The following is a 55,215-nucleotide window of genomic DNA, read 5'->3' on the forward strand; positions in this document are numbered from 1 at the left end:
CAACGAGATCGGCCACGTGATCGTCGAGACGCAGCAGGCGCTGCCGGTCGAGGCCTACGCGTCGAACCGCGTCGGCGGCGCGCTGATCATCGTCGACCCGGCCAGCAACCGCACCAGCGGGGCACTGCTGGTCCACGAATGTTCGCCTTCCTGAGAGGCTTGCCCGCGCCATGACTCCTTCCACGCATTCCCTGGTCCGGCCACGTCCCGGCCATGTCGACACCAACGCCACGCCCGTGGCACGCGGCGCGACGTGTCTCAACGTGGTGAAGCACCCCAGCCTGGTCTCGGCCGCCGAGCGGCACGCCCTGCTCCACCAGCAACCGGTCACGGTCTGGTTGACCGGCCTCAGCGGCGCAGGCAAATCCACCTTGGCCTATGCGGCGGAGCGCCGGCTGCATGCCCAGGGGCGGCTGGGATTCGTGCTGGATGGCGACAACATCCGCCACCATCTCAGCAGCGATCTGGGCTTCTCGCCTTCAGACCGGCGCGAGAACATCCGGCGTGTCGCGGAAGTGGCCGCCTTGATGAACGACGCGGGGCTGATCGTGTTCACGGCGCTCATCTCGCCACGGCAGGAGGACAGGGACCAAGCGCGATCCATCATCGGCGAAGCGAGGTTCATTGAAGTCCATGTCAGCACGGCACTGGCCGTCTGCGAGGCGCGGGACCCGAAGGGCCTCTACGAAAAGGCTCGAACGGGAGCCATCCCTCATTTCACCGGCGTGTCGGCACCGTACGAGACCCCACAGTCTCCCGCGCTGCGCATCGACACGGACCTGTGCAGCCTCGACCAGTCAGCGCAGAAGCTGATGGACTTTCTCGTCAGCCGCTCCCTCGTGTCATGACATCGATCCGGCCATTCGCGTTGACGGACCGCACGGGCGCCCTGCCGGCGGTGGACCTGTTCAATGGCGACGCCGACGGCATCTGCAGCCTGCACCAATTGCGCATGGCCGAGCCGCGCGCCGGGCGCCTCGTCAGCGGCGTCAAGCGCGATATCGACTTGTTCGGGCAGCTGGACGACACGGACCTGCCCAGCGACATCACCGTGCTGGACGTCTCGTTCGACAGGAACGAAGCCGGCGTGCGTCGCGCACTGCAGGCCGGTGGGCGCGTGCGCTACTTCGACCACCATTCGGCACGCAGCCTGTTCCACCACCCGCGGCTGGAAAGCCACATCGACCCCTCCGCCGCGGTCTGCACCTCCTTGCTGGTGGATCGCCACCTGGGCGGCCGCTTCCACGAGTGGGCCATCGTGGGCGCCTTCGGCGACAACCTGCTCGAGGTCGCGCGCAGTCTTTGCGCGCAGCGCGGGCTCACGATGAACCAGACGGCGAGCCTGGAGCAGCTGGGGCAGCTGCTCAACTACAACGCCTACGGCGAGGCCGTGGAAGACCTGCACTTCTCGCCGATCGACCTCTATCGGGTGGTGCACCACTTCGAGAGTCCGTTCGGCTTCATCGCCGACGCCGACGAATACCGCCGCCTGGCCGCCGGCCGCGCCGATGACCAGCATCACCTCGAGACGCTCGCGCCCCATTGGCAAAGCATCGAGGGCGACGTCTATCTGCTGCCGGGCACGGCATGGGCCCGGCGGCTTTCCGGAACGCTGGCGAACCGCCTCTCCCACGAAGAGCCACACAGATCATTCGCGGTACTCACGCGCYGTTCGGACGGTCACTTCCTGGTCAGCGTCCGCTGTCCTGCGCAGCGCCAGTCGGCGCAAGCGTTGTGCCGTCGCTATCCAGGCGGTGGTGGGCGGCATGCAGCCGCCGGCATCGACCGCCTGCCGGTGATCGAACTGGAGCAGTTCATCGCCGACTTTTCAAACCACATCACAGGGAAATCATCATGACCCATCAGCCCTCCATCGCCACGTCCAAGCCGGGTCGCCCTCGCCCGCTCCTGATGGTGCCGTTGCGTCGATGCGGAAGCCACGCGCTGAGGCTCAGGCTGAATTTCAGTGAAGGCTTCTACTCGCCCTACCCGCTGCACATCGTCGACTTCATGCCGATGGTTCCCCTCTACGGCGACCTGGCCGAGGACCGCAACTACTTCCAGCTCGTCGTGGACGTCGTCGGCCTGCAGGCCGCCAGCATGGTGAAGTGGCCCGACGTGGCGTTCGATCCGGGTGAGATCTTCGACGCCATCAAGGACGAGAAGCGCAGCGTGCATCGCGTGGTGTGGGAGCTGCTCCTGCGCAGCGGCGAACGGCAGCATGCCCGCGTCGTGATGGACAAGTCCCTCGACAGCATCCACTACGCCGCCGAGATGATGGAGCTGTTTCCGGACATGCTGTTCCTGAACGTGGTGAGGGACCCGCGCGCCCAGGTCGCTTCGATGAATCGCGCGATCATCCATGACTTCGACAGCACGCTCAATGCGATGACGTGGGTCGCCGCGCACGATGCTGCCCAGCGGCTCGTCCGTGCGCATCCGGCCCGCGTGCTCACGATCCGATACGAGGATTTCCTCGCCGACCAGGAGCTTGTCCTGCGCGGCATCTGCGACTTCATCGGCCTGGACTTCCTTCCGCAAATGCTCGACGTGGCGGCTTCCACCGAAGCACGGCAGATGTCGAAGCTGTCGGACCTGTGGTCATCCAACTGCTTCGGTCCCATCCCGGCCAACCGGGACAAGTTCAAGAGCCAGCTGAGCGTCGACGAAATCGAGGTCATCGAGACGGTGGCGAGAGAGCACATGCGCTCCTACGGCTATGAATTCATGACCGATGCGAACGCTCCGATTCCAGACGACGCGGTTCTCGCCTCTCGCGCGCAGCGATCCGCCCTGGGTCGAGCGCACGCATGGAGCCAACTCAGCAGCACCAACTACCGCGACTTCGTCCTGCGGCGGGTCAGGGCGGACCACCTCGCCGCCGTGCGCGAACGCCTGGCCCACGCAGTCCACGCCTGAATTGCGCCCCTGCACGGGCCCACTTCCGGCCTTCAACGCGCCTGCCGAGGCGTACCCTGCGGTGTAGCGCTTGCTCCGGTGTCGCTTGCCCGTCGAGAGGTTGTACGCCGCAATCGTCAGGCGACAGACACCGGATCGGATAGACCCCATGCAGAAATCGGCCCTTTCAACCGCGCGAGTGGCAGGACTCGTCGCAGGCCTGCTCGGCGCGACCATGGCCGTGCGCTGGGTGTTTCAGGTGGACGCCGTCGCGCACCTCATCCCCGGCTCCGAGCACGCAGGCATCGCCAGCCCGCTGCTCTTCATCGCGGCGAGCATCTGCCTGATCAACGCCTCGCGCCCATCGAACCCGGCCGCCTGGCTCACCCGGCTCTCTGCCATCTGCATCGCCGCGCTGATCGCGCTGCCCCTGGCCTACCTGTTCGAAGGGGTGACAGGCATCGGCCTGGGCGTCGACATCGTCCGCGCCGGCACCGTCTCCACAGCGGCCCAACCCCATCCCGGCCGGCTGTCCGCGAACGCGAGCCTGGGATTCCTGCTCGCCGGGATCGGCTTCTGGCTGAACAGGCAACGCTCCACCCGGCCTCGCCAGCTCATCTTCCTGGGGTTGTCCCTGGCCGTTTCCCTCATCGGCCTGGCCGGACTCGTCGGTCACTTCGTGGGCCTGGAAACGCTGTACCGGGTGGCGAGCTTCAACCGGATGCAGCCGGTCACCGCGTTCGGACTCTCGGTCGTCGGCGCCGGCCTGTGGATGCTCCACGAGGCATCCCAGGCGCTTGAACCCAAGGTGCTGCAAAAGACCGAGCAGCGCATCAAGCGGCGCTCGATCGCGGTCATCACGCTGGTCGCCCTGGCAGGTGGCGTTGCGGGTTTCGGGGTGATGCGCGATACCTTCGAGCGCTCGGTCGCGAAGGACATGCTGCTCATCGCCAGGACGAACGCGACGTCGCTGGCCCACACCATCGAGGTGAGCCTGTGGTTCCCGAGAACCGTTGCCACGCGGCCGGCCGCACGCCAGGCCCTGGACAGGCTGAGCACGGCGCCCGGCGACGCGGTGGCCAAGGAGTTCCTGCAGCGGGTTGCCGACAGCATCCTGACCACCGACCTGACGGGCGTGGAGTTCTACACCGCAGATGCCACGCGCGTGGCGCAGGCGGGCACCATGACATCCGCGAAGATGCAAGTCATCCAGCGCCTGTCGAACACCGGGTCGACGACCATCCTGGCCTGGAAGGACGGCTACCTGCTCCTCACGGAAACCGATGTTCGCATCGGGGAGCGCACCGTCGGACGGGTGCACACCGAGCAGCGCATGCCGCTGTTCGATCGCCTGCTGGAGGACATCCGGGCATCCCGCGACACCTCCGACGTGGCGATCTGCGGCCGCGACAAGGACAAGCTGGTCTGCGCGCCGAACCGGTTCAGGCCGTCCGGATTCGAGCTGCCGATGTTCGACGCGGCGGGCAGCCCCGCCCTTCCGGTGGCGAGGGCCGTGCTTGGCGAACAGGGCGTGGAGTTCCTCGATGACCGGCGCGGCAGCCCTGTCCTCTCGGCCTTCGCGCCGATCAAGGATTTCGGGCTCGGGTTCGCGGTGCGCACCGATGTCGAGACGCTCTATGCGCCGATGCGGTCGCGCCTGAACCTTCTGGCGCTGGCGCTGGTCGGCATCCTCGCGCTGGCCATCTATGTCCAGCACAGCGAGGTGAGGCCGGTGATCAGGCAATTGGTCGCGAGCCAGCAGATGGTGAAATCCATCCTCGATGACCAGTCCGAACTCGTGTCGCTCGTCAAGCCCGACGGCGAACTGAGCTACGTCAACCCGGCGTATGCGCGGCAGTTCGGCCTGACGCCCGCACAGATGGTGGGCAGGAATCTGTTCGACTACGTCGAGCCGGCGGAACACGAGATCGTTCGGCACGTCATCTCGAAGGTCCTGTCGACGGGCAAGACGTCGACCGGCGAGAACCGCATCATGACTGCCAGCGGAGCCAAACGCTGGATTTCGTGGACCGACAGCCTTCAGCTCGACCCGTCGGGCCGGCCGATGCTTCATTCGGTCGGTCGCGACGTGACCGAGCGCATGCGGGCCGAGGGAGCGCTTCGCATGCTGGGCGCAGTCTTCGACGCAACCACCGACTACGTCGTGCAGATCGACCCGATGGGCCGGCTCACCTACATGAACCCGGCCGCACGCGGGCGCACCGGGGTGGCGCTCGACGCGTCGATCGAGCACCTGACGCTGGCCGACTTCAACCCGCCGCAAACCCTCGAGCGGTTCATGTCGGAGGTCTGGCCTGCGGCGGAGGCCGCCGGCGTCTGGGTGGGCGAATCGCTGGTCTGGGATGCGCAGCGGCGCGAGTTCCCGGTCAGCCACATCGTCATCTGCCACCGCGACAAACAGGGCAAGGTCGAGTACTTCTCGGCACTCATGCGCGACATCTCGGCCGCCAAGGCCGCAGAACAGGCGGTCCGCGAGAGCGAGCATCGGCTGCGCATGGTGACCGACCACCTGCCGGCACTGATTTCCTACCTCGACAGCGACCTGCGCTTTCGCTTCGTCAACCGGACGTACCAGCAATGGTTCGGCGATGACGCGGCGCCGCAGATCGGGACGAGCGTGCGGGAGTTCTACGGCGAGCAGGCCTGGCTGGACATCGAACCCCGGCTGCGGGCCGCCCTGGCGGGCCAGGAGGTGGCGTACGACCGGGAAATGGTGCGCCCCGAGGGCCGACGCCATGTGCAGGTCACGGCCGTTCCCGATCGCGACGAGCGGGGCGTGGTCGTGGGCCTGTACACCCTCGTCGCCGACATCACCTCGTACCGCGAAGCGCAACGAGCGCTCCAGGAGAGCGAGGCCCGCCTGCGCACGGTGGCCGATGCGCTGCCGATGCGCGTGGCCTACATCGACGCCGACGAGCGCTACCGATTCAACAACCTGGCCTACGAGCGAGGCTTCGGCCGGCCGCGCGACGAACTCCACGGGCAGACCGTGCGCGCGCTGCTGGGCGATGCGGCGTACAGCAAGGTCGAACCGCACATTCGCGCCGCGTTGCGGGGAGAGGCCGTCACGTTCCAGAGCGAGATGACCAACGGCAGCCATGTCTGCTACGAGGCCCAGTACATCCCGCAGCTGGCCGCCGACGGCCGCACGGTGCTCGGCTTCCACGCCGTGGTCAGCGACATCACCCGCCAGAAGCTCGAAGAGAAGCGGCTGATCGAGCTGGCTCGCCTGGACCCGCTCACGGGCCTTGTCAATCGCGCCGGTTTCGAGTTGCGCGTCGCCGAGGCGATGGAGCGCTGCCGCGCCACGGGTGCACTGATGGCGCTCATGTACCTCGACATCGACCGGTTCAAGCAGATCAACGACCGGTACGGACACAGCGCGGGAGACGCACTGCTGCGGGAATTCGCGGACCGGCTGTCCCGGACCCTGCGTTCCAGCGACGCCGTCGCCCGCCTGGGCGGCGACGAGTTCACGGTGATCATGGAAGGCCTGCCGGCGCCCGATGTGGCCGCCACCGTCGCCGCCAAGATCGTCCAGGCCATGAGGACGCCGTTCGTGGTCGACCAGCAGACGATCGATGTCACGACCAGCATCGGCCTGGCGTTCTACCAGGGTGACGCCATGACCGTCGAGGCGCTCGTCAGGCAGGCGGATGTGATGCTCTACCAGGCCAAGGGCGCGGGCCGCAACAACGTCCAAGTGGCGCTTCGCCTGGTCGAAGGGGGGCGGGCCTGAAACGCTCGTCCAGGCACGTCACGAGACTGACGGCAAGGGCCCGGACATGACGCCCTGGAATACTTCGTCGAGGTACGCGACGAACGCCTTGAGGTTCGGGTTGCCGCGCCGGCTCTCGGGCCAGACGGCGGTGATCGCCGATCGGTCGATCGAGAACTCGGCGAGCACGGGCAGCAGCAGTCCGCGTTCCACGTACGGGGCTGCGATCCACGACGCCGTCATGCCGATGCCGCCACCGGCGGCCAGCACCTCGACGACCGCGTCGCTCACGTCCACCACGATGGCGGCGTCGGGCGTGAACTCGATGGTGCGGCTGCCGACCTTGAACAACCAGCGCAGCGGCTGCCCCGAGGTCTGGTAGCGGAAATTAACGCAGTCGTGATCCCGGAGGTCTTCCGGCTTGCGTGGCGTTCCGCGCGCCGCCAGGTAGGCCGGCGACGCGTAGGCGCCGAGGTGGTTCGTCGCGAGGCCGCGCGAGATCAGCGCGGAGTCGGCGAGCTGGCCGACGCGGATCGCCACGTCGATGCCTTCCTCGACCAGGTTGACGAAGCGGTCGTTCAGCCGCAGGTCGATGTGCAGCTTCGGGTAGCGGCGCCGGAACTCCGGCAGCGCCGGCGCGAGCAGGCGCGTGCCGATGGGCAGCGGCGCGGCGATCTTCAGCATGCCGGAGGGCTCGGCCCGCACCGCGGCCGCGGACTGGACCACCTCTTCGGCGGCGCGCAGCAGGACCCGGGCGCGCTCGTGCAGCTCACGCCCCTCCGGTGTCAGCACCAGCGAGCGGGTCGTCCGCGTGAACAGGCGCAGCCCCAGCTGCTGCTCCAGGCGCTGGATCGTCTTGCTGACGGCCGACGGTGACACCGACAGCGAGCGTGCCGCCGCCGTGAAGCTGCCGTACGACGCCGCGCGCGCGAACGCGACGATGCCCGTGAGACGCTCCAGGCTGATTTGTTCCGTCATGGCACTTGTCAAGTGAGTTGCGCCAGGATTATCAAACGGGTGGCGAATATCCACACTCCTTGTCAACGCAATTCGCGGTGAAGGAGATGGTGATGACGACGAAGACGATGAAGGCGATCCGGCTGCACGAGTTCGGTGGTCCGCAGGTGCTGCGCTACGAGGACGCCCCGGTGCCCGAATTGCAACCGGGCGAGGTGCTCGTCCGCGTTCACGCGGTAGGCATCAACCCGCCCGACTGGTACCTGCGCGAGGGCTACAGGAACCTGCCTCCCGAGTGGCGGCCGCTGGTGCCCTTCCCTGTGATTCCCGGGACGGACGTGTCGGGTGTCATCGCGGCCGTCGCGGGCGATGTTGATCGCTTCGCCGTGGGCGACGACGTGTTCGGCATGGTTCGATTCCCTGGCCTCAAGGGCGAAGGGGCCGCGTATGCCGAGTACGTCGCCGTGCCGGTGGCCGACCTGGCGCGCAAGCCTGCCGGCCTCGATCACGTGCACGCTGCCGCGGCACCGATGGCCGGGCTCACCGCCTGGCAGTACTTGATCGAGCTGGGGCACGACCACGCCAACCCGCTGCAAGCGCAGCGCCATCATCCGGTGCCGCTCGACGGCAGGAAAGTGCTCGTCAATGGCGCCGCGGGCGGCGTGGGGCACCTGGCATTGCAAGTGGCGAAGTCGCAAGGCGCGCACGTCATCGCGGTGGCATCGGGCGCGCACGAGTCGTTCCTGCGCGGGCTCGGGGCGGACGAGTTCATCGACTACACCCGCAGCGCGCCCGAGGACGTGGTGAGCGACCTCGATCTCGTCGTCGATACCCTCGGCGGCCCCACCACCGGCCGCTTCCTGCGCACGCTCAAGCGCGGCGGCGCGTTGTTCCCGGTGTTCATCGGCTTCGCCGAGGCACAAGAGGCCGCGCAGCGCGGCATCACCGTCTCGATGACGCAGGTGCGCTCGAACGGCTCGCAACTCGCAGCGTTCGGGCAGCTGCTCGATGCAGGGACGGTTCGCGTCGCCATCGACAGCAGGTTCGCGCTGGCGGATGCGCGGCAGGCCCACGAGCGGGCCGCGCGCGGGCACCTCCAGGGGAAGATCGTGCTGACGGTGGCGTGAGGGGATGCCTCAGCCGCACTTATGCTTGGCGGCATGCGACACATCCCGACGTCCACCGAGAAGGTGGAGCACTTGAAGAAGCAGGCCAGGCGCCTGCAGCGCAACGGTGGCGGCAAGTTGGCCGACCTGCTCGACCGCGTCGCCCGGGGCGCGGGGTATGACCATTGGCGCCACGTCACGGCCTGCCTCGAGGGCGCGCAGGCCGAGGGCGGCGTGGCCTTGCTGCGCAGCAGGATCGCCGCGTTCCAGGCGGTGGCTGTCGAGGGGGGCCGGCGCATCGAAGTGACCGGTCCGGAGATGCTCGCCGTGCCGATGGTGATGTTTGCGGCGGCGGGAGATGCCTGGCTGCTGGAGCCGCACACGCAGGAATGCATGTGCCTCGCCTTCCACGGCGAGCGCGTCGAGTCGGGGCTGGCGGAACACGGCGAGCAGGTCACGATGCGGTTTCATGGCACGTATCGCCTGGACGGCGATGCGATGCACTTCCAGACGGACCTGCCGCTGGTGGGGAACCGGACGGTGCAGGGGCTGCCCGTTGCCGAACTGCGTGAAGCGTGCCGGCTGGCGACGGAGTCGTTCCAGGCCCGGTTCACGTCGGCCGCGTCGCGCGAGGCCCTGGAGCCGTTGACGGCGGGCCTGATCGACCTGCTCATCGACCGCGGCTTCGGCAACGTCGATCGCGCCGAGTTGCAGCGTGCAGCGAAGCACGGTGCACGCTACTCACCGGCGCGTGACGCACTGGTGTGGCCGGGTTCACACGATCTCCCTGAGCCTGCCCTGCCCCACGCTGCGCAGCGTGCGAAGCAGCAGCACCCCGATGACGAGGGACGCGAAGGCTAGCAACAGCACGGCCATGCCATCGGCGAGAGGCGACTCGGCGGCCGCAGCGACCTGCAGCGACGCGATCGCGCACGCCGCCAGCGGAAAACTCGCCGCCCACCAGCTCAGCTTGAACGGCGCACGCAACGCGCTGCGGAGCCGGCCGACCAGCACGGCGAGCATGAAGAGCCCGATGCCGAACAGGCCTTGCGCGAACAGGTCGAGGCGGCCGCCCGAGATCGCGACGTAGCTCGACATGCCGACGACGGCCGACGCGAGCAGGATCAGCAGCGTGGGCTTCATCGTCGGCGGCATCGGCGCCTCGAACATCAGCCGCGAGACGACGATGGCGATGAGCAGCACCGACAGGAACAGCCCGGCCGCCCAGCAGAGCGCCAGCACGCCATGCCATTGCGCAGGCGGGTGCAGCGACGGCGCCGCGAGCGGCACGTCCAGCAGCCCGACGGCGGGAACGATCCCGTGCAGCAACAGCAGCACCGGCGCGTCCTTCGGGCCCGCCTCGCGGTAGAAGACGTTGACGCCATCGACCGCGATGGTGCGGTATTGGACGGCGCCGGTTGATGCTGCGTTGGTGGCAGCAACCCTGGCGGCCGCAGGCGCCGCGCTTGCAGCATGCGAGGCAAGAGAGAGGGTGATCGCCGCGGCCATCAGCCTGGCAGCATGGAAGGTCTTCATCGTGTGGATCTCCTGTCGAGATCGGGTGTTCTCGGGTGGGACTCATTGTGTAGACGCACCCCTCACGCACCAATCCACCGCGGTGGAAGGGACTGTTTCACGGCGCGGTGTGGTAGATGGCCAAGGGTCTCCCCGCCCCTCCGATCGAGGGGTGCTGCGATCGGCATCGTCGCGCTACCCTGCTGCGTACATCGCTGCGTCAGCGAGGGAGGAGCAATGATGCTTCGCTGTCCACGGGTCTTCACCTGCCTCATGGTCGTGGCCGTCTTGAGCGCGTGCGGTGGCGGCTCGGAAGACACGCCACCACCGGTGCCCCAGCACCCCGCGACCCAGGGCACGCTGAAGGCCGACGTGACGGTCGTGAACTCATCCCGCGATGCATGGGTCGCCTCGGCCACCGACGCGAGCTGGACGCTACACAGTGTCCGCAACGACATCGCCGTCGGCGCCGTGCTGCTGCTGGACGATGATGCCGTACGGGTAACGGGGGTGACTCAGGTGGACGGAACCACCATCCTCGGCGTCGTCCCGGCCGAGATCGAAGAGGTCTTCGCCAAGCTCAGGCTGTCTCACGTCATCGACATGAGCGATGCAACCTTCGAGGCCACCGACGGATCGGCCACGCTGGTATCTCGAAACGCACTCGTGCAGGATCGCGCGCAAGCCGCGGCCGGCCTGCAGCAGGCGATCCATGTCGCCATCGACAGGCATCCGTTCACGGGCAGCGTCGACTTCGTGCTGGGCGGGCGGCTGGACCTCAGCTACGACGAAGACGGCAGCACCGGCGCACAGGGCCATCTGGACGTCACGGGCGCCATCGACGGTGCGGTGCGTTCATCGTTCGTCGGCTCCTTTCCGCTGTCGCCGAGGATCCCCGCCAGCTTGGCGGCGTACCAACTGGGGACCGTGCGCATCCCGATACCTGTGACGATCGTCGACAAGGCGTCGCGCGTTCTGGGCGTGCGGGTGGCTTCGATCGTGGTGCCGGTGTGGCTCGGCGCCGATGGGACGGGCGGGTATTCCCTCGCGCTGCGCGTGAACGGAGACGCTCGCACCAACCTCGTCGTCGATTACTCCGGTTCCGGTGGCCTAGTTGCCCACGGCCCCATGGCCTCCGCCGGCTTCGGCGTGACGGGCGAGTTGGCCGATGCAGGCCCTGACGCTGCGGCCCAGGTCGGGGCCGACCTCGGTGCCTACGTGCGGGCACTCCCGCAACTGCTGATCCTGAACAAGGTGCCCTCGATGGGCGCGGACCTCAAGGTCGGCATGTACGCGGACGGGCAACTGTCGGCTTTTCCTGGAGCGCCGTACTACTGTCTGCGGATGCAGCCCTCGTTGAAGAGCGAAGTGTCCGGTTTCTTCCGGGCGGCGGGCATCGACCGGCAATCGTCGTCGTTGACCAGCGGCAGCCTCAATGTGGGAGCGCCCTACTCCACTGGGGAATGCCGTGAAGGCAACAGCGTGGCCATCCATGCGCCGCAAGCAGGTGCCGAGGTGGCGTACCTCGGTGAAAACATGGAGGTGTCGTTCTCCGTCGGGCCTGCAGATCCGTCTCGCGCTGCTCCCACCGGATCGGTGGAAGTGACGCTGCAGGGCGCCAGCTGCGTCGCCCAACTGATCGACGGTGCAGGGCGTTGCAGCGTTCTCGTCACCAGTGCGGCGTGGTCGCAGATCGTCACGGTGAAGTATCTCGGCGACACGGTCTACCGCGATTCTCAGTCCACGGTTCTGGTCCATGCCGGCGGCCTCTCCTGGAACAATGCCATCAAGCTGACCAGCGGCTCATGCACGCTCAGCTCCCCCGACAGTTCCGAACAGCTTGTCGAGCTTCACGGAACCGCATCGGGCGAGGTGGGTGCAAGGGTCGTCGCGCGGTTGGAATCAGACATTGCAGGTTCGGCCGGCTCCAGTAGCTACGCGTCATGCCCGGGGTGGACGGGCTTCGGCATCATCGATGGCCTTTGGCAAGGCTGCATACGCAGGCCCGATGAATCACCGATCACTACCTGGTCAGCGAAGATAACCCGCAACGGGCATACCGGCGTCCGGGCAGAACTGCTGGAGTGGCACCCGATGCCTTCGCACTTCCCGCAGCCGCTGGCCCTCGTCCGGCAGGCTGCCGTACCCTGCCCCGGCTCCATCACCTACCCGTAGCGGCTCGATGCACTTCGACATTCTCGTTCCCGAGGCCTCGAGGAACATCGCCCAGGTGCTCGGCTTCGGCCGCACCTACCTGGCCGCCAAGGGGGTTCCAGCGGACACCCTCCGCGCGGCTGCACCCGCATCGCGTACCGCGACGCCGGCGTCGATCCGCTCGACGATCCGGCGCTGGCCGATGAGTTCGATCTCGTCGTCGTGCTTGGCGGCCCGATCGGCGACGAAGACGGCGCGGTCTATCCCTTCCTGGCCGACGAGCTGCGCCTGATCGAACGACACCTCGCCCAGCATCGGCCACTGCTGGGCGTCTGCCTGGGGGCGCAGTTGATGGCCAAGGCGTTGGGCGCCCGGGTGAAGCCGATGGCGCATGGCCGCAAGGAGATCGGCTTCGGCCCGATCGAGCTGACCGATGCCGGCCGCGCCTCGCCGCTGGCCGCCTTGCCGCCGGGCCCGCCGGTGCTGCATTGGCACGGCGACCAGTTCGAGCTGCCGCCAGGCCTGCCGAGCCTGGCCGCCACGGCGCTGTGCCCGCACCAAGCCTTCATGCCCCTGGCCGGCCGCCCTCGCCTTGCAGTTCCACCTGGAGGCCGATCCGCGCCGCATCGAGCAATGGCTGATCGGGCATGCGGGCGAGCTCAGCCAGGCCGGGGTCGACATCGCGGCATTGCGCCGCGAGGCCGTGCAGCATGGCGGCGCGCTGGCCGCGGGCCTGGTGGATGCCTGGCTGGGGGGCTTTCAGGCCACGACGTAGCGCCCCGGCGTGGTCCCCATCGCCTTGCGGAACATCGTGATGAAGCTGCCCGAGCTCTCGTAGCCCAGCCGGTCCGCGACCTGCTGGACCGACGAGCCGATGCCCAGCCATTTCACCGCCAGCATCAGGTGGAGCTGCTGGCGCCAGCGGCCGAAGCTCATGCCGGTTTCCCTGGCGAGCAGGCGCGCCATCGTCCGCTCGCTCAGGCCGGCGCGCTGCGCCCAGGTCTGCGTCGTTCCGCGGTCGGCCGGGTCATCGATGATCATCTCGACGATCTTGCGCAGGCGCGCATCCACCGGCATCGGCAGGTGCAGGTGGCCGGTGGGCGCCGCACCGATCTCGTCGACCAGCAGCGTGGTCAGGCGCGCGTCCATGCCCTGCTCCTCATAGAGCGTCGGCAGCGTCGAGGAGCGGATCACCAGCTCGCGCAGCAGCGGCGTCGTCGACAGTGCACAGCAGGCCGACGGGAGATTCGATGCGGCTGCCGGGTCGATGAAGACGACGTAGCCCTCCATCTCGCCGGCACCGGTCACCTTGTGCGACACGCCACCGGGTATCCAGATCGCCCCTTGCGGCGGCACGAGCCAGAAGCCGCCCTCCACCTCGCAGGTCAGCACCCCGCGCATCAGCAACAGCAGCTCGCCCTTGCGGTGGTTGTGGAAATCCATCTCGTGCCGCTGGCCGGGGCTCTCGATCACGGCACCGATGCTCAGCACCGGGCGCGGCACGAGATCCGGATCCGCCCAGTCGGCGGCAAGCTCACTCAGAAGGGGCATGGGGGAACGATGACGATTGGCAGGATCTCCGAAGATTCTGGCATTGCCGCGCAATGCGCTCGCAAGAGCCCCTCCGTACGATGTGCCGTCACCCTTTGGAGCACACGAGACCATGGATTCATTGAGCACGGGCCGCGGCGCCCGGACGCTGCAGCACCTCTTCACCGAAGCGGAGCAGGCCGACCGGCCCTTGATGGCGCAGTTCGTCGATGCGCCGCATCCCGAGCAGCTGATCGCGGACACCATCGCCCACCACTTCGCCGAAGAGCGCCGCGACCTGCGCGGCTTCTACCGCGGCTACGCCGACAACTTCCTGAACGTGGCGCCGGAATATGGCCGCTTTCTCTACCAATGCGCCCGGGCCCGCAAGGCGACGCGGATCGTCGAGTTCGGCACGTCGATGGGCGTCTCGACGATCCACCTGGCCGCTGCCCTGCGCGACATGGGGGGCGGCCGCCTGATCGGCACCGAGCTGGAGCCCGGCAAGGCTGCGCGCGCACGGGCCAACCTCGAGGCGGCGGGGCTCGCCGACCTGGTCGAGATCCGCGTGGGCGATGCGCGCGAGACGCTCGCCGATGTCGGTGGCGAGATCGACCTGGTGCTGCTCGACGGGGCATTCAGCCTGTACCTGCCGGTGCTGAAGCTGCTGGAACCGCACCTGAAGACCGGCACGCCCATCCTCGCGGAGAACGCCTTCGATCACGGCAACGAGTACTTGGCCTACGTGCGCGATCCGGCGAACGGCTACCTCTCGCAGCCGATCCCGATCAGCGAGGGCCGGGGCAACGAGTTCAGCGTGTTCACGCGATGAGTTGGGGCCGTTCGCTGATGCGCATGCTGATGAAGCAGGCGCGGGTCGTGGCGGTCGAGCCCGTTTCCGAAAGCTTCCGGCTGATCACGCTGGAGAGTCCGGAGTTCAAGGGCATCCAATGGGTTCCGGGGCAGAAGGTGCAGATCGCGATGGGATCGGCGTTCGTCGCACGGACCTTCACGCCGATCGAGTGGGACGCGGCCGCGGGGCGGACGCGGATCCTGGGCTATGCGCATGGCCATGGGCCCGGAAGCGCTTGGGTCCGTGAGGTCAGTCCCGGCGATGCGTGCGATGTCTTCGGGCCGCGGGCATCGCTCGATGTCGGCAATGCACGCATGCCTGCCGTGATCGGCGACGAGACCTCGATCGGCCTGGCCTGCGCGCTCGGTGGCCAACGCCGCCCCGCGACCCTGCCCTGCCTGTTCGAAGTGAAAGCCGCTGCCCCTGTCCGCGAGGTGATCGCGCGGCTGCATCTGGACGCGGCGGAGTTGTTCGAGTGCAAGGAAAACGACGCGCACCTGGAAGACATCCAGCAGCGTCTGGCAGCCCTCGCGGCCACCGGCTCGGCCTTCGTGTTGACAGGCAAGGCCTCGACCATCCAGCACCTGCGCCGAGCGCTGAAGGACTCGGGCGTCGCTTCGTCTCGCGTCTTGACCAAGGCGTACTGGGCACCGGGAAAGACTGGCCTGGATTGAACTCTCGTGTTCGGTGCCGGAAAGTCAGCCCTGGGTGCGCCCACGCCCCAGCGCACTGAGCACCACCAGCTTGACCGCCAGCTTCGCGGCCGCCACCGTCGGCCGGTAGCGCCACGATTCGCGCAGCCGCTCGCGTGCCGCCGGCAACTGGCGAGCCCACATCAGGTCGCGCGCGTAGCCCAGCGTGGTGGCCACGCGGGCATCGCGAAACTCCTTCGCGAAATGGCGGGCCTCCTCCGGATGCTCCTGCTCGAACTTGGCATACACCTTCAGCCTGTTGCCGGTGTCGATGTTCCGGCTGAGCGAGCCCGGCGTGGCGGTCACGTTCACCAGCGGCTGCGCCACCTCGACGATCGTGGTGGACACCGCCACGCGCAACGCGAAGTCGATGTCCTCGCCGGTCTTGAGCGTGGTGTCGAAGTCTCCGGCCGCCGTGCGCGCCTCGGTGCGCAGCACCACGTTGGAGCCCATCATGCCGCCCATCAGCAGGTCGGGCAGCCGCAGCATGCCGTTCACCACCCCGGGCTTGGGCGGTGCGATGCCGATCTCCGAGCCGTCGGGGCGCACGCCGCGCGCGCGGGTGCAGCACGCGGCACCCGCACCGGGCACCGCCTCGATGGTGTTCACCGCCGTCTCCAGCCAGCGCGGATCCCAGTGATCGTCTGAATCGAGCAGCGCCACGTAGTCGCCGGTCACCTGCGGGAACGCCGTGTTGCGTGCGCTGGACACACCGCCGTTGGTCTTCGGGATGTACTGCACCGGCGCCGGCAACTCGCGCACCAGCTCGGCGGTGTTGTCGGTGGAACCGTCGTCGACCACGATGACCTGGTGCGGCGGCAGCGTCTGCGCCAGCGCGGATCGTGCCGCGCGCACCACGTCCAGCGCACGGTTGTAGGTCGGGATCACGACCGAGACCCTGGCTCCCCGGCCGCTGCGCTCCCGAGCGAACCCGGCCAGGTCATCGACCCGGCGATCAGCCGTCTTGCTGCTCATGGCATCCCTCCCCAGGGCTGACACCTGGTCGTGTCGACTCAGGTTGAGCAGTAGATTAATTGTCGATGTGGCCGAATTCAATCGGCCGGGAACGATTATCGATAATTGTCAGGAATCGAGGTTGAAGGCCGCAATTTCCGCTCAGCCCCGCGCGAAGAACGCCTCCACCAGGCGAACCCAGTACGTCCCGCCCACCGGCAGCAATGCATCGTTGAAGTCGTAATTCGGGTTGTGCAATTCGCACGGCCCCATGCCGTGGTATGTGGCCTCGCGGTGCCCGCCGCCGCCGTTGCCGACGAACAGGTACGTGCCCGGCACCTTCTGCAGGTAGAACGAGAAGTCCTCGGCGCCGCCGTGCTGCGGCGTGTTGCCGTCGACCTTGTCGGCACCGAAGGTGTCTTGCGCCACCTTCATCGCGAAATCGGTCTGCGCGTCCCAGTTCACCAGCGGCGGGTAGGCACGGTGGAACTTCAGTTCGCCGGTGCCGCCGTGCACCTGCGGCAGCACCTCGGCGATGCGCCGCATGTTGGCCTCGATCTCGTCCAGCACCTCGGTGCTGAAGGTGCGTACCGTGCCGCGGATCACCGCCTCGCCCGGCAGCACGTTGTACGCATCGCCCGCATGGATCTGCGTGACGCTCACCACCGCCACGTCGATCGGATTCTTGTGGCGCGAGATCAGCGTCTGCAGCGCTCCCACCATCTCGGCCGCGATGACGATCGTGTCGACCGCCTTGTGCGGCTGCGCCGCATGCCCGCCGGTGCCGCGCACGATGATGTCGAAGCGGTTGCTCGACGCCATCGTCGGCCCCTTGCGGAACGCGAAATGCCCCGCCTCGAAGCCCGGCATGTTGTGGATGCCGTAGATCTCCTCGCACGGGAAGCGGTCGAACAGGCCGTCGTCCATCATCGCCTTGGCGCCAGCGTTGCCGCCCTCCTCCGCCGGCTGGAAGATGAAGTTCACAGTGCCTTCGAAATCGCGGTGCGTGGCCAGGTAGTGCGCCGCGCCCAGCAGCATCGCGGTGTGCCCGTCATGCCCACAGCCGTGCATGCGCCCCGGTTCCTTCGAGGCATGCAGGAAGCGGTTGTGCTCCGGCATCGGCAGCGCGTCCATGTCGGCGCGCAGGCCGATCGCGCGCTCGCCGGGGCCGCGCGTGCCGTGCAGCACGCCCACCACGCCGGTCTGGCCGAGCCCGCGGTGCACCTCGATGCCCCACGCCGCCAGGCGCTCGGCCACCAGGTCGGAGGTGCGCGTCTCCTTGAAGGCCAGTTCGGGGTGCGCGTGGATGTCGCGGCGCAGCGCGGTGAACTCGGCGTGCTTGTCTTCGATCTCGGCGATGAGCGTCATGTGACCTGGTCCTTCACGTAGTCGGCAATCTCACGGGAGACGGCGCTGAGCGCAGCCTGCAAGGCGGTGAAGCCGGCACTGCGCTCGCGCGTCGTCTCGTTCATGTAGAGCCCGCGGTGGATCTCCACCTGCAGGCTGTGGCGGCGCTCGGCCGGCCGGCCGAGCCGGGCGATCAGCGCCACGCCCTTGAACGGGTCGTTCAGCGCCACGCTGAAGCCGCGCCGGCGCAGCGCCTCGGCCACCAGCGCGGTGAACTCGGGCGCCGCGGTGCTGCCGTCGCGATCGCCCAGCACGAAATCGGCCAGCGGATGGTCGCTCTGGATCTGCAGGCCTTCATACGAATCGGCGGGCATCGAGTGCAGGTTCAGGTGCCACACCGCGCCGAAGCGCGCATGCGCCGCCTCGATCTGCTCGCGCATCGCGGCATGGTACGGCGCGTGGTACGCATCGATGCGCCGCTGCACCTCGGCCACCGGCAGCTTGCGGGCGTAGATCGGCCACTTGCCGCTCTTGCCCGCATCGCGCCAGATCAGGCCGATGCCCAGGCGCGTCTTCTCGCTCGGGCGCAGCGGCGTCGGCCACGGCTCGGCCAGCATCCCGGGGTCGATGTCGTCGATGTCGCGGTTCGGGTCGATGTAGGCGCGCGGGAAATTCGCCGCGAGCAGCGTGGCACCGACCGACGGCAGCGCCTGCCACAGCACGTGCACGTCGGTGTCCTCGGCGCCGCGCAGCTGCTCGAAGGGCACGACGTGGCCGAAGTCGTCGGGGTACTGCACGCCGCTGTGCGGCGAATCGCAGATGAGCGGCACCGCGTCACCTTCGGGCAGGCGCAGCGTGAAGGGCGGGATGGATTCAGTCATGGCGCGGGATCGTTGAGGTGGCATGCGCTGGTGTGGCCAGGCTGCAGTGGGCGCAGCACCGGTGCCTCGACCTGGCAGCGCGGCATCGCATGCGGGCAGCGCGGATGGAAGGCGCAACCCGGGGGAGGCGCCAGCGGCGATGGCAATTCCCCCTGGATGGGCAGGTACGCGCGGCGGGTGGTGTCCAGCCTCGGCAGCTCGGCCAGCAGCGCCTGCGTGTAGGGGTGGTTCGGCGCGCTGAAGATCGTCTCGGTCGTCGCCACCTCGACGATGCGGCCCAGGTACATGATCACGACGCGGTCCGACACGTGCCCCACCACGCCCAGGTTGTGGCTGATGAAGAGGTAGGTCAGCTCGAACTCGCGGCGCAGCGCGAGGAACAGGTTCAGCACCTGCGCCTGGATCGACACGTCGAGCGCCGCCACCGCCTCGTCGCAGACGATCAGCCGCGGCTTCAGCGCGAGCGCACGCGCGATGCCGATGCGCTGGCGCTGCCCGCCCGAGAACTGGTGCGGATAGCGCTGCGCGTAGCCGGGGTCGAGCCCCACCTGGCGCATCAAGCCCTCGACGTACTCGGCCTTCTGCGATGCCTTCACGAGCCCGTGCACCACCGGCGCCTCGCCGACGATGTCCATCACCCGCATGCGCGGGTTCAGCGAGGCCATCGGGTTCTGGAAGATCATCTGCACGCCCAGCCCCCAGGCGCGGCGCTCGGCGGCGTCCATCGCGGCCACCGGCTTGCCGAGGAAGCTGACGCTGCCCTCGGTCGGCGGCGTGATGCCGGCGATCACGCGGCCCAGCGTCGACTTGCCGCAGCCGGATTCGCCGACCACGCCGATCACCTCGCCAGGCCGGATCTCGAGGTCGACGCCGGCCACCGCCTGCACCACCGACGCGCGGTGGCCGGCCCCCAGCAGGTTGGCGATGCGTCCGGCCAGGTCGATGTCCTGCACGAAGCGCTTGGAGACGCCGCGCAGCTGCAGCAGCGGCGCGGTCGTGCTCACGGAGGCGGGTTCGAGAACGGTGGTGTCCATGCGGTGTTCAGGCCGGCTCGGGCGTCAGCATGTTCCAGCAGCGCACCGTCTTGCCTGCGGGGCCGGGCGCGGCCTGCGGCACCGCGAGGCAGGCGTCGCTCGCGTGGCCGCAGCGCGGCCTGAAGGCGCAGCCCTGCGGCAGGTTCAGCAGCGAGGGCGTCATGCCGGGGATCTGCCGCAGCAGCGTGCCGTGCGTGGCGCGCGTCGGGATCGAATCGATCAGGCCGCGCGTGTACGGGTGCGACGGATTGCCGATCACGTCGGCCGTCGCGCCGCTCTCGACGATGCGCCCGGCATACATCACCGCGATGCGGTCGGCCAGGCCGGACACCACCGCCAGGTCGTGCGTGATCCACATCATCGCAGTACCGGTCTCGCGGCACAGCTTCTGCACCTCGTACAGGATCTGCGCCTGGATCGTCACGTCGAGCGCGGTCGTCGGCTCGTCGGCGATCAGCAGTTTCGGGCGGTTCAGCAGCGCGATCGCAATCGCCACGCGCTGGCGCATGCCGCCCGAGAGCTGGTGCGGATAGGCCTTCAGGCGCTCGCCGGGCGACGGGATGCCGACCATCGCGAGCGCGTCGCGGGCCCGGGCGAGCGCGGCCTGCGCACTCACCTTCTCGTGCGCATGGATCGCCTCGACCATCTGCGTGTCGACGCGCAGCACCGGGTTCAGCGTCATCATCGGATCCTGGAAGATCATCGCGATCTCCTTGCCGCGCAGCGCCTGCAGCCGGCGCTCCGGCGCGCCCACCAACTCCTCATCGAGGTAGCGGATGTGGCCGCCGACGATGCGCCCGGGCGGATCGATCAGCCCGAGGATCGAGAAGCCGGTGATGCTCTTGCCCGAGCCCGATTCGCCGACCAGGCCGAGCACCTCGCCGGCCTCGATGCGCAGGTCGACGCCGTCGACCGCCTTCACCACGCCGCCGTGCGTGAAGAAGTGGGTCTGCAGGCCCTGGACGTCGAGGACGGTCATGGTGGAGGGAATCGTCAATGTGCGTTGCGCGGGTTCAGGATGTCGCGCAGGTGGTCGCCCACCAGGTTGATGCCGACGATCGCCAGCGCCAGCGCGATGCCGGGGAAGAACGAGATCCAGTAGTTGCCCGACAGCAGGAACTCGTAGCCGTTGGCGATCAGCATGCCGAGCGAGGGTTCGGTCACCGGCACGCCGACGCCGAGGAAGGACAGCGTCGACTCCAGCGCGATGGCATGCGCCAGGTCGATGGTGGCGATCACGATCAGCGGCGGCAGGCAGTTGGGCAGCATATGGCGCAGCAGCACGCGCGGCCAGCCGAGCGACATGCATTGCGCCGCCTCGATGTATTCCTTTGCGCGCTCCACCAGCGCGGCACCGCGCGCGGCCCGCGCGAAATAGGCCCATTGCACGATGACGAGCGCGAGGATCACCTTGTCGACGCCCTTGCCGAGGATGGCCAGCAGGATCAGCGCGACCAGGATCGCCGGGAACGACAGCTGGATGTCGACGATGCGCATCAGCAGCGCATCGATCCACCCGCCGAAGTAGGCCGCCGCCAGCCCGACCGCGCTGCCGATGGCCAGCGCCGCCGCGACCGAGACGCCGCCCACCAGCAGGCTGGTGCGCAGCCCGTAGAGGATGGCCGACAGCAGGTCGCGGGCCTGGCCGTCGGTGCCCAGCCAGTAGGTCATCGTGCCGGCGGCGTCGCGGCTGCCGGGCGGCAGCTTCGAGTCGAAGATGTCGAGCTTGCCGATGTCGTACGGGTTCTGCGGCGCGATCCACGGCGCGAACACGGCGGCGAACAGCGCCAGCGCCAGCAAGGCCAGGCCGAACAGCGCCAGGCGGTCGGCCATGAACTCGCGGCGCAGGCGCTGCCATGGCGTTTCGGGCGGTGGCAGGAGAGCCGATGGCAAGGTGTCGGCCGTCATGCCTTGGCTCCCTGCAACCGCACGCGCGGGTCGAGCACCGAGTAGAGAACGTCCACCAGCAGGTTCAGCATCACGAGGAAGAACACGATCAGGATCAGGTAGGCGACGACCACCGGCCGGTCGAGCGTGATGATCGAGTCGAGCAGCAGCTTGCCCATGCCGGGCCACGCGAAGATGGTCTCGGTGACCACCGCGAACGCGACCACCTGGCCGAACTCCAGCCCGCCCACCGTGACGATCGGCACCATGATGTTCTTCAGCAGGTGCACCCGCAGGATGCGGCTCCAGCCGACGCCCTTGGCGCGCGCGAACTTGATGTAGTCCATCGGCAGCGCCTCGCGCGTGGCGGCGCGCGTCACGCGGATGATCAGCGCGCTCTTCGCGAGCGCGATCGTCACGGCCGGCAGCAGCAGGCGCGACCAGCCGTCGAGCGTCAGCACGCTGAGATCGAGCGGCCCGAGGTGCACCGTGGCGCCGCGCCCGCTCGCCGGCAGCCAGCCGAGCTGCACCGCGAACACCATAATCAGCATCAGCCCGACCCAGAAATTGGGCAGCGAGAAGCCGAGCACCGAGCCGGCCATGATGCCGCGCGCACTCAGCGCCTGCGGCCGCAGGCCTGCCCAGATGCCGAGCGGAATGCCCACCAGCACCGACAGGCCCATCGACACCAGCGCGAGCTCCAGCGTGGCCGGCATGCGCTCCAGGATCAGGCCCATCGCCGACTGCCCGGTCAGGAAGCTCTTGCCGAAATCGAGCCGCAGCGCATGCGACATGAAGATGCCGTACTGCTGCCACAGCGGCTTGTCGAGGCCGAAGCTGGCGCGGATCTCGGCGCGGTCCTGCTCGGTGGCCTCGGCGCTGGCCATCATCGAGACCGGGTCGCCGACCACGTAGAGGCCGACGAAGACCAGGCCCGACATCACGGCCATGACGAGCACCGCCTGCAGCAGGCGGCGGATGATGAAAGCCGACATCAGCGTGGTTCGACTACTTGGCCGRCACCGCGTACTGGACCATCGTCTGCTGGTCGGCGCGGCCCTTGAAGCTGACGTTCTTCTTCATCGCCCACACCGAGTGCTCGAAGTGGATCGGCAGCATCGCGAAATCGGCCATCGCGAGTTCGCTGGCCTTCGCGAGCGTCGCGGCGCGTGCGGCGTCGTCCATCTGGGCGGACGCCTCGGCGACCAGCTTGTCCATCGCCGGGTTCGAGTAGCGGGCGCGGTTGGTGGTGCCCAGGCCCTTGTCCTTGTCGGGCGTGACCAGCAGCGCGATCAGCGTGTTCGACATCTCCCCGGTCGCGGTGCCCCAGCCTGCGAGGTAGGCGCTGTAGGTGTAGGTGTCGCGGTTCTTGAAGAACACGGCCGGCGCGTTGGCATCGATCGAGGTCTTCACGCCGATGCGCGTCCACATGGCGGCCAGCGTCTGCGCCACCTTGCTGTCGTTGATGTAGCGCCCGTTCGGCGTGCCCAGCACCAGCGTGAAGCCGTCGGGGTAGCCGGCCTCCTTCAGCAGCGCCTTGGCCTTCTCGGGATCGGGCTTGGCGGCGGTGACGAGGTTCTTGCTGGCGCCGAACATCGGGTACGGCAGCAGCTGCGCGGCCGGCGTGGCCACGCCGCCCATCGTGCGCGAGACCAGCGCCGTGCGGTCGACGGCGAGCGAGAGCGCTTCGCGCACGCGCTTGTCGAGCAGCGGGTTCTTGCCAATGGGCCCGCCCGCCGCGGCGGTGATGCCCGGCGTGCTGTCGCCGTTCTGGTCGAGCGCCACGTAGATGATGCGGTTCGACGCCTTGGTCTCCACCGTGAGCTTGGGCTCCTTGCGCAGGCGCTCCAGGTCATCGGTCGGCGGATCCTCGGCGAGGTCGACATCGCCGGCGAGCAGCGCGGCGACACGTGCGGCCGGGTTGCTGATCGGGCGGTAGATGACCTTGTCCCACGCCGGTGCCTTGCCCCAGTAGTGCGGGTTGCGCTCGAAGATGATCTCCGAGCCGCGCTTCCACGAGACGAACTTGTACGGGCCGGTGCCCACCAGGCCGGTGCCGGCGTTCAACTCGGTGGTGGTCTTGCCTTCGGGGGCCGAGCCTGCCGCGGCCTTGGCCGACATGATGGGCAGGCCGACCATGTTGATCGCGAGCAGCGGGTACGGCTCGGTGGTGGTGATGCGCACCGTCAGCGGATCGGGGGCCTCGATCTTCTCGACCTTCTGCAGGTAGACCTTGAACGACGACGGGCTGTTGGGCACCTTCGGCACGCGGTCCATCGTGAACAGCACGTCGGCCGCGGTCATCGGCGAGCCGTCGGAGAACTTGACGTTGGGCCGCAGCTTGAAGGTCCAGACCTTGCCGTCGGCCTTCCAGGATTCGGCGAGGCAGGGCTCGGGCTTGAGGTCGGCATCGACGCAGACCAGCGGTTCGAACAGCGTCTGCGAGAGCTGGATGTTCGGCGTCAGCGCGTGGTACTGCGGGTCCATCGAGGTGGGCTCGGTCTTCAGCGCCACCACGAGGTCGCGGGCCGAGGCGCCGCTGGAGAAGGAGGCACCGGCGACGAGCGCGGCGGCGGTCAGCAGGGAGCGGCTGACTTGCCCGAGGGAAATACTTCCTGGCATGTGGGTGCTCTGCAGTACGTGACGATGAAGCTGGGGACGCTAGCAAGAAGCGATCCAAGGGGCAACTCGTCCCTTCCCTACCTTTGTGCCTTGCGCGACTGGCGCGTCACGTACTCGCGCAGCACCCCATCCATGCGTGACTGCCAGCCATCGCCGGTGGCCCGGAAAAACGCCAGCACCTCCTGGCTGTAGCGAACGGACACCAGTTGCTTCGGGTTCTCCACCTTCGGCCGACCGCGCAGGGTTCGCAACGGAACCATGGCCTTCAATTGCTTGGCCGTCAGGGGCTGCGCATCCGGGTCGGCCTTGGCCGCCGCGGTGATGGCTCTGTCTTCTGCTGCAGTCGGAACTGCAATCACGGGTCGCTTAACTGCTTTCGACATAGTGGTTGACCTCCTGGCGATTGGCCCTGCGCAAGCTGATGATGCGCCGCACGTCCCCACGATCGACAAAGGCAACGTAGTAGAGCGTGTTGGTCTCGGGGGCCAGCGCAATCATGCGCAGTTCGAGGTACTCGAAGCGATCGTCGACCCAGACCAGTGCGGCGTCCCAGTCAAGTTCAGCCGCCAAGGCCAGCGAGACACCGTGCTTGGCGTTGTTCTCGCGGTCCTTGGACGGATCGAACTCGATTCGCATCATTTACTGTAGCTACAGTAAATATGAATGTCAAACGGATTTCTCATCGGATGACCGAGCATTCGGGCCGCTCGCCGACCCGCCATCGGCGACCTGCTCGCGCAGGGCATCACCGACGCGTCGGTTTTCTACAAGATCGCCCGGCAGCGTTGCGAGACAGTGAAGGCCTCCCCACTGACCACCACCAGGAGCCACGATGAACACCACGAACACCACGATCCGCCCGTTCCGCATCGAGATCGCGCAAGCGCAGATCCTCGACCTGCAGCGCCGCCTCGCGGCCACGCGCTGGCCGCAACCGGTGGACCCGGGCTTCGGCCATGGCCAGTCGCTGGCGCTGGTGCGCGAGCTGGCCGCGTACTGGGCCGACGGATTCGACTGGCGCGCACAAGAGGCGCGCTTGAACCGCCATCCGCAGTTCATCACCGAGATCGACGGCCAGACCGTCCACTTCATCCACGTGAAGTCGAAGGAGCCCAACGCCTTCCCGTTGATCCTGACGCATGGCTGGCCCAGCTCGCCGGCAGAGTACCTGGACCTGATCGGCCCGCTCACCGACCCGCGCGGCCACGGCCTCGATGCGTCGATCGCGTTCGACCTGGTGATCCCGTCGGTGCCGGGCATGGGGCTGTCGTCGCCGCTCGCCGCCACCGGCTGGGACGCGGCCCGCACCGCGGCGGCCTGGGACACGCTGATGAAGCGCCTGGGCTACACCCGCTATGGCGCGCAAGGCGGCGACGTGGGCGCGCTGATCGCGCGCGAGCTGGGCATCCTCGCGCCCGCGGGCCTGGCCGGCGTCCACCTGCAGCAGGTGTTCGCCTTCCCCAACGGCAGCCCCGGCGAGATGGACGGGCTGTCCGCGTTCGAGATGGAAGGCTTCAAGACCCTGGAGTACTTCCGCAAGTACGCCGGCTACGTCGACATCCAGTCCAAGCGCCCCGGCACGCTGGCCTACGGGCTGGTCGATTCGCCGGTCGCCCTGCTGTCATGGAATGCCGAGCTGTTCTTCGGCTTCGAAGGGGAACGCGTCGCCGAGGTCGACCGCGATCGCTTCCTGACGCACGTGTCGCTCTACTGGTTCACCGGCACCGGCGGGCAGGCCGCGGAGTTCTATCGGGCCAACGCCGCCAGCGGTGCCGGCTACCGCGAGCTGCCCAACCCCACGCCGACCGCCGTGGCCGTGTTCCCGAATGACTTCCGCTCGGTCCGCAACTTCGTGGCCCGCTCCCACACCCGGGTGCTACAGTGGTCCGAGATGCCGCGCGGCGGCCATTTCGCCAACGAGACCGACCCCGACCTCGTCGCCGATGACCTGCGCCGCTTCTTCGTCGGACTGCAGGCGCAAGATGCCCCTCACGGAAGCAACGATCACTGAGGAAGAGCGCACGGCGGACTCGCCCCTGGTGGCGAAGGTCCGCAGTGCCCGCTACAGCGGCGACACGCGCGAAGTGGCCCTGCCCGACGGCTCCTGGGACCTGCTGTTCGTGCGCCGCGGCGGCGGCCCGCTGATGGTCATCCAGACCGGGCAGATCGCGGCGCCGCTGCCCGTGGACAGCCGGGCCGGCGACGAGATGCTGACGATCGCCTTCAAGCCCGAGGTCTACATGCCCCGCCTGCCGGGGCGATTGACGTTCAACCAGGGCGTGCCGTGCCCGGTCGAGGCGGATCGCAGTTTCTGGATCGGCCCCGAACGTTTCGAGGTGCCCCGCTTCGACAACGTCGAAGCGTTCGTGTCCGCGCTGGCGCGCAAGGGCCTGCTGGAGCGTGACCCGGTGGTCTCGCGGGCGCTGCAGGGCGCGCGCCAGCGGCTCGACGAGCGCAGCATCCAGCGCCACTTCGCAGAAGTGACCGGCCTCGGCCTGAAGGCCTTCCGGCAGATCGCCCGGGCCCACGAGGCCGCGCGGCTGCTGCGCCTGGGACAGGCGCCGTCGCAGGTCGCCGCCGAACTCGAATTCACCGACCAGGCCCACCTGACACATTCGCTGAAGCGATTCCTCGGGCAGACCCCGCGGCAGATCGCCAGGCCATGAGGAGATGACCATGCGCATCGCATTCCGCCTGCTGGCCCGCCCGCTGTTCTGCATGTTGTTCGCGGCGCACCTGGGCGCCTCGGCGGTGGAGATCGTGCGCATTCCGAAACCCGAGTTCGAGGGGGACCGCCGCTACGACTACCCGCTGCAACTGCTGCAGCTCGCGCTGTCGAAGAGCGGCACCGAGTACCGGATCCAGACGGCCGAGATCGCGATGAACCAGGAGCGGCAGGTGCTGGAAATCGAGGCCGGCCGGACGATCGACGTCGGCCCGATCCCCAGTTCCGCCGAACGCGAGGCGCGCCTGCTGCCGATCTACATCCCGATCAACAAGGGCCTGCTCGGCTGGCGCCTGGGCCTGATCCGCAAGGGCGAGCAGGGCCTGGTGGCCGGCGTCAACACGCTGGACGACCTGAAGCGGCTGCGGCTCGCGCAGGGACAGGAGTGGCCGGACACGCAGATCCTGCGCGCCAACGGCATCGACGTGATCACGGCGCCGAAGTACGAAGGCCTGTTCAAGATGCTCACCGGCAAGCGCTTCGACTACTTCCCGCGCAGCATGATGGAGATCTGGGACGAGCAGGCCCTCAATGCCGAGACGCTGGAAGTGGAGCCGCACCTCGCCCTGCACTACTTCTACGACTCCTACTTCATGGTGAACCGACAGAACACCAGGCTCGCGAAAGACATCCGCGACGGGCTGGAGAAAGCCATCGCCGACGGCTCGTTCGACAAGGTCTTCCAGGACTACTTCGGCGAGCGGCTGCGCAAGGCACGGCTGGACAAGCGCACGGTGATCGAGCTGCGCAACCCGCTGCTGACGCCGGGAACGCCGTCGAACCGGCCGGAGCTGTGGTACGACGCCAAGCGCGGCCGCTGAAGCTCGCACCGAGGCCGGCGTTCAGCCCAGCGCCACCAGCTCGGCCATGACCGGGCGAAGCAGCCGGTCGACGTTGCGCAGCAGCGGCTCGAGGCCGGCGTCGTCGAGCTCGTCCAGGCAGGCGCGCTCCAGTTCCGTCGCCGCCTGGTGGACGCCCCGCACGGCCAGCGTGCCGGCGACGTTCTTCAGGTCGTGCGCCATGCGCATCGCGGTCGCCGTGTCGCCGCTCGCGCGGGCGGCCCGGAAGCGTTGCGCGAAGTCCGTCTCCCGGTCGCGGAACATGCGCATCAGGCGCAGGTACAGGTCTTCGTCGCCCATCGTGGCGGCGATGCCGGCCGGGCGGTCGATCGACGGGGGGTCGTCGGGCGCCGCGGCCGGGTGGATCCAGCGCGCGAGGGTGGCGAAGAGTTCGTTCACGTTGATCGGCTTGGCGACGTGGTCGTTCATGCCGGCGGCCAGCACCTTGTCGCGGTCGCCGACCAGCGCGTTGGCGGTCATCGCGATCACCGGCAGATCGCGCCACTGCGGCTGCTGGCGCAGCGCGCGCGTGGCGGCGTAGCCGTCCATCACCGGCATCTGGCAGTCCATCAGCACGCCGTCGAAACGCTGGCGCGCCAGCATCGCCAGCGCCTCGCGGCCGTCGCAGGCCACGCTGACCGTGATGTCGGCATCGCCCAGCACGCTCAAGGCGATCTCGCGGTTGATCGCGTTGTCCTCCACCAGCAGGATGTGCGCGCCGCGCAGGTGCGCCTGGTGCCCGAGCAAGGCCTCCTGGCGCTGCATCGCGCGCGGTGCGCGCGCCCGTGCCAGCCCCAGCGCCTCGCCGCAGGCGTCGAACAGCGACGAGGGCGTGACCGGCTTCGTCAGCAGCGCGCCGACGCTGACCTGCTGCTGCACCAGCTGCCGCTGCGCATCATCGCGGCTGAAAGCCGTCACCATCAGCACGGTGGGCGCCGCATGGCGCCGGCCTTCCTCCTGGCCCAGCAGGCGCGCGCATTCGACGCCGTCGAGCCCGGGCATCTTCCAGTCGAGCAGCACCAGCCCGTAGGGCCGGTCGTCGGCGTCCGCCCGCTGCGCCATCTGCAAGGCGGCACGGCCATCGGCGGCGGTGTCGACGTCGAGGCCGAGCGATGTGCACATGCCGGCCAGCAGCTCGCGCGCGCTGGCGTTGTCGTCGACCACCAGCGCGCGGCGGCCGGGCAGGCTGCCTTCGCGCGACGGTGCCTCGGCCGGCTCGGGCTGCAGGCCGAAGCGCAGCGTGAAGTGGAAGCTGCTGCCGCGGCCCGGCGCGCTGTCGACGCTGATCTCGCCGCCCATCAGCTGCACCAGGTGGCGGCTGATCGACAACCCGAGGCCGGTGCCGCCATAGCGCCGGCTGGTCGACGAGTCGGCCTGCGTGAAGGGCTGGAACAGGCGCTGCCGCTCGTCGGGCGTCATGCCGATGCCGGTGTCGCGCACCTCGAAGCGCAGGTCGATGCAGTGCGCCTCGCGCCCGGCGACCGCGATCGCGACGATCACCTCGCCGCACTCGGTGAACTTGACGGCGTTGTTGCACAGGTTGAGCAACACCTGGCGCAGCCTCGACGGGTCGCCCACCAGGGCGTGCGGCAGCTGCGGCGGCAGCGCGAACAGCAGCTCCAGGCCCTTCTGCTCGGCGTTCATGCCGACCAGGTGGCCCAGCCCCTCCATCACGTCGCCGAGGTTGAACGCGATGGCCTCGATGTCGAGCTTGCCGGCCTCGATCTTCGAGAAGTCGAGGATGTCGTTGATGATGCCGAGCAGCGATTCGGCCGCGCCGTGGATCTTCTGCACGTAGTTCAGCTGCTGCGGGTTGAGACCGCTCTGCAGCGCCAGGTACGACATGCCGAGGATGGCGTTCATCGGCGTGCGGATCTCGTGGCTCATGTTGGCCAGGAAGTCGCTCTTGGCCTGGTTGGCCGCTTCGGCCACCTGGCGTGCCACCCGGTCGGCCTCGGCCTGCTGGCGCTGCGTGATGTCGCGGGCGATGCCGACCGTGCCGGTGACGCGGCCGTCGCGGTCGCGCAGCGCGGTCTTGATGGTCTCCACCAGGGTGATGCCGCCGTCGAGGCGCACGTGCCGTTCCTCGATGCGCTTGCTGGCGTTCGACGCCATCACCTCGGCGTCGTCGAGCCGGTAGCCGCGGCTGAGCTCCGGTGGATGGACGTCGAAGTCGGTCTTGCCGATCATCTGGCCCGGCCCCTCGAAGCCGAGCGTGGTGATGAGCGCGCGGTTGACGGCGACGTAGCGGCCGCCGGCGTCCTTGACCCACGCCAGGTCCGGGATGTTGTCGAGGATGGTCGCCATGCGGGCGTTGGCGTTGGCCAGCTCCGCGGCATGCTGTGCTTGCCGCTCGCGCATCGCGTTCAGGGCATCGACCAGCTGGTCGAGCTCGTCGCCCTTGACCTGCTGGCGCCGCAGCTGCAGCGGCGGCGCTTCCACCTGCGGGTTGACGCTGCCGATCGATGCGGCGATGTCCAGCAGGTGGCGCGTCGCGAGCCGGTGCACGACGAACAGGATGAAGAACGCGACCAGGAAGGTCTTGGCGGCATTGCTGAGCAGGATGACGAAGGCCTGGGTCGCCAGCTCGCGATAGATGTCGGCCAGCGTCGCCTCGACGCGCAGCACGCCGATGACCTCCGGGTGCTGGCCGCAGCAGGCGAGCGGGAACTCCTTCACCACCGAGCGGCTGGCCTGTCGCTCGCCGCGCAGCACCGTCAGCGAATGGGCGGACGACGCCGTCTCGCGCACCTCGGCCGCGCGAATGGACGGCAGCCGCACGATGCCTTCGAGCTGCTCCTCGAGCTGCTTGGAGTCCAGCGCCCACAGGCTTTCGCTGAGGCTGCGCGAGCTGGCCTGGTCGATCTCGCCGAAGCGGCTTTCCAGGCGCGCCCGCTCGCTGCGGTAGCTGAGGGTGAGCTGCAGGATGGTCAGCACCAGCGTGACCACGGTGCTGAACACCAGCACCCGCACCAGCAGCGCGATCGCGATGCCGCCGCCCGGGATCCGCGACACGGAAGCCAGCCAGCCGCGCCGCTGGGGTGGGGAGTCCGACGCAGGTGCTTTGGGGGTCATCGGTGAACTCGCTCGGCCCGCCGGATCAGGCGGAGGTTCCGGCTTGGGTCGAGCATAGTCCAATGCAGCCTGCGCACGCTGCCGTACGCGGGCTTCCCTGCCCCCGGGTTCTCCCGGGGAAGGACCTTCATGCAGGGGATCAGGATGCGAACAGCCCTGCCACCTGGTCGGCGGTCATCGCGTTGCGGTAGAGGCGGAAGTCGTCGATCAGGCCATCCAGGTACGGATCGGTGCCGGACTGGGAGCGCCCCAGCCAGTTCCGGCCGGTATCGCCCAGCCGAAAGGGGGCGAAGGGCATGTCGGCGATGCTTCCGGTCGCGACACCATCCACGTAGAGCGTCTGGGTCGTGCCGGACAAGGTGACGACGATGTGCGTCCAGACGCCGGTCGGCAGCACCGCGGTGTCGATGCTGCGCTCGTTGTGGCTGCCGCTGACGGTGGTCGAAAGCCGCGCGGTCGCGCCGGCACTGGCCCTCAGCGTCATGTAGCGTCCGGTGCCCGTCCCGAAGTCGAACACGCGAGCGTTCCGGGTGGCTGCGTTCCATTTCAGCCAGACCGAGAGCGTGAAGTCGGAGAGGTCCTCGACGAGCTTGTCGGGCAGGCTGACATGGCCGGTGACGCCATCAAGCGAGACGGCGCCGCCCACGCGTCCCGCGACGAAGCTCGCACCGCCGACCAGGGTGCCCGTGTGGCCGTTGCCCGTCGCGTCGGCCGCACTGTTGCCGCTCGTCTCGTCGAACTGCAGCCGCGTGTGCAATTGCAGGTCGGTCGTGGCCGTGACGAAGCCTGACGCGGCGCTCTCTCCGGTCGCCGTCGTCGCGGTGACGACGTAGTACCAGGTTCCGGCCGCGACGTCCGCGTCGGTGTAGGTCAGCAGATCGGCGATGCCGGTGGCAAGCGTCGTGAACGTCCCGCACGCCGACGCCGCGCGCTTGACGTTGTAGCTGAGCCCCTCGGCGCATCCCCACCACGACAGGATCACCGAGCCGGCGCTCGAGCGCGCGGTGAGACCGCTGGGCGCGAGCCCGCTCACCAGCGCATCGCGCGTGCAGGTGAGCGTGCCGTACCCGAGCTGGTCGAAGCCGGTGCTGTTGGGCCCGTAGTTGCCGCCGCCGCCCTCGGGCGCAACCAGCGCCGCGAACTTCTGCGTGTACGGCGCGGCCAGGCCCCTGCGCTTCACATAGTGGTTGAACACCAGCGCCCACGCGGGACGCACCGAGCCCTGCGATCCCGTTGAAAGGACGGCCTGGTCGACGTTGTCGGCATTGTTGTAGGCCAGGTAAGGCACGCCGTAGTAGCTCGTGCCCGACTCGATCAGGTTGGCCTTGGCGACGTACTCGGCGCCGGCCAGGAAGCGGTTGTTGTCGAAGCCGTAGAGATCGATGCCCTGGTTCCAGGCCATCTCGCAGATCGGACCCATCAGCGCGATGCCCAGCGTGTTGTGCGCCTGGTCGCGACCGCTCTCCTGCCATTGGCCGAGGTTGCCGTCATGCAGGAAGTACACGGCCTGCGCGATCGCGCCGTTGCCGGCACCGGTCTTGAAATAGGTGACGGCCTCCTCGAACATGCCGTGGTCGTCGCACAGCACGCCGATCGCCATGATCGCGGCCATGTTGCACAGGTCCCAGTTGGCCCAGTAGTGCGTGATGTCGGCCCCGTTGTGATCCGCGAGGAAGCTGCTGCACACCGGGTAGAACACGGTGCGCATGTAGTTCTGGAACGCGGCGAAATCGGCGGCAGCCCAGCCGGAATAGCTGCGCATGATCTCGGCCGCATTGGCAAACTCGTGGCCGTACAGGCCCGACGCCAGGAAGCGGTTCGAATCACCCCCGATGGCGGTCATCGTCGTCGCCCATGCGTTCATGATCCGCACGGCCTTGTTGGCGCAATCAACGTCGCCGGACACCTTCCAGCGCAGTGCGCAGGCATAGGCCGCGGCGATGTCACGCGCCAGGATCATGTAGTTCTCGTCGTGCGTGCCGTCATTGCCTCGGTAGAGGGTCGGCTGCGGATCGGGCAGGCCCGTCGGGCTCGCGTAGCGGTTGGCCACCAGCACCTTCCAGTCGTCGATCCACGGTGACGCATTCGCGGCGACTTTCGCGGCCATGCGATCGAAGTCGGCCTGCGTGTGCAGCAGGCCCGGGTGCACGAAACTCGCCGCGGCCGACCCGCTGCCGGTCGCCGTGGCGCCCGCAGCGCAGGTGCCGTCATCCGGGCCTGCGGACCCGGCATCGGTGCCGCCCCCTCCGCCCCCTCCGCACGCCTGCAGCGCCAGCGCAGCCATGCTGACCAGGAAGGTGCGCCGGGACGAGGGTGAGAAATCAGCTGGGGTCTTCGAGTCGGCGGGCCGGTGCATCCGAAGAATCTAGGACCGCTCGCCTTCGAAGTCATGATCAAAGGATGATGGGGCCATCAGGCCGATCGGATGAGCGCCTGCGCTTCCTCCATCATTTCCCGCACGATCTCGCCGGCCGGTTGCACCCGCTTGATGAACTTCACGCTCTCCGAGCCGGCCGGCAGCCCCATCTCCTCGAAGTCCCCGGTCGTCTCCGGCGTCGGCACGATGGCGCTGAACTTGGGCATGCTGTAGTTCTGCTTCAGCGTCAGCGGGAACAGCAGCGTGCTGCCGATGACCGCGGGCGGCGGCGGCGGGTTCGGCACCTGCCCTTCCCTGCCGGCCCATTCATCGACGACCCGGTTGCGCAGCACGCGGTACGGCCGCCCGGGGTACTCCGGCCCGAACAGCGTGGTCGTGACCGTGGCGTGCCCCCGGGCTTCGACGATGCGGCGCTTGTACTCCGGATGCGCATGGGCCTCGCTCGACGCGACAAGGCGCGTGCCCACCCAGACGCCATCGGCCCCGTGGGACAAGGCGTCGACCACCCCCTGGCCATCGGCAATGCCGCCCGAGGCCAGCACCATCAACGGCCGCACGGCCTGGACCACCTGCTGCAGCAGCTTGAGCGTGCGCGTGCCGCTCTTGTTGTGCCCGCCCGCCTGCGAGCCCTGGGCGATCACCGCATCCATCCCGACGGCTGCCGCCTCCAGCGCCTGCGGCACCGAGGCCACCTGCATCCACACCCGGGCCCCCGCCGCATGCAGCCGATCGACCCAGGCCCGCGGCGGCACGTTCATGTGGAACACCACCAGGCGCACCCGCTCGACGATGCAGACATCGATGTGCGCCTCCGTCACCAGCGGTCCGAACGCCGAGTCGTCGAAGATGAAATCCACGCCGAAGGGCCGCGCCGTCATGGCCTTGATCGACTGGATCAGCGCCTGCGTGCCGGGCGGCGGCTCGATGCCGTTGCCCAGCACGCCGATGCCGCCGGCGTTCGACACCGCCGCCACCAGCGACGGCAGCGCGACGAAGCCCATGCCGGCACCGACGAAGGGATGGCGCACGCCGTAGCCGCGCGTGAGCCGGGTGTCGAGGCTGGGCGGGTGGTGGCCACCGGAGGACAGCGCGGGCTCGGCCCGGGCCGGCTCGGCAGCCAACGCCGATCCGCCCAGGCCGGACAACAGCAGCTGGCGCCGGCGCTGCGACGCGATGTCATGGCTCATGGAGGCTCTCCCTGCAAGCGCCTCATTCTGCGCACGCCGCGGAGCAGCGCCATCCACACGAATGACGACGAGCGCACCGGCGCCGGCAACGACACCCTGCTGGGCGGCGCCGGCAACGACGTGCTGCGCGGCGACTCGGGTGCCGACCTGTTCCGCTGGGAGTTCGCCGACCGCGGCAGCGCCGGTGCGCCGGCGGCCGACGTCGTGATGGACTTCGACGTCCGGGCCGCCCGACCGGGTTGCGCCTCGCCTCTCACTCCGTCATCACCACGACCACGCGCGCGTCCGCCTTGCCGGTGGACAGGTACACGTGGCCGACGCCGCTGTCGAAATACGCCGACTCCTGGCGCGCGAGGTCAACCACCTCGCCGGTCTCGAAGTGGATGCGCACGCGGCCCGACAGCACCATCACGAACTCCTGCCCCGGGTGGCGGATGTAGTCGGGGAACTGCGCCATCTGCCGCGCGACGATGATGCCGTGCAGCGGCGTCATGCGCTTGGCCGGGAAGCCGGTGGCGAGCATGCGGTAGTCGTAGTTCTCTGCGTCGTAGCGGGGTGCCGCGTCCAGCGTCGTGCGCACGACCACCGGCCGGCGGCCCGCGGCCGGCGCCGCTTCGGCGAGCGGATCGAACAGCGACGCGATGTCCACCTCGAGAGCGCGCGCGACCGCCGCGAACTTCTCGTAGCTCACCGAGATCTGCCCGAGCTCGATCTTCGACAGGGTCGACAGCGCGACGCCCGAACGGGTGGACAGCGCTTGCAGCGTCAGCCCGTGCCGCTTGCGGATGGCCCGCAGGCGCTCGCCGACACGCTCGCGGTCGGGCAAGGCGGCTGCTGTCGTGCGAGCGGGCGGACGACTCGTCGTTCGAAGCTTGGGCATCGTTTCTCTTGCGGGGGTTGCCGGCATGATTCTCGCATGTGAGAATTCTCGTATGAGAGAATTTGACCTCGCCATCGTCGGCGCCGGCATCGCCGGTGCGTCGCTTGCCTGGCAGCTGGCCGCTGAACGCAGCGTGCTGCTGCTGGAGCGCGAAACCCAGCCCGGCTACCACGCCACCGGCCGGTCGGCGGCCATGTTCATGGAGAGCTACGGCCCGCCGGCCGTGCGTGCGCTCACGCGGGCCAGCCGGGCGTTCTACGAGACGCCACCGGACGGTTTCGCCTCCGCCCCGCTGCTGGCGCCGCGCGGCGTGCTCTACCTCGCCACGCACGGCCAGCAGGCCCTGCTGGACGCCATGCAGCGCACGCTGGCGGCCAGCGGCAGCGTGCTCGAGCGGATCGATGCCGGTGCGGCGCTGGCCCGCGTCGGCTGCCTGCGGCCCGACGTGGTGCACGCAGCGCTCTACGAGCCCGGTGCGCAGGACATCGACGTGAACGCACTGCACCAGGGCTTCCTGCGCGGCATGCGCGCCCGCGGCGGCGAGCTCCGCACCGGCGCGGAGGTCATCGCCGCGCAGCGCAGCAACGAGCGCTGGACGCTGCGCCTGGCCGACGGCGAGGCCGTGCAGGCACGGGCCGTGGTCGATGCCGCGGGCGCCTGGGCCGACGACGTGGCGGCCGTGTTCGGTGCGGCGCCGGTCGGCCTGGTGCCGCACCGGCGCAGCGCCTTCACGTTCAAGGCACCCGAAGGCTCGGACGTGTCGGGCTGGCCGGCCGTGGTCGGTGTCGACGAAAGCTACTACTTCAAGCCCGACGCCGGCCGGCTGCTCGGCTCGCCTGCCAATGCCGACCCGACCGTTCCGCACGACGTGGTGCCCGAGGAGCTCGACATCGCGCTGGGCATCCACCAGATCGAAGCCGTCACGACGCTGACGATCCGCCGGCCCGCCAGCACCTGGGCCGGCCTGCGCTCGTTCGTGCGCGACGGCGAGCCGGTGATCGGCTGGGACGAGCACTGCCCCGGATTCTTCTGGCTCGCCGGCCAGGGCGGCTACGGCATCCAGAGCGCGGCCGGCGCCGCGGCGCTGGCCGCCTCGCTGCTGCGCGGCACCGCCCTGCCGCCCGACCTGGTGCAACAGGGCATCGACGTGCACGCCCTGGCGCCGCAACGTCTGCGCTGACCCCCTTCTCCTTCCGAAAGGATCGCCCATGTCGAGAACCACCACCCGCCTCGCCCCGCTGTTCGCTGTCTTGCTCGGTGTCCTGGGATGCGGCCCGGCATGGGCGGCCGGCTATCCCGAGAAGCCGCTGACGCTCGTCGTGCCCTTCCCGCCGGGGGGTGCGACCGACACGATCGCCCGCGTCGTCGCGAAGGGCATGGGACAGCGGCTCGCCCAGACCGTCATCGTCGACAACAAGGCCGGTGCCGGCACCACGATCGGCGCGGGCGCGGTGGCCCAGGCGGCCCCCGACGGCTACACGCTGYTGATCAGCTCCAACACCACCTTCACGGTCAACCCGGCGCTGAAGGCCAAGCTGCCGTACGACGCACAGAAGAGCTTCGAATCGATCGGCCTGATCGGCACCTCGCCGCTGGTGCTGCTGGCCAACCCGTCGCTGCCGGCCCGCAGCGTGAAGGAGCTGGTCGCGCTCGCCAAGGCGCAGCCCGGCAAGCTGGCCTACGCATCGTTCGGCAACGGCACCACCTCGCACCTGGCCGGCGAGATGTTCAAGCTGGCCACGGGCGTCGACATCCTGCATGTGCCATACAAGGGCAGCTCGCCGGCGATGACGGACCTGATCGGCGGCCAGGTGGCCCTGAGCTTCGACACCAACGTGGCCGCCCTGCCGATGCTGCGGGCCGGCCATGTGAAGGCGCTGGCTGTCACGTCGGCGCGGCGCTCGCCCTCGCTGCCGCAGGTGCCGACCGTCGCCGAGGCCGGCTACCCCGGCTTCGAGATGCTGCCGTGGATCACCATCGTCGCGCCGCGCGGGCTGCCGCCCGCCGTGCAGAAGACGCTGGGCAAGGCGCTCGCCGACACGCTGGCGGACGCCGCCATCCGCGCCGATCTCGAGAAGGCCGGCGTCGACGTGTCGTACGAGCCGGGCTCGTTCTACGATGCGCGCGTGGCGAAGGAGCTGCCGCTGCTGCGAGCCTACGTTCACAAGGCCAACATTCCGCTGGAGTGAACACCATGAGCCACGACCCCACGCTGCCCGAGCGTTCCGCCGTCGAGCTGCGCCGCCTGATCGGCAGCCGGCAGGTCTCGCCGGTCGAGCTGATGGACGCCTGCATCGCGCGCATCGAAGCCTTCAACCCCGCCGTCAACGCGATCGCCGCCACCGACTTCGAACGCGCCCGCGCGAGCGCCCGCCAGGCCGAGGCCGACGTGATGCGCGGCGCGCCGCTGGGCCTGCTGCACGGCCTGCCGCTCGGCGTGAAGGACCTGCTGGACACCGCGGGGCTGCTCACCACCCACGGCAACATCGGCCGGCGCGCGAACGTGCCGGCGCACGACAACTTGCTCGTTGCGCGGCTGCGCGCGGCCGGCGCGATCGTCACCGCCAAGACCAACGTGCCCGACATGGGCGCCGGCGCCAACACGCGCAATCCGGTGTGGGGCGCGACCGGCAACCCCTTCGACCCCGCGCTGAACGCCGGCGGCTCGTCGGGCGGCTCGGCGGCCGCGCTGGCGGTCGACATGCTGCCGATCGCGACCGGCTCCGACACCGGCGGCTCGCTGCGCATCCCGGCGGCCCTGTGCGGCGTGGTCGGCCTGCGGCCCTCGCCCGGCCTGGTGGCCAACGATGCGCGGCCGCTCGGCTGGTCGGTCCTCTCGGTGCTGGGGCCGATGGGGCGCGACGTCGGCGACACCGCGCTGCAACTGGCCGCCACCGTCGGCTTCGACGCGCGCGACCCGCTGTCGCATGCGGCGCACGGCGCGTCGCTCTGGCCGCTCGCCGGGGTGGACCTGTCCCGGCTTCGTGTCGGCACGACCGAAGATTTCGGCCTGTGCATCGTCGACCCGGAGATCCGGCGCGTGTTTCGCGCGCGCGTGGAAGCGATCCGGCCGTGGGTCGCCTGCTGCGAGCCCGTCGACCTCGCGCTGGGCGATGCCGACCGGGCGTTCGACACGCTGCGCGCCGAGAGCTTCGTCGCCGCCTTCGCCGACACCTGGCGCACCGCCCCCGAAACGCTCGGGCCCAATGTGCGCGCCAATGTCGAGATGGCGGCGTCGATCACGCTCGCCGACCGCGCCTGGGCGCACCTCGAGCAGACGCGCATCGCGCGGCGCTTCGCGCACGCCTTCGAGCGCTACGACCTGATCATCGCGCCGACCACGCCGGTCACGCCGTTCCCGTGGACCGAGCTGTATGCCCGGCGCATCGACGGCCAGGACATGCGCAACTACTACCACTGGCTCGGGCTGACCTACGTCGTCACGCTCGCGACGAACCCGGCGCTGTCGCTGCCGTGCGGGCGCGACGAACACGGCATGCCGTTCGGCCTGCAGCTGATCGGTCGGCTGCGCGGGGATGGCGCGCTGCTCGCGGCCGCGCAAGCGCTCGAGCACTGCTTCGAGGCGAGCCCTGCGCTGCGCCGGCCGCGGCCCGACCTGCAAGCGCTGCGTGCGCCGCGGCCCGAGCTGAAGAGCATCGTGACGCATCCGCCCGGGGCATCAGACGACAGGGCAGGCGACACGGCAGGCGGCGCGCCGACCGCGGTCTGACAGGCAGTCCCGGCACCGAAACAAGTGCAGCCGGGTGTATCACACCCTGGCGCTGTCGCCGACTCGGCGCGACAGTCCCCGTGCGCCAATGCGGCGCAGCAACGGGAGCAGCCATGACATCATCCGACGCGACGACACGCCGCAGCATCGCGGCACTCATCGGAAGCCTGCTGATGGGAGGCCCCCTGGTGGCGGCCGCCCAAGGCAACTACCAGCAGACGCACACCGGACAGGGCACCTTCTACGGATACGGCGGCGGCGGCAACTGCTCGTTCCCCAAGCCCACCGGGATCCTCACCGCGGCCATGAACACGGCCGACTACAACACCGCCCAGGCCTGCGGCGCCTGCATCGAGGTGACGAACCTGAACACGCAGCAGTCGGTGGTCGTGCGCGTGGACGACCGCTGTCCGGAATGCGCACCCGGCGATGTCGACCTGTCGCAAGAGGCCTTTGCCGGCATCTCGCCGCTGGGGGCCGGCCGCATTCCGATCAGCTGGAAATACGTGTCGTGCACGCCGCCGGCGGCGAAGGTCTACTTCAAGGAGGGCTCCAGCCCATGGTGGGCCGGCGTGCAGGTGCGCGACCATCGCAGCCCGGTCGCGTCCCTCGCCTGGCGGCCCAGCGGCGGCAGCGGCGCGTACACCCCCCTCGGGCGCGAGATGTACAACTACTTCATCGCCCCGAGCGGCATGGGGCCGGGGCCCTACGACCTGCAGATCACCGACGTGTTCGGCCAGATGATCACGGCGACGGGCGTGGCGCTGGCCGTCACGACGGAGATCGATCTCGGCCTTCAATTCCCGACGGTCCTGCCGTCTCCCGGCAGCTCGTCCGGCGGAGGCGGCAGCGGCGGAGCCGCCCTGCCGGCCACCACGAGCATCGCCGTCGCGAACGACTGGGGCCAGGGCTATTGCAGCAACGTCACCGTGACGAACCCGAATGCGACGCCGCTGACCTGGACGGCGTCCTTCAGCGTCGCCGGCACCACCTACACGTCGTGGAATGCCACGCTGTCGCAAAGCGGCAGCACCGTCACCGCCAGTGGCGTGTCCTGGAACCAGGTGCTGCAGGCCGGGGCGAGCACGTCGTTCGGGTTTTGCGCCAATCGGTGAGCGTGGGCCCGCAGCTCAAGGGGCAGCCGGCATCCGCTCGAACGCCTGCAACGCCGGATCGACGGCATCCCATGCCAGCCCCCGCACGCGGTACGTGAGCACCTGGGGATCGAAGCGCGCGGGCTCGTCGAGGCTGCCCGCCGGCACCGCGATCAGGTCCGGCATCGCCGCAAAGCGCAGGAACACCGGCGTTCCGCAGACCGGGCAGAAGGCGTGCACCTTCACGTTGCCGCTGTCGCCCGCGACCTCCCAGTGCGTCGCCTCGCCGGTGATCGCCATCTCGGCGCGTGCGGCAAAGGTCAGCCAGGAGCCGTGCCCGGTGCCGCTGCGCCGCTGGCAGTCGCGGCACTGGCAGTGGTTCTGGAAGATCGGCGCGTGCTTCGTCGCGTAGCGGATCGCGCCGCACGCGCATCCGCCGGTGTAGGGCGTCGTCATGGCGTCACGCCGCCTTGGGCTTGGCGAAGACATCGATGCCCTGCCCCGTCTCGAGCAGCGACTTCAGGCTCGACAGCACGATCGGCCAGCCCTGCTGGATGCCCTTGGCCATGCCGCTGCCGGCCTCGAGTTCGTCGTGCGTGACGGTCAGCCGCACCATCCCGTCGTACGGCGCCACGTCGAAGCTCACGCGGCTGTAGCTGCCCGGATYGGCGGCCTGCGACGCGTTCGCCCAGGTGATGACCAGGCGCGTCGGCGGCACCACCTCGACCACCTTGCCGACCAATTGCAGCGTGCGCTGCTCGTCGGCGCGAATGTGTTGCCAGTCCGATCCGGGCTGCCAGTCGGACACGTTCTCGTGGCCCCAGTAGCGCCGCGCGATCTCCGGCTTCGTGATCGCCTCGAACACCTTCTCCGGCGTCGAGCGGATGTAGGTCACGTAGACGAAACTGGTTTTCTCTTTGCTCATCGTCACTCTCCTTCGAGTTCCTTCTTCAGGTCGTGCAGCAGGCTGAGCCGCTGACGTTCGAACTTGCGCACCCACCGCTCGTAGACCTCGTGCAGCGGCACCGGGTTGATGAAATGCAGCTTCTCCCGGCCCCGCCAAACGGTGCTCACCAGGTGGGCCGCCTCCAGCAGCCCGAGGTGCTGCGTGACCGATTGGCGCGCCATGTCCATGTGCTCGCACAGCTCGCCCAGCGTCTGGCCGTTGTGCTCGCACAGCAGGTCGAGCAGCTTTCTGCGTGTCGGGTCGGCCAGTGCCTTGAATACCTTGTCTGCGTCCATTCGTTGCGTTCTTGCGTGAAGCGATAATAGGCAGGCAAATGCCTGCATGTCAAGTCGATGATCGACAATGCGGGCAGCCCGCGACCCGACCGATGGAGCCCACGCTGCAACCCGACCTGACTGCTGCCCGCACCCTGGACCGCCAGACCCTCGATCGATTGCGCGCCGGCGAATTGCAAGGCTGCACCCGCCTCGACCTGCGCGGCTGCGGTCTCGTGGAACTGCCTGCCGAGGTGCTGGCATTGGCCGACACGCTCGAGGTGCTCGACGTGTCGGGCAACGCGCTGGGCTCGCTGCCCGACGGGCTGGCGCGCCTGACGAGGCTTCACACGCTGTTCGCCTCCGGCAACCGCTTCACCGCGTTGCCGCCGGTGCTGGGCCGCCTGCCCGCGCTCGACACGATGGGCTTCAAGGCCAACCGGATTGCCGACGTGCCGGCGCAGGCGTTGGCGCCCACGCTGCGCTGGTTGATCCTGACCGACAACCGCATCGCGGCCCTGCCGTCCACGCTGGCCGACTGCACCCGCATGCAGAAGCTGATGCTGGCCGGCAACCGGCTCACGCGGCTGCCGCCGGGCATGGGCCGCCTGCAGCGGCTCGAATTGCTTCGGCTGTCGGCCAACGCCTTCGAGCGGGTGGAGCATGCGTTGACCGACGAGCTGCTGGCCTTGCCGCAACTGGCCTGGCTGGCCCACGCCGGCAACCCGTTCAGCGCGGCGCGCGAGCAGGCCGCGCAAGCCATCGCGACCGTCCAGCCGATCGCGTGGCGCGAACTGCGGCTGCACGCGCTGCTGGGCGAAGGGGCCTCCGGCCACATCCATGCCGCGCAGTGGCAGCCGGGCGACGGTCCGGTGCAGGACGTCGCGGTGAAACTCTTCAAGGGCAGCGTGACCAGCGATGGCCTGCCCGGTTGCGAGATCGCCGCCACGCTGATGGCCGGCAGCCACCCGCAGCTCGTCGGCGTGCTCGGTGCCCTCGCCGACCATCCCGACGGGACGCCGGGCCTCGTGCTGCCGCGGCTCGCCCCGCACTGGAAGCCGCTCGCCGGTCCGCCCAGCATGGCCAGCTGCAGCCGCGACGTGTACGGCGCGGATGTGCGCCTGAGCGTCGCCCGGGCCACGTCGATCGCACGCGCGGCGACCGAGGCACTGGACCACCTGCATGCGTGCGGCCTGACCCACGGCGATCTCTACGCGCACAACCTGCTGGTCGATGGCGGCGATCGCGCGCTGCTCAGCGACCTGGGTGCGGCGTCGCTGCTGCCGCCGGACGACCCGCCGCTGCGCGCCGCGCTGCAGGCCCTCGATCGACGGGCCCTGGGCATCCTGGTCGACGAACTGGCGCAGCATGGCGAACCATGAATCCCGCCCGACGCCAACTGCTCACCGCGTCGTCGTGCCTGGCACTCGGCGCACCGGCCCGCGCCCTGATGGCCGGTACCGCACCCGATTCGCCCGACGCGCGCATCGACGCGAACACGCCGTCGTCGCCGTGGACCTCCGCGGTCGCGGTGCTGACGCCGAGCGGCATCTTCTCGGGCGTGGTCGTCGCAGCGCGCTTCGTGCTGACGGCCTCGCACGTGACAGGCAGCGCGACGCCCGGCACCCTCACCGTGCAGCTGAACCACCAGGCGACCCCGGTGCAGATCGGTGCGACCGCCGTCACCCCCTTCCCCGGTGCCTCGTTCCCGTACGACGACCTGTCGCTGATCACGCTCGCGAGCCCGGTGCCCGAGGGCGTCGGGATCCTGCCGATCTACCGCGACGCACCGCCGGCGCAACAGGTGCTGACACTGGTCGGCTACGGCGCCGGCGGCACCGGCGACACCGGCCCCGGCGGGCCACGCTCGGCCGCCGTCAAGCGCGTCGGCCGCAACGTGCTCGACGCGGTGCGCCAGAGCATCGACGGCTCGGGCCGCCGCAGCCTCTTCTTCCTGTACGACTTCGACGGCCCCTGGGGCAACGGACCGCTGGGGGAGTCGAGCCTCGGCAATGCCATCGAGACCGGCGTGGCCCCGGGTGACTCCGGCGGCCCCGCGTATGCCGAGATCGGCGGGCGGCGCTGGCTGCTCGGCATCAACACGATGACGCTCTCCGCCAGCAAGGGGATGCCGGTGGACTTCCGCTTCGGCACGATCGGCGGCGGCATGCTGCTCGGCGATCCCCGCTTCGTGGCGTGGCTCGAAGCGCAAACCGGCGGCACGCTCGCGCCGGTGCCGCCGCCGGAGCTGCCATTGCCGACCTGGACCCTGGGGTTGGCGGCCGCCGGATTGGGCCTCGCTGCGGTGCTGGCCTGCCGGGGCAGCGGTCGACGGCGCAAGCCATAAGGCGCACGACGCCCCCGATCGCCAGGCCTTCGCAAACCGTGACAGCGCTTCGCCGTCGCGTCGGCCGGGCCGCGCTCGCCGCGACATCCTGGAAGCCCCGAAAGGCGACCCATGATGACAGTGAACGAACCAGCGAAGCGATGCCCCCTTCCTGCATGGAAGGCCGCGCGATGAGCACGATCGGCAAGCGTCCGAGCCTCGAGCGGATCCTGAGCCGGCTCGACTCCGGTGCGATCGGGCGGGCGCTGTCGCCGGAGCGCACCACTGGCGGTGGCCGGCAATCGCCCTTCACACCACCCACGCCCGAATCGCCGCTGAAACGCCGCAATGCGCTGCGGGTGGCCGGCGGCATGGCCGGACGGGTCGGGCTGGCGGCGTTCCGGGGGGTGCTCGGTGCCGCGAGGGACCTGCAAGCGGCGCGGCCCGACCCCACGCCGATGGCCATGCCGATGCAGATGCCGCAAGCACAGCCGTGGGGCAACCCCCGTCCGGCGGTGGCGTCGCGGCCACCGCTGCCGCCGAAGCCGCCGGAGCTGTGGCCGACACCGTTGGAGGCCCACCAGAACCCGCGCCCGGCGGTGCCCCCGAGACCGCCGAAGCCACCCGAGCTGCAGCAGGCGCCGTTGCAGATGCCGGCGATGCCCTCCATGCCGAATCCATGGAGCAGCCCCGCGGCCCGGTGGCAGCAGCCCACGCCGCAGGGCTTCCCGCAACGCCCCGGCCCCGCGCTGGGGCAGCAGGTCGATGCGTATCCGATCCAGACGAAGGTGCCGCAGGGGCAGCAGAAACTGTTCCGCAAGGAGCAGCGCGAGGCCACCAACGTCCCGACGCTCGCCCGGCACATCGGCCGCCTCTACAAGCAGTTGAACCTGAAGGTCACCGGCGACACCCTGCCGGCGTTCACGAATGCCCAGGTGCTCGAGCCGCCGAAGAAGCTGGGCTCGGGCGCCTTCAACACCGTCTTCCAGGTCAAGCTGAAGAATCCCGACGGCACGGCGTTCAACGGCGTCTTCAAGCCGCTCGGGGGCATCGAGAAAGGCTGGGTCGCCGCGGCGACCGGCATCCCGCGGGACGATCCGCAGATCGCGATGCGCAACATCGCGACGGTCGATGTCGCGAAGAAGCTCGGCTTCGACGTGGTCCCGAGCACCCGGATGGCGGTGATCGACACCGGGCGCGGCGCCGTCGACCCCGACCTCGGCCTGGTCATGGATCTCGCGACTGGCAAGCCGGCCGCGGAGATCGAGGCGAGCACGCTGGCACGCGGGGTCGTGGCGGCCGAGGTCACCAAGCTGCAGCTGCTCGACCACATCACCGGGCAAGGCGATCGCCATGCCAACAACTACTTCATCGACTTCAGTCCCAAGCCCGAGCCGCACGGCACCGCCAAGGTCATGGGCATCGACAACGACCAGTGCTTCGGCAAGAACCTGACGGACCCGGCCGGCATCCAGTGGGTGGACAACGACAGCATGCGCCACGGCTTCCGCGGCACCGCGCTGCCGCCGGTGGTCGACACCGAGATGGCACGCGCGATCAACTCGCTCACGTCGCGCGACATCCGTGCGATGCTGGGCAACAAGCTGAGCGAGCCCGAGATCCAGGCAGCGATCGCGCGCCATGAGGGCGTCAAGGACCACATCGCGAAGCTGCGCACAGAAGGCAACATCATCCACCCGGACGATTGGGAGCAACCCGGCGTGCAGGCCCTGCTGACCGCCGAGAACAGCTACATCGGACGCGAGCGCCACCATGCCAACCACAACTGGTGAGATCTTCCCCATGAATGCATCCGAGTCCGCCCAGGCGCTGTTCGAAGCTGAGAGCCTGCCGTTTCCGCCGATGCCGGCCGCGCTGGCCGCGGCGCTGAAACCGCAGGCCGCGGGCTGGTTCGCCACGCGGGCGGTGGCCTCGTCGCCGTACGACATCGATCACTTCCTGGCCGAGGTCGAGGCCCGGCCTGGTCCCGAGGACTACGCGCTGGTCGGCTTCGACGGCCACGGCAGCAACAGCTGGGCGGCGCACTTCTACCTGGTCGCCGACGGCATCGCGCTCTTCATCCAGCTGCCCTGGGGCGGCGCCTACGTGGACCCCGTGCCGGCCCGCGCGGAGATCGCGGCCTTGTTCGACTGGGCCGAGGCCTTGCAGTCGCGGCTGCGGGCGGCCCAGGCGGCCGGCAGGATCCCGCAGGGCCTGCGGCTGCAGGTTGCCGCGAGCCGCTTCGGCCGCGCCGGCTGGCGCTGGCTCGATGCCGCGAAGGAGGCAGCGGCGACGCCGTGGAATCCATCGGCAGGCATGAAGGCGGCGCTGTTGAAGGAACTCGACGACGTGATCGCGGGCCGCAAGCTGCTGAACGCATGACGGCCTGATCCTGCGGGCGCGCCGAGAGGCCATACTGTCGGCCTCGTTCAACCCTGCAGGAGCCGCGACATGGTCAGCAAGAACACCATTTGCCTCTGGTACGACGGCACGGCGCTCGACGCCGCCACCTTCTACGCAGCGACGTTCCCGGACAGCAAGGTCGGTGCGGTGCACCGCGCGCCGGGCGATTACCCTGACGGCAAGCAGGGCAATGTGCTGACGGTCGAGTTCACCGTGGCCGGGGTGCCGTGCATCGGGTTGAACGGCGGCCCGGCCTTCAAGCACAGCGAGGCGTTCTCGTTCCAGATCGCGACCGATGACCAGGCCGAGACCGACCGCCTGTGGAACGCGATCGTCGGCAACGGCGGCGAGGAAAGCCAGTGCGGCTGGTGCAAGGACCGCTGGGGCCTGTCGTGGCAGATCACGCCGCGCGCCCTCACCGACGCCTTCACCGACCCCGATCGCGCGGCGGCCGGGCGCGCCTTCGAAGCGATGATGCGCATGAAGAAGATCGACATCGCGACGATCGAGAAGGCGCGGCGCGGTTGAGTCCAGCGGTGCATTCCGATGGAGTGCGCCGCCTTGCACGACAGGGTGCGCCCCGTTAGTATCTACATGTGTATATATTTTCGGAGACACCCTCATGAGAAACGATGCGGCGAAGACGGCCAGGATCTTCATGAACGGCGGCAGCCAAGCCGTTCGACTGCCGGCGGAGTTTCGCTTCGATGTGCCGGAGGTGTATGTCCGACGCGACCCCCGGACCGGTGACGTGGTCTTGTCCAGCCGACCTGCCAAGAGCTGGGCAGACTTCTTCGAGCTGCGAGACAAGGACCCGTCAGTCGTTCCGGATGACTTCCTTGCCGATCGATCCGCCGTACCGCAGGAGCGCGATCCGTTCTCCGACTGGAAGGAGTGATGGATGCTCTATCTGCTGGACACGAACATCTGCAGCGCGGTGATCAAGAGGCACTCCGACGCTGACAGCAAATTGGCAGCCCTCGACCCGGCAGATGTCTGCATCTCTGCCGTCACCTACTCCGAACTGCGCTTCGGAGTCGCCTTGGTGGCCCCGGCCCGCCGTCTTGAAGCGCTGGTCGACGAATTCCTGGCGTGCGTGCGCTGCGAGCCGTGGGACCAGCTTGCGGCAGACCGCCACGGAGCCCTGCGTGCCCACCTGCGCCTGACCGGTCGCCCGATCGGCCAGTTCGACGAAATGATCGCGGCGCATGCGCTGGCGCTGCAGGCGGTGGTGGTGACGAACAACGAGAAGCACTTCCGACAGGTGCCGGGGCTGAAAGTCGTCAACTGGATTCAGCGCTGACCTTCGCATGTCGCCAGGAGCCGCTCTCCCATGCTGATCCTGCTGGTCGAGGACGACCAGCCCCTCGCCGCGTCGATCGCCGGCGTGCTGGGCGCGCAAGGCTGGCGGGTCGACACCAGCCCGCGCGGCGAGCCGGTGCCGGCCTCGCTGCTGCGTGACGACTATGACGCGCTGATCCTCGACATCGGCCTGCCCGGCATCGACGGCATCGAGACGCTGCGCCGCGTGCGTGCGCAGGGCTCGAAGCTGCCGGTGCTGATGCTGACGGCGCGCGACACCGTGGCGGAGCGCGTGCACGGCCTCGAGGTCGGTGCCGACGACTACCTCGTCAAGCCGTTCGCGCCGGTCGAGCTGGTGGCGCGGCTGCGCGCCCTCGCCCGCCGCCACGAGAACCGGCAGGCCGAAGTGCTGGTGGTCGGCCGGCTGCGCTTCGACCCGCGCGAGCTGCGGGCGTGGCTGGGCGACGAGCCGGTGAAGCTCTCGCGCCGCGAGTGCGACGTGCTGCAGTACCTGATGCTGAAGGCCGGGCGCGTGGTGCCACGCGAGCAGCTGGTCGCGCTGGTGCCGGGCTGGAGCGGTGCCACCTCGGACAACGCGCTGGACCTGCTGGTGTCGCGCCTGCGCACGAAGATCGAACCGGCCGGCGTGCGCCTGCGCACCGTGCGCGGGCTGGGCTACCTGCTCGACACCGGAGATGAACCATGACGGCCTCCACCGCTCCCGCCCACAGCCTGCGGCGCACGCTGCTCATGTGGCTGATCCTGCCGCTGGTGGCGCTCGTGCCGCTGGCCGCGGCGCTGGTCTACGCGCTCGCCGTGCGCCCCGCGCTCGACGGGCTGGACCGCGCACTGACCGACACCGCGGTCGCGCTGACCAACATCCTCGAGATGCACGACGGGCAGGCCACGCTGCCGCTGAGCACCCAGACCTTGCGTGCACTGCGCGCCGACCTGGTCGACGACGTGGCCTTCGTCGTCAGCGACCCCCAGGGCCGGCCGCTCGGCGGCGAGGCCGCGCTGCTCGCGCACGCCCCGGCGCTGCGCGCCGGCGAGTGGCGCTTCTTCGACGACACGCTGCGCGGCCGGCCGATGCGCGCGGCCGCCTTCGGTGCCCGCTGCGGCTCGTCGACGCAGATCTGCACGGTGCTGGTCGCCGAATCGCTCGGCAAGCGCCAGGACGCCGAACGCGCGGTGGCCCTGGCCGCACTGGCCGCCTCGGTGCTGCTGGCGCTCTCGCTGGCCCTGCTCGCGGTGGTGGCGGTGCGGCGCGGCCTGCGGCCGCTGCAGCGCGCATCGGTCGAGATCGGCGCGCGCTCGCTGCAGCGCCTGGAACCGATCGAGCTGGCCACCGTTCCGCGCGAGGTGATGCCGTTCGTGCTGGCCCTGAACGACCTGTTCGGGCGGCTGCGCACCGCGGCATCGGCCCAGCGCGCCTTCGTCGAAGACGCCGCGCACCAGCTGCGCACGCCGCTCTCGACCTTGCGCGTGGAAGCGGCGCAGGTGCTGACGCAGACCTGCCCTTCCTCGCTGAAGCCGACGCTGCTGCGGCTGTATGCCGCCGCCGAGCGCGCCTCGCACCTGGTGCAGCAGCTGCTGACGCTGGCCCGCACCGACGGCGCCGTGCTCGGCGACGGCACGCCGCTGCCGCGCATCGACCTGGCCCGGCTGGCGGCGGAGTACGCGAACAACTGGCTGCGCCCCACGCTCGCGATGGAGCAGGACCTGGGCTTCGATCTCGAGCCGGCCTTCGTCGAGGGCGATGAGCTGCTGCTGCGCGAGTTGCTCGGCAACCTGGTGCACAACGCGATCGAACATGCGGGGGCTGGCGTCAGCATCACCGTGCGCACGCGCAGCGTGGCCGGGCGCGCGGTGCTGGAAGTGATCGACGACGGCCGCGGCGTGCTGCCCGAGGAGCTGGAGCACGTCTGGGGCCRTTTCCGCCGTGGCAAGCTGGCCGGCGGCCTCGGCACCGGCCTGGGCCTGGCCATCGTGCGCGACATCGCGCGCCTGCACGGCGGCGAAGCCACGCTGCAGCCCGGCGTCGGCGGCACCGGCCTCGCGGTCACCGTGAGCCTGCCGCAGAGTCCCGAACACATCACCACCGACCCTGAAGCCGAACCTGTCGTCAACCTGTCGTAGGTAGAAACCGATGGCGGTCGCGGAGGCCCCACTGCCTAGAGTGGGCCACCTCTCACGGAGCCACCATGATCGACAGAAACCTCGCGCGGGGACTCACCCTGACGGCCGTCTCGCTGGCCTTCGGACTCGGGGCGCTGCAGTACCCCATCGGCGACTTGAGCCGCGCCGGCGCCGGCATGTTCCCGCTGATGATGAGCTGCCTGCTGCTGCTGATCGCGATCGCCACCATCGTGCGCTCGCGCTTCGTCGCCTCGGAACGCTTCGAGTTCAAGCTGAGCAACATCGGCCTGCTGCTGGCCAGCCTGTGCGCGTTCGCGCTGGTCTCGCGGCTGCTGAACATGACGGCCGGCATCGTCGCGCTGGTGTTCCTGTCGGCCTTCGCCGGCTCGGCGAAGTACTCGATCGTCCGCAACGTCAAGGTGTCGGTCGGCCTGTTCCTGGTGGCGCTGGCCTTCCAGAAACTGCTCGGCCTGAGCCTCAACCTGTACTGAGGCACAGCACGATGGACCTGCTCCACAACCTCGCCTTCGGCTTCAGCCACGCGCTGACGTGGCAGAACCTGCTGTTCTGCGCCATCGGCTGCACGGTGGGCACCCTGGTCGGCCTGCTGCCGGGCCTCGGGCCGCTCGCCACCATCAGCCTGCTGCTGCCGCTCACGTACTCGATCCCCACCACCGGCGCGCTGATCATGCTGGCCGGCATCTACTACGGGGCCCAGTACGGCGACAGCGTCAGTGCGATCACGATGAAGATCCCGCACGCCAGCAGCATCGTGGCCTGCATCGACGGCTACCAGATGACGCTGAAGGGCAAGACCGGCCTGGCGCTGTTCACCGCCGGCGTGTCGAGCTTCATCGGCGGCACGGTGGCGATCGTCGTGCTCACCTTCCTGGCGCCCAGCCTCGGCGAGGTGGCGTTCCTGTTCGGCCCGGCCGACTACTGCGCGCTGATGCTGGTGGGCTTCGTCTGCGTGAGCTTCGTGACGACCGGCAGCCTGCTCAACGGCATGGCAATGTGCCTGATCGGCGTGCTGCTCGGCCAGATCGGCACCGACGTGAACAGCGGCGTGCCGCGCTACACCTGGGACCTGCCGATGCTGGCCGACGGCGTCGGCCTCGTCAGCGTGGCGCTCGGCTGCTTCGGCATCGCCGAGATCACGAAGAACCTCGATTCGCGCGAGGAGCGCTCGCCGTTCAACGGCACCATCCACCTGATCCCGACCTGGGCCGAGTTCAAGCGGATCATTCCGAGCGCGCTGCGCGGCAGCGTCATCGGTTCGTTCCTCGGCATCCTGCCGGGCGGCGGGCCGGTGATCGCGCAGTTCGCCGCCTATGCGGTCGACAAGAAGGTCAGCAAGTACCGCCACGAGATCGGCTCCGGCGCGATCGAAGGCGTGGCCGGCCAGGCGGCGGCCGACGAGGCCGCGGCGCGCACCAGCTTCATCCCGCTGATGAGCATCGGCATTCCGGAGAACGCGGTGATGGCGCTGATGATGGCGGCCTTCGTCATCAAGGGGATCCAGCCGGGGCCGAACATGATCGCCGGCCACCCGGACCTGTTCTGGGGCCTGGTCGCCAGCATGTGGGTGGGCAACTGTTTCCTGCTGGTCCTGAACGTGCCGCTGGTGCGCTACTGGCTGTCGGTGTTCAAGATCCCGTACAGCGTGCTGTTCCCGTCGATCCTGTTCTTCTGCTGCATCGGCACCTACAGCGTCAACAACAACCTCGACGACATCTTCGTCACGGCGGCCTTCGGGCTCGGCGGCTACCTGTTCTCGCGGCTCGACCTGGACGCGGCACCGCTGATGCTGGGCTTCATCCTTGGGCCGATGCTGGAGGAGAACTTCCGCCGCGCGATGCTGCTGAGCCGCGGCAGCTTCAACGTGTTCGCCAGCCGACCGATCAGCGCGACGCTGCTCGGGTTGATCGCGGTGTTCATCGTGTGGCAGCTCATCTCGTTCGTGATGAAGGCGCGCGCGCCGCAGGTGCAAGCGGCGTAGAGTCGGCAGTTCTGCCACTCCGCCGCCGCGGCGGCGCACGACATGCACCGAAGACTCTTCCTGGGGGCCGCCGCGGCCGGCTCGCTCGCGCCGGCACTGGCGCAGACCCGCACCCCGGCGGCCAAGGTGCTGGGAAGGACGATCTACAGCGACGAGACGACGAAACCCGGCAGCAGCCTGGACGGCCAGATCCTGCGGCCGCTGGTGCAGCGCTTCGCCGAGCAGGAGCGGCTCACCGTCAGCGACGCCGAGGTGGCCGAGCTCGAATCGGCGCTGAAGCTTCCGCCACCCCCGCCCGGGCTGTCGGCGGCCGACAAGGCGATGCTGCGCGAGCTGCCGCGCAGCATGGTGCTGCAATGGAAGATCAGCAAGGCGCTCTACCAGCGCTACGGCGGCGAGGTGATCTTCCAGCAGGCCAACCCGATGGAGCCGGTCGGCGCGATGCGGCGCTTCCTGGAGGAGCAGGAGAAGGCCGGCGCGTTCGAGATCTACGACGTCGGCGATCGCAAGCGCTTCTTCGAGTACTACGTCAGGCCGCAGACGATGGTGGTGCCGAAGGAGAAGGTGAACTACGACGTGCCGTGGTGGCGCAAGTAGATCGATTCACCGTTCCTACAACTGAAGCGGCTCTCTCCGACAGCATCTCCGGCGTGTGCTGCATAAGCTGTCTGCTTGCCCACCAACGGAGATCAGCATGTCCGACAGCAAGCAGCAAACTGGAGGCCAGGACCGCGACCGCATCAACGTCCACCAGGACTACGAACTGCGCGATTGGTCAAGGAAGTACGGCGTGACGCCTGACGAACTGAAGAAGGCGGTTGCGAAGGTCGGGGATCGGGCTCGGGATGTGGAGGCGCATTTGAAGCGTGGGGAGCGCGGGGAATGAAGCCCGGATCGCCGCGCCCTGTCAGACTTGATGACGCCTGATCCGCGTCATCTCACCCCAGCAAACTCGCCGGCACCTTCCCCCCGTTCTCCGCCAGCTTGGTCATCACCTGCTTGTGCAGCCAGATGTTCATCGTCGCCGTGTCGTTGGTGTCGCCTGAGTAGCCGAGTTCGCTCGCCAGTTGCCGCCGCTCGGCCAGGCTCGATTCCATCCCGACCAGCTTCATCAGGTCGACGATCGAGGTGCGCCAGTTCAGCTTCTGCGACGAGGCCGCTGCCAGCTTGGTCARCACCGCCTCCACATCCACCTCGCTCAATGCGACGGGCGCCGCGGTGGCCGGCACCGCGGCCGGTGCAGCCTGCGTCGGCGCCTGCGCCACCGCCGGTACCTCGTCCTTCTTGCCAAAGATCGCGTCCTTGATCTTGCTGAAGATGCTCATCGTGGTCTCCTGGTTGGATGGATGCGCTGCGTCGGCAACGAAAACCCAGTCTAGGCGTTGCCGCCCGCCGGTCAAGACGGATCAGCCCAGCGTGAACGCCTCATGCACCGCCGACTGAACCGCCCCACCCAGCACCGCGCCGCCGCCGGCCACGTAAATCCAGTCGCCGATCGCGACCGCGCCCACCGCATGCCGCGGCGTCAGCATCGGCGCATGCCTGCGCCACGTGTCGCTCGCCGGGTCGTAGCTCTCCATCTGACCATACACGCGCGCCTGCCGCGGCAYGCCACCGACGATCTCGCCGCCCTCCCCGCCCATCGCCCAGAACCGGTTGCGGTACACGACCAGGCCGTGTCCCGAGCGCTCGGTGGGCATCGGCGCCCGCAGTTCCCAGGTGTCGCGCGCCGGGAGGTACACGTGGTGCAGCGTGGTGTTGTATTCGAAGGTGTTGAAGCGCCCGCCGATCACGTGGATCAGGCCGCCATGCGCCACGCAGCCCACATGGTCGCGCGCGCCGGGCAGCGGCTTCAGAGCGGTCCATCGATCGGCCTTCGGGTCGTACACCTCATGCCAGCCGACGCTCGCGCGCTCGGCCGCCGGCTCCGATGCGCCGCCGATCAGGTGCAGCCGCCCCTCCAGCATCACGGCCGCCGCCGCACCTCGCGGCCGTGGCATCGGCGCGATGGGTCGCCAGGCGTTCGAGCCGCTGTCGTACACGAACGCCAGCGCATCCGATCGCCGGTTCTGTTCGACGAAGCCGCCGCAGGCATACAGCAGGTCGCCTTCCGCTGCCACCGCCACGTGGTTCGCGCCGCGCGGCAGCGGCGCACCGTTGAGCCAGCGGTCGGCCGCCGGCTCGTAGATGTGGTGGTAGTCGCGGTTCACCGCGCCCTCGCCGTACCCGCCCACGATGTGCATCTGCCCGCGCACCACCGCTGCCCACGCCATCTCGCTGCGCGGGATCGGCAGCGCAGCGCGCGCCACCCAGCGCCCCGGCGGCCCCGCAGGCGCCGTGCTGTCGAACACGCGTTGCGACTCCTGCTCCGGCGACAGGTGGTGCGGCGTGCCGCCCCGCAACTGCGCATACGGCGATGAGGCGGGTGGCAGCGGCGTCGGCGCGGTCGTCTGCGCCAAGGCCCGCCCCGCGCCCAGCGCAGCCGCTGCACCGATGACAAAACTGCGACGAGGAATCCTGTGCATGGTGTTCTCCCTGGGCCCGTGGTCGACGCCGGAGCGTAACTGCCCGGGTAACCGCGTGTCGTCGTCATCATCTTCTGTCACCCAGGTGACAGAATCGCCGGTCGCCCAACACGCCCACCCCATGACCCGATCCGCCAGCGTCACCCGCACCCTGCCCGCCCTGCTTCTCACGCTGATGCTCGCTGCCTGCGGCGGCGGCGGTGGCGACAGCACCAACGACACCGCCCAGAAGCCCTCCCCACCCGGCACGCCGGCCTCCAGCCCGTCGAGCGCCGACACCCAGCCGCCGGTCGTCTCCGCATCGGCCACCGTGTCCACCGAGGCCGTGGCCCTCAGCGCGCTCGCCACCGACAACGTCGGTGTCACCTCGGTCACCTTCCTCATCGATGGCAGCGCCATCCAGGTCACCGTGCAGAAATCGCCGAGCGACGGTTCGTACACCTCGTCGCTGCCGATCGGCCTGATCACGAGCGGCACGCACAGCTTCGTCGCGGTCGCGGTCGATGCCGCCGGCAACGGCACCACCTCGGCCGAGGCCGGCTTCACGATCGGCACCCCGGCCGGTGCGCCCGGCAGCAGCGACACCGTGCCGCCCACCATCACCGCCGCCGTGCAAGGCAGCTTCGGCCTGGTCAAGCTGACGGCCATCGCGAAGGACGAGACCCGTCTCTTCGGCGTCGACTTCCTGGTCGACGGCAAGGAGACCGGCACCTGGGCCTCGCTGCACTACCTCAGCACCGATCCGGCCGACCAGTACTACGTGCTGTTCGACACGACGACGCTGGCGCCCGGCGCGCACACCGTCGTCGCCCGCGCGCGCGATCTCGCCAACCACACGACGCTGTCGGACGAGATCGTGCTGAACATCGACCCGAATGCCGGCCTCACCGAGACGGAGCCGAACAACACGCTGGCCACGGCCAACGCAGTGCCGGCCGGGCAATTGCTGATCTCCGGCACGCTGAAGAACGAGACCGTGGTCATCGGCAGCTCGAAAATCGTGCACACCGACAGCGACTACTACCAGCTGACGATTCCGGCCGGCCAGACGCTGACGGTGCGCATGCTGACCCCGCAGCACCAGGGCTTCTTCGTCTCCATCGTCGACGCGACCGGCGCCAAGCTCTCCGGCGATTCCGAATGGCCCAGCTCGGGCGAGGTCAGCGTGGCGTACACCAACGGCGCCACCGCGCGCGAGGCGTGGATCCGCCTGTCGAGCATCCC

Annotated in this window: 53 protein-coding genes and 2 pseudogenes (1 of these 55 only partly in view); 33 read left to right on the forward strand and 22 right to left on the reverse strand. The window is 69.1% G+C overall.

Annotated features, from left to right (window positions below):
* The first annotated feature begins 170 nt into the window (after nt 1–170).
* From cysC to AC1D1T_RS03095, 4 genes are all read left to right on the forward strand, one after another.
* On the forward strand, nt 171–848 hold the full coding sequence (cysC, locus tag AC1D1T_RS03080; RefSeq protein ID WP_082004585.1) for an adenylyl-sulfate kinase: 678 nt from the start codon (nt 171–173) through the stop codon (nt 846–848).
* Nucleotides 845–1,858 (forward strand): hypothetical protein, encoded by a 1,014-nt coding sequence (locus tag AC1D1T_RS03085; protein WP_477991361.1) that lies wholly within the window; start codon nt 845–847, stop codon nt 1,856–1,858. Before cysC ends, AC1D1T_RS03085 begins: the two co-directional genes overlap by 4 nt.
* Entirely contained in the window at nt 1,855–2,919 is a 1,065-nt protein-coding gene (locus tag AC1D1T_RS03090) for a sulfotransferase family protein (RefSeq protein ID WP_477991363.1), read from the forward strand. Before AC1D1T_RS03085 ends, AC1D1T_RS03090 begins: the two co-directional genes overlap by 4 nt.
* A gap of 148 nt (nt 2,920–3,067) precedes the next feature.
* Nucleotides 3,068–6,658, forward strand: a complete 3,591-nt coding sequence (locus tag AC1D1T_RS03095) for a sensor domain-containing protein (protein WP_477991365.1) — start codon at nt 3,068–3,070, stop codon at nt 6,656–6,658.
* Nucleotides 6,659–6,676: 18 nt separating this feature from the next.
* On the opposite strand, the gene AC1D1T_RS03100 is transcribed toward AC1D1T_RS03095, so the two are convergent.
* On the reverse strand, nt 6,677–7,615 hold the full coding sequence (locus AC1D1T_RS03100) for a LysR family transcriptional regulator (protein WP_477826197.1): 939 nt from the start codon (nt 7,613–7,615) through the stop codon (nt 6,677–6,679).
* Nucleotides 7,616–7,707: 92 nt separating this feature from the next.
* On the opposite strand from AC1D1T_RS03100, the gene AC1D1T_RS03105 reads away from it, so the two are divergent.
* On the forward strand, nt 7,708–8,721 hold the full coding sequence (locus tag AC1D1T_RS03105) for an NADP-dependent oxidoreductase (RefSeq protein WP_477991367.1): 1,014 nt from the start codon (nt 7,708–7,710) through the stop codon (nt 8,719–8,721).
* 72 nt (nt 8,722–8,793) lie between these two features.
* The gene (locus AC1D1T_RS03110) at nt 8,794–9,561 is read left to right on the forward strand and encodes a hypothetical protein (RefSeq protein WP_477826195.1); all 768 of its coding nucleotides are present in this window, start codon (nt 8,794–8,796) and stop codon (nt 9,559–9,561) included.
* Here the strand turns inward: AC1D1T_RS03110 and AC1D1T_RS03115 are convergent.
* Complete coding sequence (locus AC1D1T_RS03115; RefSeq protein ID WP_477991369.1) at nt 9,475–10,236, reverse strand: SLAC1 family transporter; 762 nt, start codon at nt 10,234–10,236, stop codon at nt 9,475–9,477. The two genes, AC1D1T_RS03110 and AC1D1T_RS03115, sit on opposite strands and share 87 nt — an antisense overlap.
* A gap of 252 nt (nt 10,237–10,488) precedes the next feature.
* Here AC1D1T_RS03115 and AC1D1T_RS03120 point away from each other — a divergent pair, with 252 nt between their 5' ends.
* The 3 genes and pseudogenes from AC1D1T_RS03120 to AC1D1T_RS03130 all read left to right on the forward strand — a co-directional run bounded on the left by AC1D1T_RS03120 (nt 10,489) and on the right by AC1D1T_RS03130 (nt 13,144).
* A complete protein-coding gene (locus tag AC1D1T_RS03120) occupies nt 10,489–12,390 on the forward strand; it encodes a hypothetical protein (protein ID WP_477826193.1) in 1,902 nt (633 codons plus the stop codon).
* A gap of 201 nt (nt 12,391–12,591) precedes the next feature.
* Nucleotides 12,592–12,834: pseudogene (locus AC1D1T_RS03125) on the forward strand (glutamine amidotransferase-related protein); the annotation flags it as partial.
* A gap of 127 nt (nt 12,835–12,961) precedes the next feature.
* The gene (locus AC1D1T_RS03130) at nt 12,962–13,144 is read left to right on the forward strand and encodes a hypothetical protein (protein ID WP_477826192.1); all 183 of its coding nucleotides are present in this window, start codon (nt 12,962–12,964) and stop codon (nt 13,142–13,144) included.
* On the opposite strand, the gene AC1D1T_RS03135 is transcribed toward AC1D1T_RS03130, so the two are convergent.
* Nucleotides 13,129–13,920 carry an AraC family transcriptional regulator gene (locus AC1D1T_RS03135; protein WP_477991371.1) on the reverse strand — a complete coding sequence of 264 codons (792 nt, stop codon included), beginning with the start codon at nt 13,918–13,920 and terminating at the stop codon, nt 13,129–13,131. The two genes, AC1D1T_RS03130 and AC1D1T_RS03135, sit on opposite strands and share 16 nt — an antisense overlap.
* Before the next feature lie 112 nt (nt 13,921–14,032).
* Between AC1D1T_RS03135 and AC1D1T_RS03140 the strand changes: the two genes are divergently transcribed.
* On the forward strand, nt 14,033–14,731 hold the full coding sequence (locus AC1D1T_RS03140) for an O-methyltransferase (protein ID WP_477826977.1): 699 nt from the start codon (nt 14,033–14,035) through the stop codon (nt 14,729–14,731).
* 23 nt (nt 14,732–14,754) lie between these two features.
* Entirely contained in the window at nt 14,755–15,426 is a 672-nt protein-coding gene (locus tag AC1D1T_RS03145) for a siderophore-interacting protein (protein WP_477991400.1), read from the forward strand.
* A 24-nt stretch (nt 15,427–15,450) separates the two neighbouring features.
* Here AC1D1T_RS03145 and AC1D1T_RS03150 read toward each other — a convergent pair whose 3' ends face one another.
* From AC1D1T_RS03150 to AC1D1T_RS03195, 10 genes are all read right to left on the reverse strand, one after another.
* On the reverse strand, nt 15,451–16,419 hold the full coding sequence (locus AC1D1T_RS03150; RefSeq protein WP_477826979.1) for a glycosyltransferase family 2 protein: 969 nt from the start codon (nt 16,417–16,419) through the stop codon (nt 15,451–15,453).
* 141 nt (nt 16,420–16,560) lie between these two features.
* Entirely contained in the window at nt 16,561–17,766 is a 1,206-nt protein-coding gene (locus AC1D1T_RS03155) for a M20 aminoacylase family protein (RefSeq protein ID WP_465114727.1), read from the reverse strand.
* Entirely contained in the window at nt 17,763–18,626 is an 864-nt protein-coding gene (locus AC1D1T_RS03160) for an N-formylglutamate amidohydrolase (RefSeq protein WP_465114728.1), read from the reverse strand. Before AC1D1T_RS03160 ends, AC1D1T_RS03155 begins: the two co-directional genes overlap by 4 nt.
* Nucleotides 18,623–19,660: an ABC transporter ATP-binding protein gene (locus AC1D1T_RS03165; protein WP_477991374.1), complete on the reverse strand. Its 1,038-nt coding sequence runs from the start codon at nt 19,658–19,660 to the stop codon at nt 18,623–18,625. The genes AC1D1T_RS03160 and AC1D1T_RS03165 overlap by 4 nt, the downstream gene beginning before the upstream one ends.
* Nucleotides 19,661–19,667: 7 nt before the next feature.
* Nucleotides 19,668–20,639 carry an ABC transporter ATP-binding protein gene (locus tag AC1D1T_RS03170; protein ID WP_477991376.1) on the reverse strand — a complete coding sequence of 324 codons (972 nt, stop codon included), beginning with the start codon at nt 20,637–20,639 and terminating at the stop codon, nt 19,668–19,670.
* Between the two features lie 14 nt (nt 20,640–20,653).
* Complete coding sequence (locus tag AC1D1T_RS03175; protein ID WP_047509504.1) at nt 20,654–21,568, reverse strand: ABC transporter permease; 915 nt, start codon at nt 21,566–21,568, stop codon at nt 20,654–20,656.
* A complete protein-coding gene (locus AC1D1T_RS03180) occupies nt 21,565–22,542 on the reverse strand; it encodes an ABC transporter permease (protein ID WP_477828253.1) in 978 nt (325 codons plus the stop codon). Before AC1D1T_RS03180 ends, AC1D1T_RS03175 begins: the two co-directional genes overlap by 4 nt.
* Before the next feature lie 13 nt (nt 22,543–22,555).
* A complete protein-coding gene (locus AC1D1T_RS03185; RefSeq protein WP_477991378.1) occupies nt 22,556–24,169 on the reverse strand; it encodes an ABC transporter substrate-binding protein in 1,614 nt (537 codons plus the stop codon).
* 77 nt (nt 24,170–24,246) lie between these two features.
* The gene (locus AC1D1T_RS03190) at nt 24,247–24,528 is read right to left on the reverse strand and encodes a BrnA antitoxin family protein (RefSeq protein WP_465114734.1); all 282 of its coding nucleotides are present in this window, start codon (nt 24,526–24,528) and stop codon (nt 24,247–24,249) included.
* A gap of 7 nt (nt 24,529–24,535) precedes the next feature.
* Complete coding sequence (locus AC1D1T_RS03195; RefSeq protein ID WP_047509568.1) at nt 24,536–24,805, reverse strand: BrnT family toxin; 270 nt, start codon at nt 24,803–24,805, stop codon at nt 24,536–24,538.
* Nucleotides 24,806–25,001: 196 nt separating this feature from the next.
* Here AC1D1T_RS03195 and AC1D1T_RS03200 point away from each other — a divergent pair, with 196 nt between their 5' ends.
* The 3 genes from AC1D1T_RS03200 to AC1D1T_RS03210 are packed head-to-tail and all read left to right on the forward strand — an operon-like array spanning nt 25,002 to nt 27,715.
* Nucleotides 25,002–26,180: an epoxide hydrolase family protein gene (locus tag AC1D1T_RS03200; RefSeq protein ID WP_477991380.1), complete on the forward strand. Its 1,179-nt coding sequence runs from the start codon at nt 25,002–25,004 to the stop codon at nt 26,178–26,180.
* Nucleotides 26,113–26,835, forward strand: coding sequence for a helix-turn-helix domain-containing protein (locus AC1D1T_RS03205; RefSeq protein ID WP_477827093.1), 723 nt, complete (start codon nt 26,113–26,115; stop codon nt 26,833–26,835). The genes AC1D1T_RS03200 and AC1D1T_RS03205 overlap by 68 nt, the downstream gene beginning before the upstream one ends.
* Before the next feature lie 10 nt (nt 26,836–26,845).
* Nucleotides 26,846–27,715: a substrate-binding periplasmic protein gene (locus AC1D1T_RS03210; RefSeq protein ID WP_477827094.1), complete on the forward strand. Its 870-nt coding sequence runs from the start codon at nt 26,846–26,848 to the stop codon at nt 27,713–27,715.
* A 21-nt stretch (nt 27,716–27,736) separates the two neighbouring features.
* On the opposite strand, the gene AC1D1T_RS03215 is transcribed toward AC1D1T_RS03210, so the two are convergent.
* From AC1D1T_RS03215 to AC1D1T_RS03225, 3 genes are all read right to left on the reverse strand, one after another.
* Nucleotides 27,737–30,748: a response regulator gene (locus AC1D1T_RS03215; RefSeq protein WP_477991382.1), complete on the reverse strand. Its 3,012-nt coding sequence runs from the start codon at nt 30,746–30,748 to the stop codon at nt 27,737–27,739.
* A 199-nt stretch (nt 30,749–30,947) separates the two neighbouring features.
* Nucleotides 30,948–33,092, reverse strand: coding sequence for a LamG-like jellyroll fold domain-containing protein (locus AC1D1T_RS03220; RefSeq protein ID WP_477991384.1), 2,145 nt, complete (start codon nt 33,090–33,092; stop codon nt 30,948–30,950).
* 128 nt (nt 33,093–33,220) lie between these two features.
* A complete protein-coding gene (locus AC1D1T_RS03225; RefSeq protein ID WP_477826013.1) occupies nt 33,221–34,372 on the reverse strand; it encodes an NAD(P)H-dependent flavin oxidoreductase in 1,152 nt (383 codons plus the stop codon).
* Between AC1D1T_RS03225 and AC1D1T_RS03230 the strand changes: the two are divergent.
* Nucleotides 34,364–34,510: pseudogene (locus AC1D1T_RS03230) on the forward strand (hypothetical protein); the annotation flags it as partial. The gene AC1D1T_RS03225 and the pseudogene AC1D1T_RS03230 sit on opposite strands and share 9 nt — an antisense overlap.
* A gap of 115 nt (nt 34,511–34,625) precedes the next feature.
* Here the strand turns inward: AC1D1T_RS03230 and AC1D1T_RS03235 are convergent.
* Complete coding sequence (locus AC1D1T_RS03235; RefSeq protein ID WP_477826012.1) at nt 34,626–35,252, reverse strand: helix-turn-helix domain-containing protein; 627 nt, start codon at nt 35,250–35,252, stop codon at nt 34,626–34,628.
* Nucleotides 35,253–35,304: 52 nt separating this feature from the next.
* On the opposite strand from AC1D1T_RS03235, the gene AC1D1T_RS03240 reads away from it, so the two are divergent.
* From AC1D1T_RS03240 to AC1D1T_RS03255, 4 genes are all read left to right on the forward strand, one after another.
* Nucleotides 35,305–36,432, forward strand: coding sequence for an NAD(P)/FAD-dependent oxidoreductase (locus AC1D1T_RS03240; RefSeq protein ID WP_477842105.1), 1,128 nt, complete (start codon nt 35,305–35,307; stop codon nt 36,430–36,432).
* 28 nt (nt 36,433–36,460) lie between these two features.
* Nucleotides 36,461–37,441, forward strand: a complete 981-nt coding sequence (locus AC1D1T_RS03245) for a Bug family tripartite tricarboxylate transporter substrate binding protein (RefSeq protein ID WP_477826010.1) — start codon at nt 36,461–36,463, stop codon at nt 37,439–37,441.
* Between the two features lie 5 nt (nt 37,442–37,446).
* On the forward strand, nt 37,447–38,982 hold the full coding sequence (locus tag AC1D1T_RS03250) for an amidase (protein ID WP_477826009.1): 1,536 nt from the start codon (nt 37,447–37,449) through the stop codon (nt 38,980–38,982).
* 113 nt (nt 38,983–39,095) lie between these two features.
* On the forward strand, nt 39,096–40,097 hold the full coding sequence (locus AC1D1T_RS03255; protein WP_477826008.1) for an expansin EXLX1 family cellulose-binding protein: 1,002 nt from the start codon (nt 39,096–39,098) through the stop codon (nt 40,095–40,097).
* Between the two features lie 15 nt (nt 40,098–40,112).
* Here AC1D1T_RS03255 and AC1D1T_RS03260 read toward each other — a convergent pair whose 3' ends face one another.
* Genes AC1D1T_RS03260 through AC1D1T_RS03270 form a run of 3 tightly spaced genes read right to left on the reverse strand, consistent with a single transcriptional unit; the run spans nt 40,113 to nt 41,318 of the window.
* Complete coding sequence (locus AC1D1T_RS03260; RefSeq protein ID WP_477826007.1) at nt 40,113–40,532, reverse strand: GFA family protein; 420 nt, start codon at nt 40,530–40,532, stop codon at nt 40,113–40,115.
* A gap of 4 nt (nt 40,533–40,536) precedes the next feature.
* Nucleotides 40,537–41,001 carry an SRPBCC family protein gene (locus AC1D1T_RS03265; RefSeq protein ID WP_477991386.1) on the reverse strand — a complete coding sequence of 155 codons (465 nt, stop codon included), beginning with the start codon at nt 40,999–41,001 and terminating at the stop codon, nt 40,537–40,539.
* A 2-nt stretch (nt 41,002–41,003) separates the two neighbouring features.
* Entirely contained in the window at nt 41,004–41,318 is a 315-nt protein-coding gene (locus AC1D1T_RS03270) for an ArsR/SmtB family transcription factor (protein WP_465114760.1), read from the reverse strand.
* A 92-nt stretch (nt 41,319–41,410) separates the two neighbouring features.
* On the opposite strand from AC1D1T_RS03270, the gene AC1D1T_RS03275 reads away from it, so the two are divergent.
* The 13 genes from AC1D1T_RS03275 (at nt 41,411) to AC1D1T_RS03335 (ending at nt 52,352) form a co-directional block, all read left to right on the forward strand.
* Nucleotides 41,411–42,679 (forward strand): leucine-rich repeat-containing protein kinase family protein, encoded by a 1,269-nt coding sequence (locus AC1D1T_RS03275; protein ID WP_477825949.1) that lies wholly within the window; start codon nt 41,411–41,413, stop codon nt 42,677–42,679.
* The gene (locus AC1D1T_RS03280; protein ID WP_477825948.1) at nt 42,676–43,644 is read left to right on the forward strand and encodes a trypsin-like serine protease; all 969 of its coding nucleotides are present in this window, start codon (nt 42,676–42,678) and stop codon (nt 43,642–43,644) included. Before AC1D1T_RS03275 ends, AC1D1T_RS03280 begins: the two co-directional genes overlap by 4 nt.
* Nucleotides 43,645–43,784: 140 nt before the next feature.
* Entirely contained in the window at nt 43,785–45,416 is a 1,632-nt protein-coding gene (locus AC1D1T_RS03285; RefSeq protein ID WP_477843468.1) for a protein kinase family protein, read from the forward strand.
* Nucleotides 45,417–45,426: 10 nt separating this feature from the next.
* A complete protein-coding gene (locus AC1D1T_RS03290) occupies nt 45,427–46,005 on the forward strand; it encodes a hypothetical protein (protein ID WP_477825946.1) in 579 nt (192 codons plus the stop codon).
* Between the two features lie 69 nt (nt 46,006–46,074).
* A complete protein-coding gene (locus tag AC1D1T_RS03295; protein WP_047593315.1) occupies nt 46,075–46,554 on the forward strand; it encodes a VOC family protein in 480 nt (159 codons plus the stop codon).
* 94 nt (nt 46,555–46,648) lie between these two features.
* Entirely contained in the window at nt 46,649–46,924 is a 276-nt protein-coding gene (locus tag AC1D1T_RS03300) for an antitoxin (protein ID WP_477825945.1), read from the forward strand.
* Nucleotides 46,925–46,927: 3 nt separating this feature from the next.
* On the forward strand, nt 46,928–47,329 hold the full coding sequence (locus tag AC1D1T_RS03305) for a type II toxin-antitoxin system VapC family toxin (protein WP_477825944.1): 402 nt from the start codon (nt 46,928–46,930) through the stop codon (nt 47,327–47,329).
* A 30-nt stretch (nt 47,330–47,359) separates the two neighbouring features.
* Entirely contained in the window at nt 47,360–48,034 is a 675-nt protein-coding gene (locus tag AC1D1T_RS03310; protein ID WP_047509476.1) for a response regulator transcription factor, read from the forward strand.
* Nucleotides 48,031–49,467, forward strand: coding sequence for a sensor histidine kinase (locus AC1D1T_RS03315; RefSeq protein ID WP_477991389.1), 1,437 nt, complete (start codon nt 48,031–48,033; stop codon nt 49,465–49,467). Before AC1D1T_RS03310 ends, AC1D1T_RS03315 begins: the two co-directional genes overlap by 4 nt.
* A gap of 65 nt (nt 49,468–49,532) precedes the next feature.
* Nucleotides 49,533–49,958: a tripartite tricarboxylate transporter TctB family protein gene (locus AC1D1T_RS03320; protein ID WP_465114772.1), complete on the forward strand. Its 426-nt coding sequence runs from the start codon at nt 49,533–49,535 to the stop codon at nt 49,956–49,958.
* An 11-nt stretch (nt 49,959–49,969) separates the two neighbouring features.
* A complete protein-coding gene (locus AC1D1T_RS03325; RefSeq protein WP_477844715.1) occupies nt 49,970–51,466 on the forward strand; it encodes a tripartite tricarboxylate transporter permease in 1,497 nt (498 codons plus the stop codon).
* 42 nt (nt 51,467–51,508) lie between these two features.
* On the forward strand, nt 51,509–52,063 hold the full coding sequence (locus tag AC1D1T_RS03330; RefSeq protein WP_477828402.1) for a hypothetical protein: 555 nt from the start codon (nt 51,509–51,511) through the stop codon (nt 52,061–52,063).
* 97 nt (nt 52,064–52,160) lie between these two features.
* Entirely contained in the window at nt 52,161–52,352 is a 192-nt protein-coding gene (locus tag AC1D1T_RS03335; RefSeq protein WP_477828401.1) for a DUF3606 domain-containing protein, read from the forward strand.
* A 52-nt stretch (nt 52,353–52,404) separates the two neighbouring features.
* On the opposite strand, the gene AC1D1T_RS03340 is transcribed toward AC1D1T_RS03335, so the two are convergent.
* Nucleotides 52,405–52,791 (reverse strand): DUF3597 domain-containing protein, encoded by a 387-nt coding sequence (locus AC1D1T_RS03340; RefSeq protein ID WP_477828400.1) that lies wholly within the window; start codon nt 52,789–52,791, stop codon nt 52,405–52,407.
* A gap of 81 nt (nt 52,792–52,872) precedes the next feature.
* The gene (locus AC1D1T_RS03345) at nt 52,873–53,991 is read right to left on the reverse strand and encodes a Kelch repeat-containing protein (RefSeq protein WP_477991391.1); all 1,119 of its coding nucleotides are present in this window, start codon (nt 53,989–53,991) and stop codon (nt 52,873–52,875) included.
* Between the two features lie 121 nt (nt 53,992–54,112).
* Here AC1D1T_RS03345 and AC1D1T_RS03350 point away from each other — a divergent pair, with 121 nt between their 5' ends.
* Nucleotides 54,113–55,215, forward strand: the 5' portion of a protein-coding gene (locus AC1D1T_RS03350; protein ID WP_477991392.1) for an Ig-like domain-containing protein. 52 nt of this gene lie beyond the right edge of the window; 1,103 of the gene's 1,155 nt are visible here — the first part of the coding sequence; it begins with the start codon at nt 54,113–54,115; its stop codon lies beyond the right edge, outside the window.

The organism is Rhizobacter sp. P2_H3 (assembly GCF_056403355.1).

Bases quoted from the DNA above. Each gene is read 5' to 3' on its own strand.
- cysC (WP_082004585.1), top strand. From the start codon at position 171: ATGACTCCTTCCACGCATTCCCTGGTCCGGCCACGTCCCGGCCATGTC.
- AC1D1T_RS03090 (WP_477991363.1), top strand. From the start codon at position 1,855: ATGACCCATCAGCCCTCCATCGCCACGTCCAAGCCGGGTCGCCCTCGC.
- AC1D1T_RS03095 (WP_477991365.1), top strand. From the start codon at position 3,068: ATGCAGAAATCGGCCCTTTCAACCGCGCGAGTGGCAGGACTCGTCGCA.
- AC1D1T_RS03100 (WP_477826197.1), bottom strand. From the start codon at position 7,615: ATGACGGAACAAATCAGCCTGGAGCGTCTCACGGGCATCGTCGCGTTC.
- AC1D1T_RS03105 (WP_477991367.1), top strand. From the start codon at position 7,708: ATGACGACGAAGACGATGAAGGCGATCCGGCTGCACGAGTTCGGTGGT.
- AC1D1T_RS03115 (WP_477991369.1), bottom strand. From the start codon at position 10,236: ATGAAGACCTTCCATGCTGCCAGGCTGATGGCCGCGGCGATCACCCTC.
- AC1D1T_RS03120 (WP_477826193.1), top strand. From the start codon at position 10,489: ATGGTCGTGGCCGTCTTGAGCGCGTGCGGTGGCGGCTCGGAAGACACG.
- AC1D1T_RS03135 (WP_477991371.1), bottom strand. From the start codon at position 13,920: ATGCCCCTTCTGAGTGAGCTTGCCGCCGACTGGGCGGATCCGGATCTC.
- AC1D1T_RS03140 (WP_477826977.1), top strand. From the start codon at position 14,033: ATGGATTCATTGAGCACGGGCCGCGGCGCCCGGACGCTGCAGCACCTC.
- AC1D1T_RS03145 (WP_477991400.1), top strand. From the start codon at position 14,755: ATGCTGATGAAGCAGGCGCGGGTCGTGGCGGTCGAGCCCGTTTCCGAA.
- AC1D1T_RS03150 (WP_477826979.1), bottom strand. From the start codon at position 16,419: ATGAGCAGCAAGACGGCTGATCGCCGGGTCGATGACCTGGCCGGGTTC.
- AC1D1T_RS03155 (WP_465114727.1), bottom strand. From the start codon at position 17,766: ATGACGCTCATCGCCGAGATCGAAGACAAGCACGCCGAGTTCACCGCG.
- AC1D1T_RS03160 (WP_465114728.1), bottom strand. From the start codon at position 18,626: ATGACTGAATCCATCCCGCCCTTCACGCTGCGCCTGCCCGAAGGTGAC.
- AC1D1T_RS03165 (WP_477991374.1), bottom strand. From the start codon at position 19,660: ATGGACACCACCGTTCTCGAACCCGCCTCCGTGAGCACGACCGCGCCG.
- AC1D1T_RS03170 (WP_477991376.1), bottom strand. From the start codon at position 20,639: ATGACCGTCCTCGACGTCCAGGGCCTGCAGACCCACTTCTTCACGCAC.
- AC1D1T_RS03175 (WP_047509504.1), bottom strand. From the start codon at position 21,568: ATGACGGCCGACACCTTGCCATCGGCTCTCCTGCCACCGCCCGAAACG.
- AC1D1T_RS03180 (WP_477828253.1), bottom strand. From the start codon at position 22,542: ATGTCGGCTTTCATCATCCGCCGCCTGCTGCAGGCGGTGCTCGTCATG.
- AC1D1T_RS03195 (WP_047509568.1), bottom strand. From the start codon at position 24,805: ATGCGAATCGAGTTCGATCCGTCCAAGGACCGCGAGAACAACGCCAAG.
- AC1D1T_RS03200 (WP_477991380.1), top strand. From the start codon at position 25,002: ATGAACACCACGAACACCACGATCCGCCCGTTCCGCATCGAGATCGCG.
- AC1D1T_RS03205 (WP_477827093.1), top strand. From the start codon at position 26,113: ATGACCTGCGCCGCTTCTTCGTCGGACTGCAGGCGCAAGATGCCCCTC.
- AC1D1T_RS03210 (WP_477827094.1), top strand. From the start codon at position 26,846: ATGCGCATCGCATTCCGCCTGCTGGCCCGCCCGCTGTTCTGCATGTTG.
- AC1D1T_RS03220 (WP_477991384.1), bottom strand. From the start codon at position 33,092: ATGGCTGCGCTGGCGCTGCAGGCGTGCGGAGGGGGCGGAGGGGGCGGC.
- AC1D1T_RS03225 (WP_477826013.1), bottom strand. From the start codon at position 34,372: ATGAGCCATGACATCGCGTCGCAGCGCCGGCGCCAGCTGCTGTTGTCC.
- AC1D1T_RS03235 (WP_477826012.1), bottom strand. From the start codon at position 35,252: ATGCCCAAGCTTCGAACGACGAGTCGTCCGCCCGCTCGCACGACAGCA.
- AC1D1T_RS03240 (WP_477842105.1), top strand. From the start codon at position 35,305: ATGAGAGAATTTGACCTCGCCATCGTCGGCGCCGGCATCGCCGGTGCG.
- AC1D1T_RS03250 (WP_477826009.1), top strand. From the start codon at position 37,447: ATGAGCCACGACCCCACGCTGCCCGAGCGTTCCGCCGTCGAGCTGCGC.
- AC1D1T_RS03255 (WP_477826008.1), top strand. From the start codon at position 39,096: ATGACATCATCCGACGCGACGACACGCCGCAGCATCGCGGCACTCATC.
- AC1D1T_RS03260 (WP_477826007.1), bottom strand. From the start codon at position 40,532: ATGACGACGCCCTACACCGGCGGATGCGCGTGCGGCGCGATCCGCTAC.
- AC1D1T_RS03270 (WP_465114760.1), bottom strand. From the start codon at position 41,318: ATGGACGCAGACAAGGTATTCAAGGCACTGGCCGACCCGACACGCAGA.
- AC1D1T_RS03275 (WP_477825949.1), top strand. From the start codon at position 41,411: ATGGAGCCCACGCTGCAACCCGACCTGACTGCTGCCCGCACCCTGGAC.
- AC1D1T_RS03280 (WP_477825948.1), top strand. From the start codon at position 42,676: ATGAATCCCGCCCGACGCCAACTGCTCACCGCGTCGTCGTGCCTGGCA.
- AC1D1T_RS03285 (WP_477843468.1), top strand. From the start codon at position 43,785: ATGCCCCCTTCCTGCATGGAAGGCCGCGCGATGAGCACGATCGGCAAG.
- AC1D1T_RS03290 (WP_477825946.1), top strand. From the start codon at position 45,427: ATGAATGCATCCGAGTCCGCCCAGGCGCTGTTCGAAGCTGAGAGCCTG.
- AC1D1T_RS03295 (WP_047593315.1), top strand. From the start codon at position 46,075: ATGGTCAGCAAGAACACCATTTGCCTCTGGTACGACGGCACGGCGCTC.
- AC1D1T_RS03300 (WP_477825945.1), top strand. From the start codon at position 46,649: ATGAGAAACGATGCGGCGAAGACGGCCAGGATCTTCATGAACGGCGGC.
- AC1D1T_RS03305 (WP_477825944.1), top strand. From the start codon at position 46,928: ATGCTCTATCTGCTGGACACGAACATCTGCAGCGCGGTGATCAAGAGG.
- AC1D1T_RS03310 (WP_047509476.1), top strand. From the start codon at position 47,360: ATGCTGATCCTGCTGGTCGAGGACGACCAGCCCCTCGCCGCGTCGATC.
- AC1D1T_RS03320 (WP_465114772.1), top strand. From the start codon at position 49,533: ATGATCGACAGAAACCTCGCGCGGGGACTCACCCTGACGGCCGTCTCG.
- AC1D1T_RS03325 (WP_477844715.1), top strand. From the start codon at position 49,970: ATGGACCTGCTCCACAACCTCGCCTTCGGCTTCAGCCACGCGCTGACG.
- AC1D1T_RS03330 (WP_477828402.1), top strand. From the start codon at position 51,509: ATGCACCGAAGACTCTTCCTGGGGGCCGCCGCGGCCGGCTCGCTCGCG.
- AC1D1T_RS03335 (WP_477828401.1), top strand. From the start codon at position 52,161: ATGTCCGACAGCAAGCAGCAAACTGGAGGCCAGGACCGCGACCGCATC.